Annotated in this window: 56 protein-coding genes and 3 pseudogenes (2 of these 59 only partly in view); 41 read left to right on the plus strand and 18 right to left on the minus strand. The window is 66.9% G+C overall.

The genetic code is table 11. The features are described from left to right. Positions 1-1,267, minus strand: a pseudogene (gene recQ, locus ACVPT3_RS00270) (DNA helicase RecQ); its annotated part reaches 617 nt to the left of the window's first position; the annotation flags it as partial. Between the two features lie 86 nt (positions 1,268-1,353). Further along, a complete protein-coding gene (locus ACVPT3_RS00275; protein WP_492042245.1) occupies positions 1,354-2,331 on the minus strand; it encodes a complex I NDUFA9 subunit family protein in 978 nt (325 codons plus the stop codon). Between the two features lie 114 nt (positions 2,332-2,445). Between ACVPT3_RS00275 and ACVPT3_RS00280 the strand changes: the two genes are divergently transcribed. Continuing rightward, the gene (locus ACVPT3_RS00280) at positions 2,446-2,877 is read left to right on the plus strand and encodes a DUF488 domain-containing protein (RefSeq protein WP_492042246.1); all 432 of its coding nucleotides are present in this window, start codon (positions 2,446-2,448) and stop codon (positions 2,875-2,877) included. Between the two features lie 60 nt (positions 2,878-2,937). On the opposite strand, the gene ACVPT3_RS00285 is transcribed toward ACVPT3_RS00280, so the two are convergent. Together ACVPT3_RS00285 and ACVPT3_RS00290 are read right to left on the minus strand one after the other, a co-directional pair. After that, positions 2,938-4,890 (minus strand): M1 family metallopeptidase, encoded by a 1,953-nt coding sequence (locus ACVPT3_RS00285; RefSeq protein WP_492042247.1) that lies wholly within the window; start codon positions 4,888-4,890, stop codon positions 2,938-2,940. Positions 4,891-4,974: 84 nt separating this feature from the next. Beyond that, complete coding sequence (locus ACVPT3_RS00290; RefSeq protein ID WP_492042248.1) at positions 4,975-6,222, minus strand: multidrug effflux MFS transporter; 1,248 nt, start codon at positions 6,220-6,222, stop codon at positions 4,975-4,977. Positions 6,223-6,349: 127 nt separating this feature from the next. On the opposite strand from ACVPT3_RS00290, the gene ACVPT3_RS00295 reads away from it, so the two are divergent. From ACVPT3_RS00295 to ACVPT3_RS00315, 5 genes are all read left to right on the plus strand, one after another. Then, positions 6,350-7,795 (plus strand): AMP nucleosidase, encoded by a 1,446-nt coding sequence (locus ACVPT3_RS00295; RefSeq protein WP_492042249.1) that lies wholly within the window; start codon positions 6,350-6,352, stop codon positions 7,793-7,795. Between the two features lie 241 nt (positions 7,796-8,036). Further along, positions 8,037-8,660 carry a hypothetical protein gene (locus ACVPT3_RS00300; RefSeq protein WP_492042250.1) on the plus strand — a complete coding sequence of 208 codons (624 nt, stop codon included), beginning with the start codon at positions 8,037-8,039 and terminating at the stop codon, positions 8,658-8,660. Beyond that, positions 8,660-8,962 (plus strand): winged helix-turn-helix domain-containing protein, encoded by a 303-nt coding sequence (locus ACVPT3_RS00305; RefSeq protein WP_492042251.1) that lies wholly within the window; start codon positions 8,660-8,662, stop codon positions 8,960-8,962. Before ACVPT3_RS00300 ends, ACVPT3_RS00305 begins: the two co-directional genes overlap by 1 nt. 9 nt (positions 8,963-8,971) lie before the next feature. Then, positions 8,972-9,751 (plus strand): tyrosine-protein phosphatase, encoded by a 780-nt coding sequence (locus ACVPT3_RS00310; protein WP_492042252.1) that lies wholly within the window; start codon positions 8,972-8,974, stop codon positions 9,749-9,751. Further along, a complete protein-coding gene (locus ACVPT3_RS00315) occupies positions 9,748-11,049 on the plus strand; it encodes an anthranilate synthase component I family protein (protein WP_492042253.1) in 1,302 nt (433 codons plus the stop codon). The genes ACVPT3_RS00310 and ACVPT3_RS00315 overlap by 4 nt, the downstream gene beginning before the upstream one ends. Positions 11,050-11,062: 13 nt before the next feature. Here the strand turns inward: ACVPT3_RS00315 and ACVPT3_RS00320 are convergent, their stop codons facing one another. The 3 genes from ACVPT3_RS00320 to ACVPT3_RS00330 are packed head-to-tail and all read right to left on the minus strand — an operon-like array spanning position 11,063 to position 12,582. Further along, positions 11,063-11,608 carry a TadE/TadG family type IV pilus assembly protein gene (locus tag ACVPT3_RS00320; protein WP_492042254.1) on the minus strand — a complete coding sequence of 182 codons (546 nt, stop codon included), beginning with the start codon at positions 11,606-11,608 and terminating at the stop codon, positions 11,063-11,065. Further along, entirely contained in the window at positions 11,601-12,161 is a 561-nt protein-coding gene (locus ACVPT3_RS00325; RefSeq protein ID WP_492042255.1) for a TadE/TadG family type IV pilus assembly protein, read from the minus strand. Before ACVPT3_RS00325 ends, ACVPT3_RS00320 begins: the two co-directional genes overlap by 8 nt. 10 nt (positions 12,162-12,171) lie before the next feature. Beyond that, complete coding sequence (locus tag ACVPT3_RS00330; RefSeq protein WP_492042256.1) at positions 12,172-12,582, minus strand: pilus assembly protein N-terminal domain-containing protein; 411 nt, start codon at positions 12,580-12,582, stop codon at positions 12,172-12,174. A 238-nt stretch (positions 12,583-12,820) separates the two neighbouring features. On the opposite strand from ACVPT3_RS00330, the gene ACVPT3_RS00335 reads away from it, so the two are divergent. From ACVPT3_RS00335 to ACVPT3_RS00375, 9 genes are all read left to right on the plus strand, one after another. Beyond that, positions 12,821-12,994 (plus strand): Flp family type IVb pilin, encoded by a 174-nt coding sequence (locus ACVPT3_RS00335; protein WP_492042257.1) that lies wholly within the window; start codon positions 12,821-12,823, stop codon positions 12,992-12,994. Positions 12,995-13,111: 117 nt separating this feature from the next. Further along, a complete protein-coding gene (locus ACVPT3_RS00340) occupies positions 13,112-13,618 on the plus strand; it encodes an A24 family peptidase (RefSeq protein ID WP_492042258.1) in 507 nt (168 codons plus the stop codon). Positions 13,619-13,735: 117 nt separating this feature from the next. Continuing rightward, positions 13,736-14,644 carry a Flp pilus assembly protein CpaB gene (cpaB, locus tag ACVPT3_RS00345; protein ID WP_492042259.1) on the plus strand — a complete coding sequence of 303 codons (909 nt, stop codon included), beginning with the start codon at positions 13,736-13,738 and terminating at the stop codon, positions 14,642-14,644. 11 nt (positions 14,645-14,655) lie between these two features. Next, positions 14,656-16,068: a type II and III secretion system protein family protein gene (locus ACVPT3_RS00350; RefSeq protein ID WP_492042260.1), complete on the plus strand. Its 1,413-nt coding sequence runs from the start codon at positions 14,656-14,658 to the stop codon at positions 16,066-16,068. 8 nt (positions 16,069-16,076) lie between these two features. Continuing rightward, positions 16,077-16,733 carry a CpaD family pilus assembly lipoprotein gene (locus ACVPT3_RS00355; RefSeq protein ID WP_492042261.1) on the plus strand — a complete coding sequence of 219 codons (657 nt, stop codon included), beginning with the start codon at positions 16,077-16,079 and terminating at the stop codon, positions 16,731-16,733. 4 nt (positions 16,734-16,737) lie between these two features. After that, positions 16,738-18,312 (plus strand): CpaE/TadZ family protein, encoded by a 1,575-nt coding sequence (locus tag ACVPT3_RS00360; RefSeq protein ID WP_492042262.1) that lies wholly within the window; start codon positions 16,738-16,740, stop codon positions 18,310-18,312. Positions 18,313-18,315: 3 nt separating this feature from the next. Continuing rightward, on the plus strand, positions 18,316-19,956 hold the full coding sequence (locus tag ACVPT3_RS00365) for a TadA family conjugal transfer-associated ATPase (protein WP_492042263.1): 1,641 nt from the start codon (positions 18,316-18,318) through the stop codon (positions 19,954-19,956). A gap of 4 nt (positions 19,957-19,960) precedes the next feature. Then, positions 19,961-20,941, plus strand: a complete 981-nt coding sequence (locus ACVPT3_RS00370; protein ID WP_492042264.1) for a type II secretion system F family protein — start codon at positions 19,961-19,963, stop codon at positions 20,939-20,941. Positions 20,942-20,951: 10 nt separating this feature from the next. Next, positions 20,952-21,932 carry a type II secretion system F family protein gene (locus tag ACVPT3_RS00375; protein ID WP_492042265.1) on the plus strand — a complete coding sequence of 327 codons (981 nt, stop codon included), beginning with the start codon at positions 20,952-20,954 and terminating at the stop codon, positions 21,930-21,932. 4 nt (positions 21,933-21,936) lie between these two features. Here the strand turns inward: ACVPT3_RS00375 and ACVPT3_RS00380 are convergent, their stop codons facing one another. Next, positions 21,937-22,368: an SRPBCC domain-containing protein gene (locus ACVPT3_RS00380; protein WP_492042266.1), complete on the minus strand. Its 432-nt coding sequence runs from the start codon at positions 22,366-22,368 to the stop codon at positions 21,937-21,939. Positions 22,369-22,409: 41 nt separating this feature from the next. Then, complete coding sequence (locus ACVPT3_RS00385; RefSeq protein ID WP_492042267.1) at positions 22,410-22,760, minus strand: hypothetical protein; 351 nt, start codon at positions 22,758-22,760, stop codon at positions 22,410-22,412. Between the two features lie 87 nt (positions 22,761-22,847). Here ACVPT3_RS00385 and ACVPT3_RS00390 point away from each other — a divergent pair, with 87 nt between their 5' ends. The 7 genes from ACVPT3_RS00390 to ACVPT3_RS00420 all read left to right on the plus strand — a co-directional run bounded on the left by ACVPT3_RS00390 (position 22,848) and on the right by ACVPT3_RS00420 (position 28,851). Further along, on the plus strand, positions 22,848-24,152 hold the full coding sequence (locus ACVPT3_RS00390; protein ID WP_492042268.1) for an amidohydrolase: 1,305 nt from the start codon (positions 22,848-22,850) through the stop codon (positions 24,150-24,152). 5 nt (positions 24,153-24,157) lie between these two features. Next, complete coding sequence (locus ACVPT3_RS00395) at positions 24,158-24,466, plus strand: hypothetical protein (RefSeq protein ID WP_492042269.1); 309 nt, start codon at positions 24,158-24,160, stop codon at positions 24,464-24,466. Between the two features lie 176 nt (positions 24,467-24,642). Continuing rightward, positions 24,643-24,963 (plus strand): energy transducer TonB family protein, encoded by a 321-nt coding sequence (locus ACVPT3_RS00400; protein ID WP_492042270.1) that lies wholly within the window; start codon positions 24,643-24,645, stop codon positions 24,961-24,963. Positions 24,964-25,141: 178 nt separating this feature from the next. Next, a complete protein-coding gene (locus tag ACVPT3_RS00405; protein ID WP_492042271.1) occupies positions 25,142-25,651 on the plus strand; it encodes a hypothetical protein in 510 nt (169 codons plus the stop codon). Between the two features lie 16 nt (positions 25,652-25,667). Beyond that, positions 25,668-26,360, plus strand: coding sequence for a PspA/IM30 family protein (locus tag ACVPT3_RS00410; RefSeq protein ID WP_492042272.1), 693 nt, complete (start codon positions 25,668-25,670; stop codon positions 26,358-26,360). Positions 26,361-26,368: 8 nt separating this feature from the next. After that, on the plus strand, positions 26,369-27,004 hold the full coding sequence (locus ACVPT3_RS00415; RefSeq protein WP_492042273.1) for a YqiJ family protein: 636 nt from the start codon (positions 26,369-26,371) through the stop codon (positions 27,002-27,004). A 29-nt stretch (positions 27,005-27,033) separates the two neighbouring features. Further along, positions 27,034-28,851 carry a flotillin family protein gene (locus ACVPT3_RS00420; RefSeq protein ID WP_492042274.1) on the plus strand — a complete coding sequence of 606 codons (1,818 nt, stop codon included), beginning with the start codon at positions 27,034-27,036 and terminating at the stop codon, positions 28,849-28,851. A 75-nt stretch (positions 28,852-28,926) separates the two neighbouring features. Here the strand turns inward: ACVPT3_RS00420 and dapE are convergent, their stop codons facing one another. Beyond that, on the minus strand, positions 28,927-30,114 hold the full coding sequence (dapE, locus tag ACVPT3_RS00425; RefSeq protein WP_492042275.1) for a succinyl-diaminopimelate desuccinylase: 1,188 nt from the start codon (positions 30,112-30,114) through the stop codon (positions 28,927-28,929). Between the two features lie 42 nt (positions 30,115-30,156). Between dapE and ACVPT3_RS00430 the strand changes: the two genes are divergently transcribed. Then, positions 30,157-30,633, plus strand: a complete 477-nt coding sequence (locus tag ACVPT3_RS00430) for a cupin domain-containing protein (protein WP_492042276.1) — start codon at positions 30,157-30,159, stop codon at positions 30,631-30,633. Beyond that, positions 30,630-31,883, plus strand: coding sequence for an MFS transporter (locus tag ACVPT3_RS00435; protein WP_492042277.1), 1,254 nt, complete (start codon positions 30,630-30,632; stop codon positions 31,881-31,883). The genes ACVPT3_RS00430 and ACVPT3_RS00435 overlap by 4 nt, the downstream gene beginning before the upstream one ends. 183 nt (positions 31,884-32,066) lie before the next feature. Here ACVPT3_RS00435 and ACVPT3_RS00440 read toward each other — a convergent pair whose 3' ends face one another. Beyond that, positions 32,067-33,092, minus strand: a complete 1,026-nt coding sequence (locus tag ACVPT3_RS00440) for a 2'-deoxycytidine 5'-triphosphate deaminase (RefSeq protein WP_492042278.1) — start codon at positions 33,090-33,092, stop codon at positions 32,067-32,069. An 81-nt stretch (positions 33,093-33,173) separates the two neighbouring features. Between ACVPT3_RS00440 and apaG the strand changes: the two genes are divergently transcribed. Further along, positions 33,174-33,581 (plus strand): Co2+/Mg2+ efflux protein ApaG, encoded by a 408-nt coding sequence (gene apaG, locus ACVPT3_RS00445; RefSeq protein WP_492042279.1) that lies wholly within the window; start codon positions 33,174-33,176, stop codon positions 33,579-33,581. Positions 33,582-34,059: 478 nt separating this feature from the next. Here apaG and gcrA read toward each other — a convergent pair whose 3' ends face one another. Then, the gene (gene gcrA, locus ACVPT3_RS00450) at positions 34,060-34,596 is read right to left on the minus strand and encodes a cell cycle sigma 70 cofactor GcrA (RefSeq protein ID WP_492042280.1); all 537 of its coding nucleotides are present in this window, start codon (positions 34,594-34,596) and stop codon (positions 34,060-34,062) included. Between the two features lie 267 nt (positions 34,597-34,863). Between gcrA and ACVPT3_RS00455 the strand changes: the two genes are divergently transcribed. The 4 genes from ACVPT3_RS00455 (at position 34,864) to ACVPT3_RS00470 (ending at position 38,870) form a co-directional block, all read left to right on the plus strand. Beyond that, positions 34,864-35,697 carry an ABC transporter permease gene (locus ACVPT3_RS00455; protein ID WP_492042281.1) on the plus strand — a complete coding sequence of 278 codons (834 nt, stop codon included), beginning with the start codon at positions 34,864-34,866 and terminating at the stop codon, positions 35,695-35,697. A 118-nt stretch (positions 35,698-35,815) separates the two neighbouring features. Continuing rightward, complete coding sequence (locus ACVPT3_RS00460; RefSeq protein WP_492043851.1) at positions 35,816-37,033, plus strand: aspartate aminotransferase family protein; 1,218 nt, start codon at positions 35,816-35,818, stop codon at positions 37,031-37,033. Further along, positions 37,033-37,947: an ornithine carbamoyltransferase gene (argF, locus tag ACVPT3_RS00465; RefSeq protein ID WP_492042282.1), complete on the plus strand. Its 915-nt coding sequence runs from the start codon at positions 37,033-37,035 to the stop codon at positions 37,945-37,947. The genes ACVPT3_RS00460 and argF overlap by 1 nt, the downstream gene beginning before the upstream one ends. A 92-nt stretch (positions 37,948-38,039) precedes the next feature. After that, entirely contained in the window at positions 38,040-38,870 is an 831-nt protein-coding gene (locus ACVPT3_RS00470) for an EF-hand domain-containing protein (RefSeq protein ID WP_492042283.1), read from the plus strand. A gap of 25 nt (positions 38,871-38,895) precedes the next feature. Here ACVPT3_RS00470 and ACVPT3_RS00475 read toward each other — a convergent pair whose 3' ends face one another. Beyond that, complete coding sequence (locus tag ACVPT3_RS00475; protein ID WP_492042284.1) at positions 38,896-39,396, minus strand: pyridoxamine 5'-phosphate oxidase family protein; 501 nt, start codon at positions 39,394-39,396, stop codon at positions 38,896-38,898. A 55-nt stretch (positions 39,397-39,451) separates the two neighbouring features. Further along, on the minus strand, positions 39,452-39,670 hold the full coding sequence (locus ACVPT3_RS00480; RefSeq protein WP_287927979.1) for a hypothetical protein: 219 nt from the start codon (positions 39,668-39,670) through the stop codon (positions 39,452-39,454). A gap of 271 nt (positions 39,671-39,941) precedes the next feature. Between ACVPT3_RS00480 and ACVPT3_RS00485 the strand changes: the two genes are divergently transcribed. The 3 genes from ACVPT3_RS00485 to ACVPT3_RS00495 all read left to right on the plus strand — a co-directional run bounded on the left by ACVPT3_RS00485 (position 39,942) and on the right by ACVPT3_RS00495 (position 44,632). Beyond that, positions 39,942-42,764: an SEL1-like repeat protein gene (locus tag ACVPT3_RS00485; protein WP_492042285.1), complete on the plus strand. Its 2,823-nt coding sequence runs from the start codon at positions 39,942-39,944 to the stop codon at positions 42,762-42,764. Positions 42,765-42,875: 111 nt separating this feature from the next. Next, positions 42,876-43,799 (plus strand): sulfite exporter TauE/SafE family protein, encoded by a 924-nt coding sequence (locus ACVPT3_RS00490; protein WP_492042286.1) that lies wholly within the window; start codon positions 42,876-42,878, stop codon positions 43,797-43,799. Next, positions 43,799-44,632, plus strand: coding sequence for a TIGR02186 family protein (locus ACVPT3_RS00495; RefSeq protein ID WP_492042287.1), 834 nt, complete (start codon positions 43,799-43,801; stop codon positions 44,630-44,632). The genes ACVPT3_RS00490 and ACVPT3_RS00495 overlap by 1 nt, the downstream gene beginning before the upstream one ends. Here ACVPT3_RS00495 and gluQRS read toward each other — a convergent pair. Further along, on the minus strand, positions 44,616-45,476 hold the full coding sequence (gene gluQRS, locus ACVPT3_RS00500; RefSeq protein ID WP_492042288.1) for a tRNA glutamyl-Q(34) synthetase GluQRS: 861 nt from the start codon (positions 45,474-45,476) through the stop codon (positions 44,616-44,618). The two genes, ACVPT3_RS00495 and gluQRS, sit on opposite strands and share 17 nt — an antisense overlap. 136 nt (positions 45,477-45,612) lie before the next feature. Here gluQRS and ACVPT3_RS00505 point away from each other — a divergent pair, with 136 nt between their 5' ends. The 7 genes and pseudogenes from ACVPT3_RS00505 to ACVPT3_RS00535 form a co-directional block, all read left to right on the plus strand. Then, positions 45,613-46,269 carry a DNA-3-methyladenine glycosylase family protein gene (locus ACVPT3_RS00505; RefSeq protein WP_492042289.1) on the plus strand — a complete coding sequence of 219 codons (657 nt, stop codon included), beginning with the start codon at positions 45,613-45,615 and terminating at the stop codon, positions 46,267-46,269. Continuing rightward, positions 46,266-46,916, plus strand: a complete 651-nt coding sequence (locus ACVPT3_RS00510) for a trimeric intracellular cation channel family protein (protein WP_492042290.1) — start codon at positions 46,266-46,268, stop codon at positions 46,914-46,916. Before ACVPT3_RS00505 ends, ACVPT3_RS00510 begins: the two co-directional genes overlap by 4 nt. Positions 46,917-47,047: 131 nt before the next feature. Further along, positions 47,048-47,608: an HNH endonuclease gene (locus ACVPT3_RS00515; RefSeq protein WP_492042291.1), complete on the plus strand. Its 561-nt coding sequence runs from the start codon at positions 47,048-47,050 to the stop codon at positions 47,606-47,608. 76 nt (positions 47,609-47,684) lie between these two features. Beyond that, a complete protein-coding gene (locus ACVPT3_RS00520) occupies positions 47,685-49,013 on the plus strand; it encodes a tyrosine-type recombinase/integrase (RefSeq protein ID WP_492042292.1) in 1,329 nt (442 codons plus the stop codon). Positions 49,014-49,088: 75 nt separating this feature from the next. Beyond that, entirely contained in the window at positions 49,089-49,370 is a 282-nt protein-coding gene (locus ACVPT3_RS00525) for a type II toxin-antitoxin system RelE/ParE family toxin (protein WP_492042293.1), read from the plus strand. Positions 49,371-49,429: 59 nt separating this feature from the next. Continuing rightward, positions 49,430-49,750 (plus strand): HigA family addiction module antitoxin, encoded by a 321-nt coding sequence (locus tag ACVPT3_RS00530; RefSeq protein ID WP_492042294.1) that lies wholly within the window; start codon positions 49,430-49,432, stop codon positions 49,748-49,750. A 221-nt stretch (positions 49,751-49,971) separates the two neighbouring features. Further along, a pseudogene (locus tag ACVPT3_RS00535) lies at positions 49,972-50,415 on the plus strand (integrase core domain-containing protein); the annotation flags it as partial. A gap of 1,657 nt (positions 50,416-52,072) precedes the next feature. Here ACVPT3_RS00535 and ACVPT3_RS00540 read toward each other — a convergent pair. Next, positions 52,073-52,317, minus strand: a pseudogene (locus ACVPT3_RS00540) (integrase core domain-containing protein); the annotation flags it as partial. Then, on the minus strand, positions 52,289-52,720 hold the full coding sequence (locus tag ACVPT3_RS00545; protein ID WP_492042295.1) for a hypothetical protein: 432 nt from the start codon (positions 52,718-52,720) through the stop codon (positions 52,289-52,291). The gene ACVPT3_RS00545 and the pseudogene ACVPT3_RS00540, both read right to left, overlap by 29 nt. Positions 52,721-53,205: 485 nt before the next feature. Here ACVPT3_RS00545 and ACVPT3_RS00550 point away from each other — a divergent pair, with 485 nt between their 5' ends. Together ACVPT3_RS00550 and ACVPT3_RS00555 are read left to right on the plus strand one after the other, a co-directional pair. Further along, positions 53,206-53,421, plus strand: a complete 216-nt coding sequence (locus ACVPT3_RS00550; RefSeq protein WP_492042296.1) for a hypothetical protein — start codon at positions 53,206-53,208, stop codon at positions 53,419-53,421. Next, positions 53,422-53,745: a hypothetical protein gene (locus tag ACVPT3_RS00555; protein WP_492042297.1), complete on the plus strand. Its 324-nt coding sequence runs from the start codon at positions 53,422-53,424 to the stop codon at positions 53,743-53,745. It abuts the gene before it with no gap. A 142-nt stretch (positions 53,746-53,887) separates the two neighbouring features. Here ACVPT3_RS00555 and ACVPT3_RS00560 read toward each other — a convergent pair whose 3' ends face one another. After that, positions 53,888-54,055, minus strand: partial view of a CHAT domain-containing protein gene (locus ACVPT3_RS00560; protein WP_492042298.1) — the end only. Its footprint extends 2,619 nt past the window's final position; the window shows 168 of its 2,787 coding nt (coding positions 2,620-2,787); the start codon falls outside the window, past its right edge — the gene reads right to left on this strand; its stop codon occupies positions 53,888-53,890.

Genomic DNA, 54,055 nt, shown 5'->3' on the forward strand with positions numbered 1-54,055 from the left:
CATAGAGAAGCGGCGGGTCGCCGCAGATGTCGCAGACGCCGCACGGGTCGGCGTCGGTCTCGCCGAAATAGCGGCGCACGGCCTGGGCCCGGCAGACGGCGCCGTCCAGCATGGCGAACAGCTGGCGGGCCTTGCGCACCTGGACCTGTTTGACCTCCTCGGCCATCGGGCGGCTGTCCAGCCGGCGCAGGGTCCAGGCGATGTCGGAGGGGCCGTACAGGGTGATGCCCTCGGCCGGTTCGCCGTCGCGGCCGCCCCGGCCGATCTCCTGCCAATAGGCCTCCAGCGACCCCGGCGGATCGGCGTGGATGACGAAGCGAACGTCGGCCTTGTCCACCCCCATGCCGAAGGCGATGGTGGCGACCATGACGGCGCCGTCCTCAGCCAGGAACCGTTCCAGCCGGCGGTCCCGCTCCTTGGCGTCCATGCCGGCGTGATAGGCGATGGCGTTGGTCCCGGCGTCGCGCAGAGCCTGGGCCACGCGGTCGCAGCCGTCGCGGCTGCCGCAATAGACCACGCCCGGCTTGCCCCGCCGCTCGCGCACCAGTTCGATGACCCGGGCGTCGGTCTTGGCGCGCGAGGCGCTTTCCTTGCGCTCGGCCGACAGTTGCAGGTTTGGGCGGGCGAAACTGTCGACGAAGACCTTGGCCTGTTCCAGCCGCAGCGAGCGCAGGATGTCATCGCGTGTGCGGGCGTCGGCGGTGGCGGTGACGGCGATGCGGGGCACGTTGGGGAAACGCTCGGCCAACAGACCCAGGTTGCGGTAGTCGGGACGGAAGTCGTGGCCCCACTGGCTGACGCAGTGGGCTTCGTCGATGGCGATCAGGCTGAGCGGCAACTCGGCCAGCCGGTCCATCATGGCCCCGGCCGCCAGGCCTTCGGGCGAGACGTACAGCAGGTCCAGATCGCCCGAGCGGGCCGCGGCCCAGATGGCCGACCGCTCGTCCAACGACACGCCGGAATCCAGCCGGGCGGCGGCGACCCCCTGCTGTTTCAGGGCTTCGACCTGATCGGTCATCAGGGCGATCAGGGGAGAGACCACCAGGCCCAGGCCGGGGCGCAGGATGGCCGGGATCTGATAGCAGACGCTCTTGCCGCCGCCGGTGGGCAGGACGGCCAGGGCGTCGCGCCCGGCCAGGATCTCGGTCACGACCTGGCTTTGCAGGCCCCGGAAGTCGCCATGGCCCCAGACGCGCGACAGCAGGGACCGGGCGTCGTCCAGCGTCGGGTCTTGGGCGGGGCGGGACTGGGTTTGCGTGGCCGGCATCCGAGAGTTGTGCACTATTTGTTCCGGAATGCGAAGACGCCCCGGCCGTTTTCACGGCCGGGTCTCAGATCAGGCGCGACGAAGCCTCAGTGGGCGGGCGAAACGGCGAACTGGCCGCCGTCGCGATAGCGCCACAGGTAGGAGGGGGCGATGGCCTCCATGCCGGTCGGCGTGGTCAGGCCCAGATCGGCCAGGGTCTCGGCGCCGGGCGAGACGACATTGTCCTTCTCCAGCATGACGACCTGATCGTGAGTCAGGGGCGGGGTCAGGCCGATCAGGCTGACGGTCTGAAGCAGCGATCCCAGCAGCTTGGCGACGGGGAAGGGAATGGGCGCCAGCAGACGGTCGCGGCCGGTTTCGCGGCGCACCAGCTCCAGCACTTCGCGGAATGTATAGATGTCAGGCCCGCCCAGTTCGTAGGTGCGGCCGGCCGCGTCGCCGCTGATCACGGCGCGGGCCACGGCCTCGGCCACGTCGCCGACATAGACCGGCTGGAACCGGGTCTTGCCGCCGCCGATCAGTGGCAGGGCGGGCGATGAGGTCGCCATGGCGGCGAACCGGTTCAGGAAGCCGTCGCTGGCGCCGAAGACCAGGGACGGACGCAGGATGACGGCGTCGGGATAGACGGCGCGAATTTCGTTCTCGGCCTCACCCTTGGTGCGGGCGTAGGCGGAGCGGCTGTTGGCGTCGGCGCCGATGGCCGAGATCTGGACGACGCGCTCCACCCCGGCGGCCTTGGCCGCCTGGGCGATGTTCTTCGCGGCTTCGACATGGGCGCTCTTGAAGCCGCGCTTGCCGCCGCCGTCGTGCAGGACCCCGACCAGATTGACCACGGCGTGCGAGCCGCGCACGGCGGCCGCCACGTCGTCGGCCTCGGTCACGTCGCAGCGCATGAACTGGATCTGGCCCGGATCGCCCAGGGGCTGGACCTCGATGGCCAGAACCGGGTTGCGCACCGCCACGCGGATGCGCCAGCCGCGACGGGCCAGGGCGCGCACCGCCTGCGATCCGATGAAGCCGGAACCTCCGAAGAGGGTCACGACGCCGGGGGCGAGGTCAGCCATGGGGAAAGCTCCAGTCGAAATCCGTGCTGCGGGATAGCCGATGGGGCGCGGCGCCGCAACGCGGCGATTGACGGTCAAGCTGGCGATCTGGGCGTTCGCGCCCATCTGTCGTCCATGCAAGTCTTCACCATCGGCTATGAGGGCGCGAGCCAGGCGCAGGTGATCGATCAGCTGAAGGCGGCCGGGGTCGATCTTCTGGTCGATGTCCGCGCCGTCGCCGCATCGCGCCGCGCCGGATTTTCCAAGACGATTCTGGGCGAGAGCCTGAAGGCCGAGGGGATCGACTATCTCCATCTGCGCGGCCTCGGCACGCCCAAGGCGGGCCGGGATGCGGCCCGCAAAGGTCATGTCGCCGAGATGCGCGCCATCTTCGCGGACCATCTGGCCGAGCCTCAGGCCCAGATGGAGTACGAGCGGCTGAAGGCGCTGGCGGGCGAGAAGCGCGTGGCCCTGCTGTGCTTCGAGGCTGATCACGCCGGTTGCCACCGCGCCGTGCTGGCGGAGCGGCTGTCGGATGAAGCGGGCGCGAGCGTGATCAACCTTTAGCTCCCGAACAATCGCTTCGCCGTCTCCTCCCCACAATGTGGAGAGGAGACGCTGGATGGCTTAAGGCCGGCCCACCAGTTGATCGACCGAACCGCTGGTGACCGGGTGATACAGCGGCCGGGCCTCGGCGTAGATGCGGCGGGCGATGGGACGGCCCCAGTCGCCTTCGTTCCACAGGGTCTGGAACAGGGGCATGACGAATTTGCGCCGGCCCTGGCTGGTCAGGAAGGTCTCCGCCGTGGCGACGGAGGGCTGATAGCGGTGGGCCAGGGCGATCTGCAGCCAGGCGAAGGTGAGTTCGCTGTTGCCCTCGTTCGCCAGGTTCAGGGTGCGCTCCAGATCCGCCAGCTGGGCGGTGGTCAGCCAGTCGGCGCCGGCGGCCAGACCTTCGGGACGCCAGCCCAGGAAACGCTGCCGCTGCTGGGTGTTCCACTCCGCCCAGGGAATGGCGGAGGCCGGTCCCTTGTCCTTGAAGAAGGCCACGGCGGCCGCATCGACCGGGGTGAATGCGTTCGACACCGGGGCCACGGCGTTGGACGGCAGGCCGGGCTGATAGACCCAGGCGTCCAGTTGCAGTTCGGATTCCAGAGCCGCGTCGCCCTTCACCAGATGGGTGCGGATGTCCTCCAGGAACATGGCCGTGGTCATGGGCCGATAGGCGTTGCGGTCGAAATAGCCGCGCAGCCAGGCGTCGAACTTATCGCGCCCGGCGATCCGCTCGATGGTGCGCAGGAAGGCCGAACCCTTATCATAGGCGATGGTGTTCATGCCGTCGTCGGGATCACGGCCGGTCAGGTCCAGATGCAGGCGGGTGTCGGCGGGGGCCAGGGACTTCAGCTCGTCCTGCAGCCCGTCCCAGCTCAGCACCTGTTCCTGCACCGCCCGGTCATGGCCGTAGATCGACTCCATGATCCGGTTCTCGAAATAGGTGGTGAAGCCCTCGTTCAGCCAGAAGTCGTTCCAGGTGGCGTTGGTCACCAGATTGCCCGACCAGGAGTGGGCCAGTTCGTGCGCCACCAGCGAGACCAGCGACTGGTCGCCGGCGATGATGGTCGGGGTGGCGAAGGTCAGTTTGGGGTTTTCCATCCCGCCGAACGGGAAGCTGGGCGGCAGGACCAGCAGGTCGTACCGGCCCCAGCGATAGGGGCCGTACAGTGTCTCGGCCGCGTCCACCATTTCGGCGGTCGGCTCCAGCTCGGCGGCGGCGGCGCGCAGGCGGCTGGGCTCGGTCCAGACCCCGGTCCGTTCGTCGAACGGCGCGAAGGCGATGTCGCCGACGCCGATGGCGATCAGATAGGGCGGGATCGGATTGTCCATCCGGAAGCGCCAGGACTTCATGCCATTTGCGGCGGCTTCGCCCTTGGGCGTCAGCTGGTCGGCGCTCATGACCACGGTCAGGTCGGCGGGGGCGGTGATACGGGCCGAATAGGTCTGGCGGATGCCGGGGCTGTCCTGGGTCGGAACCCAGGTGCGGGTCAGGATGGCCTGGCCCTGGCTGAACAGATAGGGTTTCTGACCGCCCGCCGTCTGGCTGGGCGACAGCCATTGCAGGGCCGCCGCGTCGGGACGGGTGGAATAGCGGATGGTGATCTTGCGCCGCTCATTGGGGGCGAAGGCCGGGAAATAGACCGTCAGGGGCTGGCCCTTGATGGCGTCATTGTCGCCGACGACATAGCGCAGCGGCTGTCCGGCCGCGTCGCGCACGTCCTGGATGTCCAGGTTGCGGATGTCCAGGATCACCTCATTGGCGCCGGGGACGGCCAGGATGTCCAGCGTCGCCGTGCCCGACAGGGTCTTGGCGTTGAAATCGGCGGTCAGGTCCAGGGCCACATCGACGACGCGGGCGATCTCGGGCCGGGCGTAGGTGTGGCTGTCGACAGCCTCGGGGCCCGGGGCGGGCGCGATGGCGGGAGGGGTCATCGATGCGCCTCCGGTCGTGGTGGAACAGGCGCTGACCCCCAGGGCGGCGGCGAGGGCGAGGGCGGAGACGAGACCGAAGGCATTACGCTTCATCGAGGCTTTCCGGGGCTGACCGTAGGGATTGGCCGGAGAACGCGCGGAAACGCCGAAAAGATCAAGCCTGCGGTCGGTAAAGCCTCAGTGCGCCCTCGCCGGCGCATGCTGGGCGCGGAACAGCCTGCCCTGCTCGGCGAACAGGACCATGGCCAGGGCGATCAGGCCGAAGACGGTGAAGCCCAGCACCATGGGGACCGTCGTGCCGTTGAACTGCTGCCCCACCGCAAAGCCCAGCAGAGAGCCGAAGATGGTGGAGATAAAGCCCTGGATCGAGGCGGCGGTGCCGGCGATATGACCCATGGTCTCCATGGCCATGGCCCCGAAATTCCCGGCGATCAGGCCGAAGCAGAACATGGTCAGGGTCTGGAGCACGGCGAATGTCCAGATGGTCTCGTGACCGCTCAGGGCGACGAGCGCGTGGATCGCCGAAATGCTGGTGAAGCCGATCAGAGCCGTATGCGAAATCTTGCGCGACCCCAATTTCACCACCAGCCGGGCATTGACGATGGAGGCCACGGCGATCCCCCCGGCGATCAGGGCGAAGACGGCCGGGAAGACGGCCTCGGCGTCAAACACGTCGGCGAAGATCTGCTGCGACGAGTTAATGAAGCCGAACAGGGCGCCGGTGATGGCCGTCATGGCCAGGGTGTAGCCCATGGCGGTGCGGTCGGTCAGGGCGGTCTTGTAGGCCGAGGTCAACCGCTTCACCTGGATCGGCAGTCGATCCTCAGGCTTCAGGGTTTCGGGCAGACGCAGCGACGCCCAGATGATCAGGCCGACGCCGATCAGGCCCAGGCCCGCGAAGATCCAGCGCCAGGGGCCGACCAGCATGATCAGCTGCCCCAGCGACGGCGCAAGGATCGGCACGCCCAGGAAGACCAGGAAGCTGAAGGACATGACCCGGGCCATGGTGCGGCCCTCATAGCGGTCGCGCACGATGGAGACGGCCAGGACGCGGGTGCAGGCGCTGCCCAGACCCTGGCCGATACGGGCCAGGATCAGCATGTCGAAGGTCGGGGCCAGGGTCGCCAGCAGGCTGAAGGCCACATAGAGGCCGACGCCGACCATCAGCACGGACTTGCGGCCGAACCGGTCCGCCAGCGGGCCGTAGACCAGCTGGGCCCCGCCGAAGCCGAGCAGATAGGCGGTCACCACCCACTGACGGCTGTTCTCATTGGCCACGCCCAGGTCGGCGCCGATGGCCGGCAGGGCCGGCAGCATGGAGTCGATGGCCAGGGCGTTCAGCGCCATCATCAGGGCGATGAGACAGACGAACTCGACGAAGCCGAGCTCCTTCTTGGCGGGCGCTGAAGCGGGGGAAGAAGACATTCGGGCCAGATGCGCCGTCACGCTGCGGACCGCAACCATGCGTCTGTCACAAAATGCTGCAACGCAACGAATCGAGGTTGACCGCCGGGCGCCTCGCCAAAGCCAAGAAGCTTCGCTAGAGGAAGTCATGACAGAACAGATGACAGCACAGGCGGCGCTGGACCGCCTCGAAACCCTCTACACCCAATCCGTGACCAACCTGCGCGACGCCGTGCGGGATTTCGTCAACACCGGCGCGCGGCCCGACCCGCTGAAACGCGCCGAAGGGGTGTTCGCCTATCCCGAACTTCGCATCCGCTGGGACGGGGATCGCCCCCAGGACCTGGAGCCGCGCGCCTACGCCCGGCTGTCGAAACAGGGAACCTACGCCACCACCGTCACCCGGCCGGACCTGTTCCGCCCCTATCTGACCGAACAGCTGGGCCTGCTGGAACAGGAATATGGCGCGACCTTCGAGGTCGGGATCTCGAAGCAGGAGATCCCCTTCCCCTATGTGACCGACGGACTGGAGGTGGCGCTGGACCGGTCGATGACGGCCGCCCTGGCGCGCTGGTTCCCGACCACGGACCTGGCCCATATCGGCGACGAGATCGCGGACGGCCTGTTCGACATGGGCGGCGACTTCCCCCTGTCGCATTTCGACGGCCTGCGGACCGACTTCTCCCTGGCGCGGCTGAGACACTACACCGGCACGCCGGTGGACGATGTTCAGTCCTATGTCCTGTTCACCAACTATAATCGCTACGTCGACGAGTTCGTGCGCTGGGCCATCGAACAGCTGCAGACGCCGGGCACGCCGTATGAGACCCTGTCCTGCGCCGGCGGCGTGATCATTACGCGGGACACGCCCAACCCCGAGGCGGCGATCAGCGACACGGCCTGGAAGAAGCACCAGATGCCGGCCTATCACCTGACCGCGCCGGGCCATAAGGGCGTGACCCTGGTCAATATCGGCGTCGGCCCGTCCAATGCCAAGACCATCACCGATCACCTGGCCGTCACGCGTCCGCATGTCTGGCTGATGATCGGCCACTGCGGCGGCCTGCGCGCCAGCCAGACCATCGGCGACTATGTCCTGGCCCACGCCTATCTGCGCGACGATCACGTGCTGGACGCGGTCCTGCCGCCGGACATCCCCATCCCCTCCATCGCCGAGGTCCAACGCGCCCTGTACGACGCCACCAAGTCGGTCAGCGGCATGCCCGGCGACGAGGTCAAGCTGCGCCTGCGCACCGGCACGGTCGTCACCACTGACGACCGGAACTGGGAGCTGCGCTATTCCAAGTCGGCGCTGCGCTTCAACCAGAGCCGGGCCGTGGCCATCGACATGGAAAGCGCCACCATTGCGGCCCAGGGCTACCGGTTCCGGGTGCCCTACGGCACCCTGTTGTGCGTCTCCGACAAGCCGCTGCACGGCGAGATCAAACTGCCGGGCCAGGCCAACCGTTTCTACGAAGGCTCGATCTCAGAACACCTCCAGATCGGCATCCAGGCGGTGGACCTGATGCGCAACGAGGGCTCGCGCCTGCACTCCCGCAAACTCCGCGCCTTCGACGAGCCGCCGTTCCGGTGATCTGAACCGTCTCCTCCCCGCCTTTGCGGGGAGGGGGACCGCCGCGCCCCTTGCGCGGGGGTGGAGGGGCTCTTGAAATCCCACAGGCGCCGGCCGTGCGTTGAAGAATCCCTCCGTCACGGCGCGGACGCGCCGCGCCACCTCCCCATGAATGGGGAGGAGACAGGAGGTTGAAAAAGAACTTTACAACACAAAGTTCATTGTGCATCCTGTGATCATCGGATTTCAGGAGGAGGGCGCCATGACGCGCGAGACGCAGACTATTCAGGACGACATCGCCTATATGCGGGCCCTGGCCCAGGAGGGGCGGCGCGCGCCCTTGCTGGCGGGGCGGTTTCTCGTGGCGGCTGCCGTCATTTTCGGCGCGGCCAATATAGGGCAGTGGGCGCTGCTGACCGGCGTGATCGACGCCGGGCGCTGGGCCCCGGTCTGGCTCTGGATCGGAGCGGGTCTGGTCTTCGGCGCCGTTCTGGCCGTGCTGATTGGTCGGATGAAGGGCAAGCCGGGCTATCAGTCGGCAGGCAATCGCGCGGTCGGGGCGGCCTGGACGGCGGTGGGCTACGGCATCTTCGCCACATGGCTGGGTCTGATGGCCCGGGGGCTGAACAGTGGGGATTGGTCGGCCATGATGGCCATGCCAATCGTGGTCTTTGTGGCCTATGGCTCGGCCTGGATCATTGCCGGGACCATGACGAACACGCGCTGGATGACCCTGACCGGGCTCGGGTCCTATGTCGGGGCGGTGGCCATGGGCTGGTTTGCGGGCGACATGGCCATGTATCTGGTTTTCGCAGGGATGATCTTCGCCGTCGCCTTTGTCCCCGGTTTGATTTTGATGCGGCAGGAACCGTCGGAGATCGTCTGATGGCGGATGATTTCGATATCAGCCGGATCGACGACGTGATCCATGGACGGATCCGGCTGGGGATCATGGCCTATCTGTCCGGGGCCGAGGCGGCGGATTTCAATACGCTGAAGGCCCGGCTGCAGACGACCGACGGCAATCTGTCGGTCCATCTGCGAAAGCTGGAGGAGGCGGGCTTCGTCGCCGTGACCAAGAGTTTCGTCGGCCGCAAGCCCCTGACCGAGGCCCGGCTGAGCGAAGAGGGCCGCGCCGCCTTCGTCGCCTATCTGGACGCCATGGCGGGGCTGCTTCCCGCGCGCTAGAAGACGGGCATGAGCGACCGTCTCCACGCCTTCGAGGCCATCGACAATTTCCGCGACTATGGCGACTACGCCACGGCGGCCGGACGACGCGTGCGTCCCGGCCGCCTGTTGCGTTCGGCCCATCACGCCCGCGCCAGCGACGCCGATCTGGAGCGACTGAAGGGGTTCGACCTGGGGGCGGTGGTCGATCTGCGCCGACCGGGCGAACGGCGGGACCAGCCGTCGCGACGGCCTGACAGCTTCGACGCCCTGGTGATCGAGGGCGGAATCGACGACGGGGCGGAGGCGCCCCACATCACCTTCCTGAAGACTGCGGACCTGACGCCGGATTCGGGCCGGCGATTCATGACGCAAACCTATCGCAGCCTGCCGTTCGACGTCGCTCACATCGACGTCTTCAGCCGCTATTTCCACGCACTGGGCGATCAGGACCGTCCTGTCCTGATCCATTGCGCTGCGGGCAAGGATCGGACCGGCTTCCTCGCCGCCCTGACCCATCATCTGCTGGGCGTCCATCGCGACGACCTGGTCGAGGATTATCTGCTGACCAACACCGCCGTCGATCTGGCCGGTCGCGCCCCGTCCATCGCGCGGCAGCTGCACAAGATGACCGGCCGCGTGGCCTCTGACGATGCGGTGGTGGCCTTCCTCGGCGTCGAACCCGCCTATCTGGAAGCGGCCTTCGCCGAGGTCGAGGCGCGGCATGGGTCGCTGAACGCCTATCTGGACCAGGCCCTGGACGTCGACGCCGCGCTTCGGGCGCGGATCGAGGCGCGGCTGTCGGCGTGAGCGACGTCCTGACCCATGTCGTCGTCCACGATCATCCGTGGACGGATCCTCTGGCTGTGGCGGCCGGAATCGGCGGGGCGGACGGCGCTCTGGCCCTGCTGTCCGACGGCGGGCCCGGCGGGCGTTGGTCCCATGCGGCGGCCGCGCCGGACCGGGTTCATGTGGGCGCGGTCGAGGCCGATCTGTTTGAGCCTCTGCGCGACCCGTCCTGGGGCGCGGGGACGGTGGGCCTGGCCGCCTATGACGCCGGTGCGCGTCCGGCCACGGGCGACCGGCCTCAGGTCTGGCCCGACCTGATCCTGGCTCGCTACCCCGCGATGCTCAGCTTCGACCATCTTCAACGCCGCGTTCGCGCCATAGGGCGGGGGGCGACTGCGCTCCAGGCCGAGGCCGTCGCCGACCGCGCCGCCGGCTGGCTGAAGGGGGCGGTCGCGCCTGCAAGCCCCACAACCCCGGCCGAAGCCTTCGCGCCCGAGGCGGATGACCAAGCTTATCGTGACGCCGTGGCCGAAGTCGTGGCCCGCATCGGCGCCGGCGAACTATTCCAGGCCAATATCGCTCGCGCCTGGGGCGGCGTGCTGAGGCCCCAGGCCGATCCGTTTGACGTCTTCCTTCGCTTGCAACAGGGGCGAGCCTCACCCTATGGCGGCTTCTGGCGGATCGGCGACCGGGCCCTGGTGTCCAACTCGCCCGAACTGTTTCTGGCCTTCGGCGGCAAGAGCCGGCGCATCGAGGCGCGGCCGATCAAGGGCACGCGCGCTCGTTCGCCCGATCCGGTCCAGGACGCGGCCTTAGCCGCCGAGCTTCAGGCCAGCGCCAAGGATCGGGCGGAGAACCTGATGATCGTCGATCTGATGCGCAACGACCTGGCCCGCGCCTCGCGTGTTGGGTCGGTTGGGGTCGAGCGGCTGTTCGCCATCGAGAGCCATCCCACTGTCCATCATCTGGTCTCGACCGTGGTCGGCCGGGCCGAGCCGGGGGTGACGCCGGCCGACCTGCTGGCCGCGACCTTCCCGCCCGGCTCCATCACCGGCGCGCCCAAGCACCAGGCCATGAAGGTGATCGCCGATCTTGAGCCGCCGCGCGGCGCCTGGTGCGGGTCGCTGTTCATCCTGGAGGAGGGCGGCGGCCTGACCGCCTCTGTGCTGATCCGCACCGCTTCGTTTGAACGCCGCGACGGCCGCTGGATCTTCCGCACCCTGGCCGGGGCCGGGATCGTGGCCGACAGCGATCCTCAGGCGGAGCTGGCCGAAACCGAGGTCAAGATATCCGCTCTGCGGCGCGCCCTCGTCGACTGACCTATAGTGATGATCAGCAGGTCTCACAGGCGATGACGGTGGTCCGCCGCGGTTCCAGCAGGGCGCGACGCTTGAACCTGAACTCGGGCAGGAATTTCTGGAAGGGCGACTCGTAAGTATAGTTCGCCTCGGCGATGATCACCGATTCTCCATTGGCCAGCCAATCGGCGGGCACGTTGAATTCGGCGACCGGCAGGTCGCCCGACAGGTCGCCGGTGGTCTTGGAACTGCGGCTCCAGTTCAACTTGTAGGTAGTCGAGGACTCGCGGGTCACGCTGCTGATCCTCTGGTCCAGGGCGCCCGCAGAGAAGGGGGCCATGATGCTGGGGCCGGCCAGGAAGATATTGTCGACGTCGGCGGCGGTCAGGCTCAGTGACTGGGACGCCAGGTCCGCCGTCGAGGCCGCCACATGACTGGTCCGTTTCAGCGCCATATAGGCCTGACTGAAATCAACCAGGCCTGCGTAGAACAGGATCATCACCGGCGCGATCAGGGCGAATTCCACGGCGGAAACGCCTCGGACATCGCCGGCCAGTCTGCGGACAAGCGATCTAGGCACGCCAGGGCTCGTTGCGGAAGGCGGCCGTGGAGGAGATGATGATTTCCCCCGGTCCGCCTTTGGAGACCGCCTGGGTCAGGGACGGGACGATCATCGGCTGGCGGTACCAGACCCGCACCAGAACTAGGTCCTCGGCGTCGCCGCCATTGTAATTGTCATTGTCCGGAACGCCATCGCCATTGGCGTCCTCTCCCTCGTCGGTCGCTGCGAAACTGGCGACGACGCGGACGTCGATCGTGGTCCGCGCGGCGCATCCGTTCTTGAAGACGCTCATGTTGTCGCAGAAGGCGGTCTTGAACCGGGTCGCGTCGAAGCCCTCTTCATAGGCCTGGCCCGTTCGTACGAGGCGGGTGGCGTCGACCACCGCGTTTTCGGCCACAGCGTCGATCATGAAGACCAGACCGAGCTCGATCAGCGAATAGAGAAGAACGAAGAAGGGCAGGGCGACCAGGGCGAACTCCACCGCTGCGGCGCCTTCGCGGGCCTTGCGGCCCCGGACCGGAAGACGCCTGGGCCGAAGACGCTCGAGTCTAAGACGCAAGGGGCGGGTCATCGGCCGGGCTTCAGGGCGCGACGGAAGACGAGGACGCGGCGGCTTCGGCCTTGCGCAGACTCGGCGCGCAGGAGGCGCCGCACGCCATTTCCGTGGCCTGGGCGCCGCGCCAGACGCGCACCGTGCCGGTCGAGCCCCCGGTGACGATGATCTCGCGCTGGAACAGGGTGCGGCCCACGCTGTCCACGGCGACCACCTCGGTGACGCCGTAGCCCTTGCCCACGATGAACAGGGTGTTGGCGTCGACCACGGTGACGTCGGCGATCGCCGAGTTGCCGACGATGACCGACGAAGCCGGGCCGTTCAGTTGAACGCGGGCCGAACGATCGATCTCAACATTCAGGGCGCCGGCCTGGGCCGAGGCGGGGAGGGGCGCGGCCACGACGGCGGCCAGAATGAGCATCAGTGAAGGGCGGTGCATCGGCGACTCTGAAGCGATGGGCGCGTGAACGCGGACGCGCGCATCATGGCCTCATGTTCCTCAACAAAGACTGAAGCACCCATCACACCATTTTATTTGGTGAATCCGAGTGTAACCACAATTTGTGACTCAGCCTTAATACGCGTTGTGCATTCTCATCCTGCGTTTGGGGGTCAAGCGGGCTACCGGCTCCCCCCGCCTAGTTGCTCGCTGGACATTTAATCAAAGGACCTATGCAATGACCAAGTTTATCTCGCGTTTCGTTAAGGACGAGTCGGGCGCTACCGCCATCGAATACGGCCTGATCGCCGCTCTGATCGCCGTCGTCATCATCACCGTGCTCGGAACTGTCGGCGACAACCTGACGACCAAGTTCCAGGAAGTGGCCGACGGTATCGCAAACGCCGACTAATAAGGCTTCAAAGTCTTGAAATCTGCAAGGGCCGGAGCATCTGCTCCGGTCCTTTACCTTGTCCGGACATCGGCGGCGCGAAACCCGGCCTTAACGTCCGGCGCCTAAGGTCAAGGGATGGACTCTCTTCTTCTTCCGGCCCTGGGCCTGATGCCTGCGCTCGTCGTCATCGGCGGTCTGCACGACCTGGTGACGATGAAGATTCCGAACTGGATCCCGCTGGCCCTGATCGCGCTCTTCTTCCCGGTCGCCATGGCGGCGGGTCTTGGCCTGACGGGCATGGGCGTGCATGTCGGAGTGGGGGTTCTCGCTCTGCTCGTCGGGATGGGCATGTTCGCCTTGAACTGGGTCGGCGGCGGCGACGCCAAGCTGATCGCGGCCAGCTGCCTGTGGTTGGGGTGGAGCGGCTCGGCCATGTTCCTGCTGTGGACCGGCGTCGCGGGCGGGCTGTTCTGTCTGTTGCTGATCACCGCGCGTCGGTATCTCCAATTCATCGCTCCCTCCGCGCCGGGCTGGGCCGCGCGGCTGCTGGAGCCCAGGGGGGATATTCCCTACGGCGTCGCCATCGCCATCGGAGCCCTGCTGGCCTTTCCAGACGCCGATCTGATGAACGGACTGATCTAGGCGCGTCGCTACGTCTTCATCGAGCTTAGGAACGCATTAACCCGGCGCCGTCATGATCGTTAACGGCAGCGCATCATGGACCGGATCCGGGTCGAGGCGTCTGTCGGAGTTCCATGGATGAAGCCCGCTCGAATCGTCGTCATCTGTATCGCCGCCATCTCCGCCCTGGGCCTGGCCCTTGTAGTGCGCGCGATGGGCAATAGCGCGCCCGCGCTGGCCGCCGCCGCCGCGGTCGAGACCCGGCCCATGGCCCGGATTCTGGTTGCGGCCAAGGACCTGGAACCCGGCAAACGTCTGACCGACGGCGACCTGGCCTGGAAGGACTGGCCGGTGGACGAGGTCAATCCGGCCTTCATCACCGACGGCGCGACCCCGCTCCCGGCCAAACCCGCAGCCGAGGCGCCCGCTGAAAAAGCAGGAAAGGCCGGCAAGGCCGTCGAGGGCGCCGCCAAGGTGGTTCGCGAGGTCGCGAGTTCCGGCGCCAAGGGCGACTATGTCGGCTCAGTGGTGCGTGAACCCATTCTGGCCGGAGAGCCGATCGTCGGCCGCAAGATCGTGCGGGCCGGCGACAGCGGCTATCTGGCCGCCTATCTTGAGCCCGGCATGCGGGCCATGGCCATCGGGGTGACGGTGGAGTCGGCCGCCGGCGGCTTCATTCTGCCCGGCGACCGGGTCGACGTGGTCCTGACCGCCCAGACCGATCAGGGCGGGGTCGAGGGCGGCGCAGGCAAATATGTCGCCGGCGCCGTGCTGCAGAACGTCAAGGTCCTGGCCATTGATCAGTCGACCCGCGCCGGCGATGACGAGCAGGCGGTGGTCGGCGCAACCGCGACCCTGGAGGTCGCGCCGCGTGACGCCGAGATCCTGGCCCAGGCCAAGGCCCAGGGCGAACTGTCCCTGTCGCTGCGCTCCTACGCCGACACCGGCGGTCCGTCCGGCTCGGTGCGCCGCGCCGCCGCCGTCGCCGCCCCCGCTCAGACCGTTCGCATCTATCGCGGCGGCGCGCCCGAAGTGGTGACGCCGTGAGGACGCCGACGATGCGCCGTTTCACCGCCGCCCTGGCCTGCGCCCTGATCGCCGGGGGCGCCGCGCCCGCTGCGGTCCTGGCCCAGAGCCGAACCGCCGTCTCGACCGGAGCGGCCCCGCGCCTGATCAACCTGCCGCGCGGAACCTCGTTCGCCGTCGATCTGCCGGCTGACGCCCGCGACGTGATCGTGTCCAATCCTCAGGTGGCCGAGGCGATGCTGCACTCGCCGCGCCGGATCACGGTCATTGGCGTCGCGCCGGGGGAGACCGACGCCGTCTTCCTGGACGGCGCCGGACGCACGATCCTGAGCCTGCGGGTTCGGGTGGACGCGGGAACCAGCGCCTTGCAGGATACGCTGTCGCGCCTGATCCCGGGCGGTTCGATCCAGGCCGAGGCGGTCAACGACACCATCATTCTGACGGGAACGGCCGCAAGCCCGTCCCAGGCCGACCAGGCGCGCCGCGTGGCCGGCGCTTTTGTCAGCGCGCCCGATAAGGTCATCAATCTGATCGGCGTCACCGGGTCCGACCAGGTCACGGTCAAGGCCCGGATCGTTGAGGTGCAGCGTTCGGCGGTCAAACAACTCGGCATGGATGTCGGCGCCGTTCTGAACAGCGTCGGCGACGGCCTGTCGCTGAGCCAGACCGCGACCTTCGCGGTCAACGGCAGTCTGCTGGGCGGCGGCGGCCTCGGCTACTCCGACAGCAGCGGAGACGGAAACAGCCTGTCGACGACGGTCAAGGCGTTCGAACGCGCAGGCCTGATGCGCACCCTGGCCGAACCCAATCTGACCTCGGTCAACGGCGAAAACGCCGAGTTTTTGGCCGGCGGGGAGTTCCCGGTGCCGGTCGGCCTGTCCGAAGATAACGGGACCTCCAAAGTCGGCATCGAGTTCAAGCCTTACGGCGTGCGTCTGGCCGTGCGGCCGATCGTGCAGTCTGCAGGCCGGATATCGCTGCAACTGTCGACCGAAGTGTCTGAACTCAGCACCGACGGGGCCTTCACCCTGGGAACGGACTCGACCACACTGGTCATCCCGGGCCTGACCGTGCGCCGCGCCTCAACCACGGTCGAGCTGCCTTCCGGCGGTTCGTTGATGATCGCTGGCCTGCTGAGCGAGTCGACGCGTCAGAATGTCGACAAGCTTCCGGCGCTCGGCGACGTTCCGGTGCTGGGCGCCCTGTTCCGGTCGCGCGACTATCTGTCGGGCGAGACCGAGCTGGTCATCATCATTGAGGCCTATCTGGTGTCGCCGACGGCGCCCGGCCAGCTCCAGACGCCCGCCGACGGCCTGCACATCGCCAACGACGCCCAGACGATACTGTTCGGACAACTGAGCCAGCGTTATGGCACGCCGGGGGCGGCGTCGGGCGCCGCTTCCGGGCCGAGCTGGGCCGGGCCAGTGGGCTATGTGATCGAATGAGCCGCGCCATGACCAGATCCGCCGTTCTCGCCATGTCGGCCCTTCTGTCGGCCTGCGCCGCCACAGGACCGTCGGGGGAGCCGCCCTTGACCGCCACGTCCCGCTATGTGCTTCAGGTCGAACCCGGCGTCGACCGGATCGCCCTGGCGGTTCACGAAGACGGACTGTCCGACCGGCAGCAGGCAGCCCTGGCCGCCCTGGCCGGCCGGTTCGACCAGGCCCGCGCCGATGTGATCCGCATCGAGGCGCCGACGGGTGATGATCCGGTCGCCGCCCAGGCGGCCTGGAAGACCCGTGACGTCCTGATCTCCCTCGGCGTGCCGGCGGCGCGGCTGCGGGTTGTCTCCTATGCGGCGCCCTCGCCCCGCGCGCCCGTCCTGGCGGGCTTCGAGACCCTGCGAGCCTCCATCCCCAACTGCGCTGCGGCGCAGTCCGGGATGGTGTCGAACTTCTCCAACCAGCCTTCTGCGGCGTTCGGATGCGCCGTGACGGCCAATCTGGCCGCGCAGATCGCCAACCCCCGCGACATCGTCGCGCCGGCGGCCCTGGCGGCGGCGGACACGGCGCGCCGCGGGAAGGTCTTTGACAACTACCGCACGGGCATCGTGACCTCCTCGCCTCAGGAGCCGCTGATCGAGGGACAGATTTCGCGAGCGGTGGACTAGGGCCATGAGCATCCCCGCCTCCCGACCGCCCGAACCGCTCGACGATTTCGACGTCGACATGGACTTCTCCGAGGCCGCCGCCTTCCCGAGCGAACCGCAGCGGGAGCCGCTGCAGTTCACCGCCCCCGGCCCGGGCCACGCGCCCGCGCCGGCCCTGGCGGTCAATGGCGGAACCCTGCCGCCCTCCGCCGCCGCCTTCAACCCGGTCGGCGACATGGTGGCCCAGGCCCAGTCCAACTTCGCCGCGGTTCCAGAAACCGCTACGGCCCCTGTCGGCGTCGTCTCTTCCAGCCTGACCCCCGTCGGCCTCGCGCCGGCGAGCGCCATCGGTGAAGTTTCGGTCCCGCGCATCGCCATCCACGTCTTCGCGGAGCGCCAGGACACCCTGGCTGCGGCCGAGCGCGCCGCCCAGGATCGCCGTCTGTCGCGCGCCACCACCCAGATCCGCATCGGCGGCATTATGGCCGCCGTGGCCGCCTATCAGCACGAGCCGACCCCGCCGCTGATCATCGTCGAATGCCTGAAAGACCCCCAGACCCTGCTGTGGGAGGTCGATCAGCTGGCCGAGGTCTGCGATGCGGGCACCAAGGTCATCGTCGTCGGCCCGACCAATGACATCCTGCTGTTCCGCGAGCTGATGCGGCGAGGGGTCAGCGAGTATCTCGTGGGGCCGCTTCAGCCCCTGCAGTTGATCGCGGCCATCGGCGGCCTGTTCAACGACCCGGCCCAGCCCTTCGTCGGCCGCTCCATCGCCTTCGTCGGCGCGCGGGGCGGGGCGGGGGCCTCGGCCGTGGCGCACAACACGGCCTATGCGATCTCGGAGCGGATCGGCGCCAACACCGTCATCGTCGATTACGACCTGCCGTTCGGCACCGCCGGCCTCGACTTCAACCAGGATCCGCTAAGCGGCGTCGCCGACGCCCTTGGTCAGCCGGACCGGCTGGATTCAACCCTGCTGGACCGGATGATGGTCCGCTGCACCGACAAGCTCAGCCTGTTCGCCGCGCCCGCCACCCTGGACACCGACTGGGACATCTCGACCGAGGCCTTCGAAGAGGTGACGAACCGGATCCGTTCGACGGCGCCCTTCGTGGTTCTGGACCTGCCGCACCTGTGGTCGCCGTGGATGCGCCGCACGCTGATCAGCGCCGACGAGGTGGTGATCGTGGCGACGCCCGACTTGGCCTCGCTGCGCAACGCCAAGAACATGATGGACCTGATCCGCTCGGGTCGTCCGAACGACGCCCCGCCGCGCCTGGTGCTGAACCAGGTGGGCGTGCCGGGCCGTCCCGAAATCCCGGCCAAGGATTTCGGCGCCGCCCTGGGCGTCCACCCCAGCCTGATCATTCCGTTCGACGCCAAGACCTTCGGGGCGGCCGCCAACAACGGACAGATGATCCTGGACGCAGGCGCCAAGACGAAGGCGGCCGAGGCCTTCCAGACCCTGGCCCAGATCGTGTCCCAGCGCGAACTGCCGGCCTTGGCCAGCCCCCGGGCGGGTTCCGCGGCCAAGCCGGGCAAGGCGGCGACTTCCCCGGCGTCCAAATCCCTGTTCGCCTCCATGTTCAAGAAGCGCTGACGGGTGTTTGGCAAGCGCACAGGTCAGCCTGGCGTCGTCGCGGCGACGTCGCACGCCGCGCCCCAGGCGGGCGGCGCCCCCGAGTTTTCGGCCGCGCCCCGTCAACCGTCGCCGGGCGTGCAGACGGAAGCCTTCTCCTTTGACGGCGGAGCCGACTTCGAACCTGTCGCCGAAGCCTTCGCCCGCGCCGACGCGCCCGCCCAGGGCGCTCCGAAGGCCGACCGTCTCGACGCCCTGGCCTCACGACCCGCCCCCGCGCCCGAAGCGCCGGCCGCGCCGCAGGGGAGCAAGCCCGCATCCGGTCCCAAGCCCACCGCCGGCTTCGAACAGCTGAAAAAGGCCCAGGCGGTCGCCGAGATCGTCCGGGAACAGAGCGACTACTACCACGCGACGAAGACCACCATCTTCAACGCGCTGATGAACACCATCGACCTGGCCCAGCTGGCCCAGCTGGACACCAAGGCCGCCTCGGAAGAGATACGCGACATCGTCGCCGAACTGGTGGCGATCAAGAATGTCTCCATGTCGGTCGCCGAGCAGGAGCATCTGGTTCAGGACATCGTCAACGACGTCCTCGGCTACGGCCCGCTTGAGCCGCTGCTGGCGCGCGACGACATCGCCGACATCATGGTCAACGGCGCGGGCCGGGTCTTCATCGAGGTCAGCGGCAAGGTCCAGCTGACCAATGTCCGATTCCGCGACAACAACCAGCTGATGAACATCTGCCAGCGGATCGTGTCCCAGGTCGGTCGCCGCGTCGATGAAAGCAGCCCGATCTGCGACGCCCGCCTGCCGGACGGGTCGCGCGTCAACGTCATCGCCCCGCCCCTGGCGCTGGACGGTCCGACCCTGACGATCCGGAAGTTCAAGAAAGACAAGCTGACGATGAAGAATCTGGTGGACTACAAGTCCATCAGTCCCGAGGGCGCGCGCGTCCTGGGCGTCATCGGCGCCTCGCGCTGCAATATCGTCATCTCGGGCGGCACGGGCTCAGGCAAGACGACCCTGCTCAACACCCTGACCGCCTTCATCGACCCGACCGAGCGCGTCATCACCTGCGAGGACGCCGCCGAGCTTCAACTGCAACAGCCGCACGTCGTGCGCCTGGAGACCCGGCCGCCGAACCTGGAGGGCCAGGGCACCATCACCATGCGCGACCTGGTCAAGAACTGCCTGCGGATGCGGCCTGAACGGATCATCGTCGGCGAGGTGCGCGGACCCGAGGCCTTCGACCTGCTGCAGGCGATGAACACCGGCCACGACGGCTCCATGGGCACGCTGCACGCCAACTCCCCGCGCGAGGCCATCAGCCGGATGGAATCGATGATCACCATGGGCGGCTACGGCCTGCCGTCCAAGACCATTCGTGAGATGATCGTCGGCTCGGTCGACGTCATCATCCAGGCCGCCCGCCTGCGCGACGGTTCGCGCCGCATCACCCACATCACCGAGGTGGTCGGGCTGGAAGGCGACGTGATCGTGACCCAGGACCTGTTCGTCTACGACATCACCGGCGAGGATGAGCACGGCAAGGTCATCGGCCGCCATCGTTCCACCGGCATCGCCCGTCCCCGCTTCTGGGACCGCGCCCGTTATTACGGGCTGGAGCGCGAACTGGCCGACGCCCTCGACGCGGCGGAGTAGGGCGATGCTGCCGATCCTCGCGGCGGTCCTCGCCTTCATCACCATCGGCGGCCTGGGCTGGGTCTTCGTGGGCGGCGACGACTCGTCGAGCCGGGCGGTCAAGCGCGCCCAGACGCTGGGCGAGAACAAGCGCAACGCCGCCACCGCCCGCAAGGCCGCCGTCGCGGCCAATACGCCCGAGGCGCGCCGCAAACAGATCGTGGCGCAGCTTCAGGACGCCGAGCGGCGCGAACGCAAGGCGCGCGCCAATATGTCGTCCAAGTTGAAGCAGGCCGGACTGACGATCAGCGCGCGGACGTTCCATATCGTCAGTGGGCTGATCGGGCTGTTCGCCGGGATCGCGACCCTGGTGTCCGGCCTGCATGTCCTGCTGGCGATCGGTGCCGGCGTGATCGTCGGTCTCGGGCTTCCCCGCTGGGTTGTCGGCTTCCTGGCCAAGCGGCGGATGAAGAAATTCTCGCTGGAGTTTCCCAATGCGGTGGACGTCATTGTCCGCGGCATCAAGTCGGGCCTGCCGGTCCACGAATGTTTCAAGATCATCGCCCGCGAGAGCCCGGCGCCCCTCGGCCCAGCCTTCAAGAAGCTGGTCGAAGCCCTGGGCGTGGGCATGACGCTGGAGCAGGCGCTGGACAAGATGTTCGAGCAGATGCCGACGCCGGAGCTGCGGTTCTTCACCATCGTCATCGCCATCCAGCAAAAGACCGGCGGCAACCTGGCCGAGGCCCTGGGCAATCTGTCGACCGTGCTGCGCGCGCGCCGGATGATGGCCGAGAAGGTCAAGGCCCTGTCGTCCGAAGCCCTGGCCTCGGCGGGCATCATCGCCGCCCTGCCGCCGGCGGTGATGACCATGGTGATGTTCACGAGCCCCAGCTACATGATGGCCCTCTTTACCGACATGCGCGGCAACTTCCTGCTGCTGGTCGCGGCCGCCCTGATGGCCACCGGCGTCTTCGTGATGAAGCGCATGATCTCGTTCAAGATCTGAGGCGGGGACCATGGACGGCTTCATCCGCTTCATCACCGATCCGCAGAACCTGCTCAGCCTCGGCGTGGGCGTGCTGGTCTTCGCCACCGTCCTGACCCTGCTGTCGTCGATGACCGGCGGGGTGCAACTGGACAAGCGGATGAAGGCCGTGTCCGAACGGCGGGATGAACTGAAGCGCCGCTCGCGGGCCGCCATCCAGTCGGGGCAGAGCGCCCTGCGTCACACCGACGACGGGGGGTTCAAGAAGCGGGTCGTGGACCGGCTGAACCTGACCAAGCTGCTGGAGGACCCCAAGGTCGCCGACCAGATGGCCCAGGCCGGCTATCGCGGGCCGCGCCCGCTGACGACCTTCTATTTCTTCCGTTTCGCCTCGCCCTTCCTCTTCCTGGTGGTCGCGGCCTTCTACATGTTCGTGATCAAGATCGTGGACTGGCCCACGATGCAGAAGATCACCGCCTGCATGGCCGCCGCCGTGGCCGGCTTCTATGCGCCGAACCTGTTCCTTCAGAACCGGATCGCCAAGCGGCGGACCTCGATCATGCAGGCCTTTCCCGACGCCCTGGACCTGCTGCTGATCTGCGTGGAGGCGGGCATGTCGATCGAGGCCGCGATCGCCAAGGTCAGCCAGGAGATCGGCACCTCCTCTATCGACCTGGCCGAGGAGCTGTCGTTGTTGTCGGCCGAGCTCAGCTATCTGCCGGATCGCCGCATGGCCTATGAGAACCTGGGCAAGCGGACCAATCACCCCGGCGTCAAATCGGTCGCCGTGGCCATGACCCAGGCGGAGACCTACGGCACGCCCCTGTCCTCGGCGCTGCGGGTCATGGCTAAGGAGAACCGCGACCTGCGTTTGTCGGCGGCGGAGAAGAAGGCCTCGGCCCTGCCGGCCCAGCTGACCGTGCCGATGATCCTGTTCTTCCTGCCGGTGCTGTTCATCGTCATCCTGGGACCGGCGGTCCTGAACATCATGGACACGATGAGCAAGGGCTGACGCGTCAGGCCTCGGCCTGGGTCTTGAGCCCGTCGACGATGGCCTGATGCGCCTCGCGCAGGGCGACGCGGTGCTTGTCGTGGAACAGTTCGCCCCTCAGGCCCGCAAACTTGTGGGCGGACGAGACGATGCACATGCCCTTGTCCAGTTCTTCGATGTCGATGTAGCGCAGGCTGCGGAACAGGAAGCCCCGGTTCTCGGTCCAGACCAACCGTACATAGGGTCGCCATTCGGCGACGCGGGCCGTCGCCCGGCGTTGCGCCTGGCCCGGAAAGGACTCGGTCATCTCCAGCCGCCCGCCGAAGGCGATGGCGCCTTCGACATCGGTCTCAAAGGGATTCCAGGCATTCCATCGCGACAGGTCCGAGACCAGATCCCAGATCCGGTCGGAGGTCGCCTGCACGCCGGCGCGTTTCTCGATCTTGGCGTCGTCCATGACGCCGATCTGGCACGACTGGGCGGCGGAAGAAAGACGTCTCAGTCGGGGGCGACCACCTTCAGCCGCCGACCGTCGTCCAGACCCAGTCGCGTCTTGACCTCGAACAGGTCGGCGCCGGCCGGGATGATCAGCAGTTTCTTGGGATGGGCGGCGTTGACCGCCACCACTCCGCCCTTGGGGCAGATGTCGAAACAGTCGGTCCCCGCCACCGTCAGCGCGCCCTTGCGCCCCTTCTTGCCCTTCTTCAGGTGCAGATATTTGCGCAGGGCCTTCTTCAGGGTCAGATCGCCGTCCGGCCCGAACCCGCCGTCCAGCTTCTTCGAACATTTGCGGCACACCAGCACGACGTCGCGCCACTCGGTCGTCGTATTCGTGATCGGCTTGGCCATGATTCGATTTTCGCCGAGCGATGATCGTTGCACAAGCGCGGCGGGCGCCCTCATCCTGCAGGCCTCACGATTTCACAGGATCTTCACATGCGTCGCCTGTTCGCTGTCTCCACCCTGACGCTGTTGCTCGCAGCCGGTTCCGCCCAAGCCCAGACGATCGAGGCCGCCGCGGTGGACGCCGCCGTCCAGCGCGTGACGCCCCAGGTGGTCGAATGGCGGCGCGACTTCCACCAGCATCCCGAACTGGGCTTCGCCGAGACCCGCTCGGCCGCCGTCATCGCCGATCATCTGCGGTCATTGGGACTGGAGGTCCGCACCGGGGTCGGCAAGACCGGGGTCATAGGCGTCCTGCACGGCGCCCGTCCCGGCCGGGTCGTGGCCCTGCGCGCCGACATGGACGCCCTGCCGGTGCGGGAGGCGACCGGCCTCGACTTCGCCTCCACCGCCACCGGAACCTATATGGGCAATACGGTGCCGGTGGCCCACGCCTGCGGCCACGATATGCACATGGCCATGTTGATGGGCGCGGCCCAGGTCCTGGCCGGGATGAAGGATCAGATCGCCGGCACGGTGGTCTTCGTCTTCCAGCCGGCGGAGGAGGGCGCCCCTCCGGGCGAACCCAAGGGCGGCGCCGCCCTGATGATCGCCGAGGGCGCGCTGAACGACCCGAAGCCCGAGGCCATCTTCGGCCTGCACGTCGTGCCCGGCCGTCCGGGCAGCGTCTTCTACCGGCCCGAAGGCTTCATGGCCGCCTCCGACCGGGTCGATATCGTGCTGAAGGGCAAACAGACCCACGGCGCCTGGCCCTGGCGCGGCGTGGACGTGATCGCGGTGGCGGGCCAGGTGATCGAGACGGTCAACACCCTGACCGCCCGCACGGTCGATCCAACCACCACCCCGACCGTCTTCACCATCGCCACCCTGAACGCCGGCGTCCGCTATAATATCATCCCCGACAGCGCGACCCTGTCGGGCACCCTGCGCACCTTCGACGTCGCCCAGCGCGACGCCCTGGTCGCCCGCGCTGAAACCGCCATCGACCACGTCGCCGCCGCCTATGGCGCCACCGCCGAGTTCGGCGTCCGCCAGAACGCCGCCCTGGTCTTCAACGACCCCGACCTGTCCGCCTGGCTGGCCCCGGTCCTGACCGAGGCGGCGGGCGAAGGCGCCGTCAACCCCGCCACGCCCCCGACCACGGTGGCCGAGGACTTCAGCTATTTCCAGCAGGCCGTCCCCGGCGTCTTCTACCATCTTGGGGCCAGTCCCGACGGGGTGGACCCGTCCCAGTCCGCCCCGAACCATTCGCCGGAGTTCTCGCCGAATGAAAAGGTCTTGCCGCTGGGCGTGAAGACGCATGTGCTGACCGCGCTGCGGTTTTTGGAGCGGAGTTAGGGGGAATGCACGTCACGATCGCCGCTCTGGCCGATGCTGTTCATGAGACTGCGCGCTACCTTGAACGGCATGGCGACGTCTGGGTGGTTCAGCGGCTTGATTGGCTGAAAGACCGACTGGATCGTGGCGACCTTGAGGGCATAGCCATGGCCATATCCGAGGCGACGGGAGGAATGGGCTCCCTTAACGACAGAATTCTGGGGCCTGAGGAAGGCGACGTCTCCGCCAACGTCCGCCTCAGAGAACTCGTGAACGCCATTGAGCAGGCCGCTCGTAGCGCCGCCTCCGACCACGGCGTTCGGTTGGATCGCTAAGCGTCCAAGTCGGCGCCAGCCATTCTTCCACCTTTCACGTGTCCGCCGACCGGAGGCCTGGTCCCACTCTGACCGCGTCGCTGAGAGGTGACGCAGCCGAAGGATTGAGGCTATGGCTTCGCGTCACGCGAGCGTCGGGAAATCCTGGCTCCGCCGTGCGCAAAGCGGAGGGGATAATGCTGCTGCCGATTTTCATGCTGCTCCTGTCGGGCGCTCCCGTTCCGGACCGCACCACGTCCGGCTACGCCACGGTGGAATGCGCGGTTGGGGACCGGAACATCGTGTCCAACTGCCGTGTCGTCGCCGAGAGCCCGCCGGGTCAGGGCTTCGGCCGCGCCGCGCTGCAGATCGCGAGGCGATTGCGCCCCCGGCCTGAAGACGTGGGTGAGGATGGCACCTTCCGCTCGACCGTCCGGTTCGGCCTCTGCAACACCCCCGACCGCGCCACCCGTCTTCCGCAGGCGGGCATCGATTGCGGCCCGCAGACGGCGCCGTGAGCAAACACCTTGCGTGTGCACATTTTGCCAATGCTGAGCGCGCGGCGGTTCCTGCTGAGAAGTTGGGGGACAACCAAGCGGCTGCTCAAGCCACGGCTTGGACGCTCACCGAGTTCGCCGCCGAGCGTAGGGAGACTTCGATGTTTACAATCGGAGCACAATGTAATACAAAAATTTCATGGCCTCACTGACTTCTCCTCTCAGCGTCCGGCTTTCTGATGACGACACCAGCTTTCTTTCGAAGCTGGAGATCGACGGCGCAGTGACGGCCAGCGATAAGATTCGCGGTCTTATCCGGCAGGCGCGGCAAAGGGCCGAGCCGCTCGATTCCTTTCCAGCGGCTCTGGCGGTCAGTCACGATCACATGGCCGCGACTGTCCGTGCTGTCCGCATCATCGAGCAGGATCTGGACCGTCACTCAGACGTCGCGGTGGGGCTGATGAACATCGCCGAGGAATTCCTCGCCCTGGCCCTGACCGCCCCGCGCCCCGGCTCGACGACCGTTTCGGACGAGCTTGTCCGGCATGAGGCGCGGCTGGTGGACTGCGCGACCCGTATGACCGATCAGCTGTTGCGCTGGGCCCTGACGCCCACTGCTCCGGCCTATGACACTGCCGTCATCTCTCGCCGACTCGCCGAGTCGGCCGAACTGATGCGGCTTGTTTCTGCGGCCCTGGCCGCGCGCTAACGGAAGGATCAAGAGCATGGCGGATACACTTGGCGCTCGCGTCGGCCGCATCGTCTCGGGCAGTGCGCACGCGCTGATCGACACGATCGAAGGCGCCATGCCGGACGCTATCGTCCAGCAGACCCTGCGTGAAATCGACAAGGCGGTGGACGATGTTCGCGCCGAACTGGGCCGCTCCATCGCCGGCAAGCATCTGGCCAACAAACGGCTGACTGAACAGAGCAGCCGCCACGAGGAGTTGGCGGGCCAGATCGAACTGGCGCTCCGTGAAGGCCGCGAGGACCTGGCCCGCGCGGCGGTCGAGCATCAACTCGACGTCGAAGCCCAGGTCCCCGTCCTGGAGGCCACGGTGGCCGACGCCGGCAAGCGCGAGATTGAGTTGGAAGGCTATGTCGCCGCCCTGCTCGCCAAGCGCAGGGAGATGGAGGAAGCCTTCCAGTCCATGCTTCTCGCCCGGGCGCGCGGCGCCGAGGACTCAGGTGCGGCCACGGGCGGGGTGGGCTCCGACGGCAAGCCCAGCGTGACCCGCCGCGTCGAGAACGCGACCGGCGCCTTCGACCGGCTGATGGCCCGCGAAGGGGCGCCGCCCCTGGGCGGCGTGGACCGCGAGCAGGGCGCCAAGCTGGCGGAACTGGACGGTTTGGCGCGCCGGAACCGCGTCGAGGAACGTCTGGCCGCCATCAAGGCGCGCACAGGCGACAAGGGCTGACGCCGCCGATGTGGGGGTTTCTTTTCTCGCAGGACAACGTGCCCTTTGTCGCGGCGCTCGTCCTTATGATGCTGATCGGCGCGGTCGAGGCCCTCGGTCTCGGCGGCGGCCTGGCGGCCGGCGATGGGCTCGACGGGGTGGACGCGGACGTCAATGTCGAGACCCCCTCGCTTCTGTCCTGGCTGAATGTCGGGCGGCTGCCGCTGCTGATGTTGATCGTCGTCTTCCTGTTCGCCTTTGGCATGACGGGGCTGATCGGCCAGAGGATCGTCGCCGCAATCTTCGGCCAACCCGCCCCTTGGTTTCTCGCGGCCCCGCTGGCCTTCGCGGTCGGCCTGCCGGTGACGCGAGTCTTCGGTCGCGGCGTCGCCAAGATCATGCCGCGCGACGAGACCTCGGCGGTTTCGCGCGACAGTCTCGTCGGGCGGGTGGCGGTCATCGTCACCGGCGAGGCGCGCCACGCCAGTGCGGCCCAGGCCCGCGTTCGCGACGAGCACGGCCAGGTGCACTACGTCATGGTCGAGCCGGACAACGCCACAGACGTCTTCGCCCAGGGCGGCAGCGTGCTGCTCGTCCGGCACGCGGGGGCCAAATATTTCGCCATTCACAACACCAGCGCGTCGCTGCTCGACGCGTCTGTCTGACGACTTTTCAAGCTTAGGGGGCCCTTCAAATGAACTCGCTCATAGAGATCGCCATTCTGTCCGGTGCAGGGCTTGTCGCCCTGTTGATCCTGGGCCTGATCTTCGCTCGCCTGTACAAGCGAGCGTCCAAGGAGACTGCCTTCGTTCGCACCGGTTTCGGCGGCGAGAAGGTCGTCATGAACGGCGGCGCCCTGGTTTTGCCGGTCCTGCACGAGACCATCCAGGTCAATATGAACACCCTGCGTCTGGCGGTTCAGCGCAGCAATGAACAGGCTCTGATCACCAAAGACCGCATGCGTGTTGACGTGCTGGCCGAGTTCTACGTCCGGGTTCAACCCAGCGCCGACGCCATCGCCTCGGCCGCTCAGACCCTGGGCTTGCGGACGATGCACCCCGAGCAACTGAAGGACCTGGTCGAGGGCAAGTTCGTCGACGCCCTGCGCTCGGTCGCGGCCGAGCTGACGATGACCGAGTTGCACGAGCAGCGCACCCACTTCGTCCAGAAGGTGCAGCAGGTCTCGTCCGAGGACCTGCTGAAGAACGGCCTGGAGCTTGAGACCGTGTCGCTGACAGGCCTCGATCAGACCGCGATGGAGCATTTCAATCCGTCCAACGCCTTCGACGCCGAGGGCCTGACGCGGCTGACCGAAGAGATCGAGCTGCGCAAGAAGCTGCGCAACGACATCGAACAGGACACCCAGGTCCAGATCCGCACCAAGAACCTCGAGGCCCAGCGCCGTACGCTGGAGATCCAGCGCGACGAAGAATACGCTCAGCTGGAACAGGAGCGCGAACTGGCCAACCGTCGGGCTGAACAGGGGGCGGACGTGGCCCGCCAGGAGGCCGAGAAGGCGCGCGAGGCCGAGGCCGCCAAGATCACCTCCCAGCAGCAGATTGAGCAGGCGAGGATTGAGGCCGAGCGTCTCGTCGCCCAGCAGCGCATCGCCATGGAACAGGAAGTCGCCGAGCGCGAAATCTCCAAGGCCCGCGCCGTCGAGACCCAGGACATCGAGAAGGCCAAGGCGATCGAACTGTCCGAGCAGGATCGCGACATCGCCGTCGCCGAGAAGTCCCGCGCCCAGTCCGAAGCCAAGGCCGAGGCCGACAAGGCGCTGGCGCTCGCCGTCCAGGCCGAGGAGCAGGTCAAGACGATGCGAGACCGTGAGGCCGCCGATCGTCAGAAGATCATCGAACTGATCGAGGCGACCAAGGAGGCCGAGCGCGAGGCCATCACCGTCCGCGTCGCCGCCGAGGCCGAGAAGATCGCCGCCGCCGACCAGGCCGAGGCCTTGCGTGAACAGGCGCGCGGTCAGGCCGACAAGACCACGATCGAGGCCGAGGCCCAGGCCAAGGCCGTGCGCGCGGCCGCCGAGGCGGCGCGGGTCCACTACGAGGTCGAGGCCGCCGGCCAGCAAGCCCTGAATACGGCGGCGAACCTGCTGTCTGCCGAACAGGTCGCCATGCAGATACGCATCAAGCTGATCGAGAACCTGGACCGTATCATCGCCGAGTCCGTCAAGCCGATGGAGAGCATCGACTCCATCAAGATCGTCCAGGTCGAAGGCCTGAACGGCGGCGGCGCTTCGGCCGGCGCGGGCGCCGGCGGCTCGCACGACGGCAACCTGTCGGAACAGGTCGTCAGCAGCGCCCTGCGCTATCGCGCCCAGGCCCCGCTGGTCGATCAGCTGATGGCCGAGGTGGGCCTGTCCGGAGCCGATCTTAAGGGATTGACCGGCGCACTACGGACGCCGGAGCCCGCGCCGAGCCTGCAAAGTGCGCCCTCGGCTGAGGAAGCCGCCGCCCCCGGGCCGGCGAAGAAGCGACCGGACGCCGCCCAGGCGGACTAGGTCTCGGCGGGACGAGCAGGCTTGGCCTGTTCGTCCCTTGGCTTTCACAGCGTGATTGGGTCTATTTCCCCGGCCTCACAGCCGCTCGAACACCGTCTCGATCACCCGCCGATAGACCGCCGTCAGGGTCTCCAGCTCCGCCGTCTGAACCCGTTCGTCGATCTGGTGCATGGTCTGGCCGACCAGGCCCAGTTCCAGCACAGGGCACAGGGCGCGGATGAAGCGGGCGTCGGAGGTGCCGCCGGTGGTGGAGGCCTCGGGGCGGCGGCCGGCGACGGCCTCGACCGCGTCCTGCACCGCCGCGACGAAGACGCCCGGCTCGGTCAGGAAGGCCTCGCCGGAACACAGGTGTTCCAGGCGGATCTGCAGCCCGGTCTCGGCTTGCATGGCCCCGGCCTCGCGGTTCAGCCAGTCGATCAGGCCGTCGCCGGTATGGCTGGGGTTGAAGCGGATGTTCAGCCGCGCCTTCGCCTCGGCCGGAATGATGTTGGTCGCCGGATTGCCGATGTCGATGCTGGTGATCTCCAGGTTCGAGGGCGGGAAACCCTCATACCCCTGGTCCAGCACATGGTCGTTCAGCCGGGCCATCAGCTTGGCGATGACCGGGGCCGGATTGGCCGCCCGTTCGGGATAGGCGACGTGGCCCTGTTTGCCTGTGACCGTGATCCAGGTGTTCAGCGAGCCGCGCCGCCCGACCTTGATCATGTCGCCCAGGTGCTGCGACGACGAGGGTTCGCCCACCACGCAGGCGTCGATGACCTCGCCCTCGGCCGCCAGGGTCTCGACCACCCGTTTGGTGCCGTGAAGCGCCGGGCCTTCCTCGTCCCCGGTGATCAGGAAGGAGAGGGAGCCTTCGACCTCTCCCTCGGCGAGGATCTGGGACACGGCGGCGACCCAGGCGGCGATCCCGCCCTTCATGTCCACCGCGCCCCGGCCGTATAACAGGCCGTCCCTGACCTCGGCGGTGAAGGGTTGCGACGACCACTGTTCCGACGGCCCCGTCGGCACCACGTCCGTATGGCCGGCGAAGCACAGGTTGGGCGAGGCGGTTCCGCGCCGTGCATACAGGTTCTCGATCCGCGCATGGACCCCTTCACCCCCCGGCCCCTCGAAGGCCAGCCGGCGGCAGGTGAAGCCCAAGGCCGTCAGATGGCGCTCCAGCACGTCCATGGCCCCCTCGTCGGCGGGGGTGACAGAGGGAATACGGATCAGGTCGCGGGTCAGTTCGACAGGATCGATCACAGGAGTTGATGCGCGGCTCATGCGGCTATGCTTTACGGACATCGCGCAACGGGGAGAAGGCCCATGCCCAAGATCGACATCGACAGCGCGCCCAGAGGCGACGGCACGACCTATCCGGATGAGTTCGCCGGCCCCTGTCTGTCGCGCCGCCGCTGGAAGCTGGGCGATGCGGCGGGCCTGAGCCAGTTCGGCGTCAACCTGCTGCGCCTGCCCGACGGCGCCTGGTCCAGCCAGCGCCACTGGCATGAAGCCGAAGACGAGTTCGTCATGGTGGTCGAGGGCGAGGTCGTCCTGGTCGAGGAGGACGGCGAGACGGTGCTGCGCGCCGGCGACTGCGCCGGGTTCAAGGCCGGCGTCCCCAACGGCCACCGGATCGAGAACCGATCCGGCCATGACGCGGTTCTGCTCGAGGTCGGCACGCGCAGCCCGACCGTCACCCCTTGCGACTATCCCGACATCGACATGGTCCTGCCTGCGGGTGCGGACCGCTATTTCCACCGCGACGGTTCGCCCTATCCGAAGTTCCCCAGACGCACGTGACCTCAGACTCCATTGACGCCGGCCCCGACAGTCCGTGGGGCATCCGCGATTTCCGCCTCTTGTGGTTCGGCCGCGTGGTCGCCGTGCTGGCGATCCAGATCCAGTCCTCGGCCCTGTTGTGGCAGGTCTATGAGATCGCCCGGCGCGATCATCCGATCGAGGAGGCCAGCCTGTATCTGGGCCTGGTCGGCCTGTGCCAGTTCCTGCCGCTGCTGGCCTTCACCCTGCCGGCCGGGGCCATGGCCGACCGGCGCGACCGCAAGCGCACGGTATGGATCTCCATCCTGGTCGAGGCCGCCTGCGCCGGGTCCTTTCTCGCCATGGCCCTGCACGGAAACCCGCCTCTGTGGGGCCTGCTGGCGGTCGCGGCCCTGTTCGGGGCGGCGCGGGCCTTCCTGGCGCCGGCCAGCCAGGCCTTCCTGCCCATGGTGGTGGGACGCAAGGCCCTGCCGCCCGCCATCGCCGCCCAGTCCATCGCCTTCCAGACCGGGGCCATCGCCGGCCCGGCCCTGGGCGGGGTGATCGTCGGGGTCAATGTGCCCCTGGCCTATGCCGTGTCCCTTGGCATGTTCCTCTTGGCTGTGGCGGCCTTCATCCTGATCCGCACCAGCGGCAAGCCGGCGCCCCAGGCCAATCCCCTGTCGCCGATCGACTCGGTCAAGGAGGGGCTGGCCTATGTGTGGAAGACCAAGATCGTCCTGGGCGCCATTTCGCTGGACCTGGTCGTGGTCCTGCTGGCGGGCGTGGCCCTGCTGACGCCGATCTTCGCGCGCGACATCCTCCATGTCGGGCCCCAGGGCTTCGGCCTGCTGCGGGCGTCGTTCGGGGTGGGCGCCATGGGCATGGCCATCTATCTGAGCCGCTTCCCTATCCGTCAGAACGGCGGGCGCTGGATGTTCTCGGCCGTGGCGGTGTTCGGCATCTGCACCCTGACCTTCGGCCTGTCCAAGATCGTCTGGCTGTCCGGCCTGGCCCTGCTGATCGGCGGGGCGGCCGACATGATCAGCGTCAATGTGCGCCAGACCCTGATCCAGCTGGCCACGCCCGACCATATGCGCGGCCGGGTGTCTTCGGTCTCCATGCTGTTCATCGGCGCCTCGAACGAGCTGGGCGAGGCCTATTCCGGGGTCATGGTCCGGCTGCTGGGCGCGGTCGGGGCGGCGGTGTTCGGCGGGGTCGGAGCGCTGGCGGCGACGGGGGCGTGGTCGGCGATGTTCCCGGGGCTGAGGAAGGCGGATCGATTGACGTGAGGTCTCCGTCTCTCCCTCCCCCTGCGGGGGAGGGGCGTCGCGCAGCGACGGGGTGGGGGCGGCTAGGCGACGACGCACGGACTTGATCGGGCGAGGTCTGCGACGCGTCGCCCGGCCCGCCCCACCCGGCTTCGCCTGCGGCTCAGCCCCCCTCCCCCGCAGGGGGAGGGAGAGGCTTGTGGCTCACCACGCCCTGAAGTGCTTCGACAGCTTCAGGCCCTGGTTCTGATAGTGGCTGCCGCTTTCGCCATACAGGCGGCTGGGGCGTTCGGTCAGGGGTTCATAGACCAGGCGGGCGACGATCTGGCCGTGTTCCAGCAGGAAGGGCGTGTCGTGGGTGCGGACCTCCAGCACGCCCTTGGAGCCGGCGCCATGCGCCTCGTCCGTGCCGAAGCCGGGGTCGAAGAAGCCGGCGTAGTGGACGCGGAACTCGCCTACCGACGGGTCGATGGGGGTCATTTCGGCGGCCTGGTCGACCGGGATCTCGACGTCGTCAGACGAGGCCAGGATGTAGAACTCGCCCGGATCCAGCAGCAGTTCGCCACGGCGCAGCGTCAGCGGCTCCCAGAAGTCGCGCGGGTCATGGCCGTCGATATGGTCCAGATCGACCACCCCCGCATGGCGGCGCCCGCGGAAGCCGACGATGTCGCCGCCCTGCAGATCGACGCCGACCGAGCGGGTCTCCAGCTTGGGCGGATCGCCGGCCTTCAGCCTGAGTTGGTTCAGCCGGGTGCCGGGACGGACCAGGATGGAGAAGGTCTGGGGCGCGACCTCCATATAAAGGGGGCCGTCATAGCCCTCGGCCACATCGTCGAAACTGGCGCCCTGGTCGGTCAGCAGGCGGACGAAGACATCGACGCGGCCGGTCGAGGACTTGGGATTGGCGCGCGCGATCAGGCCCTGGGGCAGGTTCAGCCGCTCCTGAAGGCGCACGATATAGACGCAGCCCTTTTCCAGAACGACGCCGGCGTCGGTGATCTCGATCCGGTGCATGGCCACATCGGCGATCCGTTCCTCGACCTTGCGACGACCGGGCAGGAAGGAGGCGCGGACGCGCCAGGCTTGGTCGGACAGGCGCAGGTCCAGACTGGCCGGCTGGACCTGGTCATGATCGAACGGGGTGTCCGACGTGATGGCGCCCGTGGCGATCAGCGTCTCGATCGACTGGGCGGGCAGGATGCCGGGACGGGGCGCTTGGAAGGAGCTCATGGCGTCTGTCTCACACGGTTTTCGCGGCTTGTCTCCAAGTCGCGCTTGCAGCCCGCGCTCGGCGGGGCGAGCATATAGCCCATGCACGATGGTCCTGCCTATACCGCCGAAACCAACGGCATCCTGATCCGGGTCCGGCCCAGCTATCTGGCGGGTCAGTCGGATCCCGACGAAGGCCGCTGGGTCTGGGCCTATCAGATCGAGATCGTGAACCTGAGCGGATCGACGGTGCAACTGATGGCGCGCCGCTGGACCATCACCGACGGCCACGGCCATGTCGAAGAGGTGCGCGGCCCCGGCGTGGTCGGCGAACAGCCGGTGATCGAACCGGGCGGCAGCTACGCCTACGCCTCGGGCTGTCCGCTGAGCACCGACAGCGGGTCCATGGTCGGCGCCTATTATATGACGGATGCGGACGGGCGCAGTTTCGAGGCGGCGATCCCGGCCTTCTCGCTTGATACGCCCGATGCGCGGCGAGTGTTGAACTAAGCCGGTTGGCGTACCGATCAGGAAGGTGGTGTCGACAATGACAACTGAACGAGACGCTTACGGACGGATATTGGACCCCCAAGCGCGATACCACGATTTCCTGCTCGGTCTTCATGACGTGTTGGCGGAGGCAGGGGACGAAGGTTACGCCCCGAACGCCGTAAAGGCGCTTGCTGACGCTAGGCTCGCCTTCATCGCAGAGTTCGAAGCTCGGTATCCAGGCCAGCACGATTTCAGCCGAGCTCTTTGGCGTCCATAAATGAACTGAGCATTCGATTTGGTGAAACGGTTCTCGGATATTGCGAGAAAGCGGATGGGGCTGCGTCAACCCGGATGAACCGCAGCCCCGCCCCCTGGAGTCTCGCCGGCCGCTTGCGCGAACCGGCGAGGGGGAGGTCGGCTCTCTAGAGAGCATCTGTGACGCGGGAATGACCGCGCGAAGCGCCGCGCTCAAGTCGCGCGAAGCGCGATAGCGCCCCTAGATATATCTACGCAGGCTGCGGGCCAGGTCGGAACCACTTTCCTTGGAGCCGCGGCGGACTTGCGGCTGGTAGGCGACGCGGGCGTGTTCGACGCAATAGACGCCTTCCGAGGCGCGGCGGCCGCAGAAGCTGAACTCGCGCGACGACGGGTCGCCGATCGGCCATTTGCACATGTGCGCGCCCAGGGTCATCACCGTGGCCGTGCCCGGCAGGTCCGGGATCGGGGCGGGCGCCGGGGCGGCCGGCTGAACCGGCTTGGGTTGGACGGCTTCCAGGCGGCGTGGGGCCGAGGGCTGAGGCGCCTGGGCGGTGGTCACGGCCGGACGCGGGCGGGTGGTGCGGAAGGTCGTGGCGGTGCGCGCCGGCTGCGACGGGGCGGCCCGGCCCGACAGGCCCAGACGGTGCACCTTGCCGATCACGGCGTTGCGGGTGACCCCGCCGCCCAGTTGTTTGGCGATCTGGCTCGCGGACTGGCCCTCAAGCCAGAGTTTCTTCAGCGCGCCTACGCGGTCGTCGGTCCAGCCTGCGGTCATGCCACCCTCCAGCGAGTTTGGATTCAATATCTAGGTCCAGGCTCCCCCTCCGGGGTCTTGACCTACCACTAATCGTAAACCAGCCGTTAAGAGACGCAAGATGTGCGAATCAACCGTCCACAGAAACCAGATATTGAATCTTCGTTAAGGTTAAACTGGGGGCGCGAGGGGTGACGCGTGAATCGTGAGCCAGCGAAGGTCACGATTCACCAATCACGAGTCACCGCGGCCTTGCGAAGCCCCGTCCCAAAGCGCATCTGGCGGCCCATGACCGAGACCACGCCCAACCTGATCTCCACCCGCCCCGCCGGCCTGCCGCAGCCGCGGCGCTATCCTGGGGTTAACTGGATCGGGGTGCAGACCCTGTATCTTCGCGAGGTGCGGCGCTTCTGGAAGGTGGGCGCCCAGACGGTGGCGGCGCCGGTGGTGACGACCCTGCTCTATATGCTGGTGTTCGTGGTCGCGCTTCAGGACGCCCGGCCGCCGCTGCACGGCACCCCCTTCGCCCTGTTCGTGGCGCCGGGCCTGATCATGATGGCGGTGCTGAACAACGCCTTCGCCAACGCCTCCTCCAGCCTGATCCAGGCCAAGATCATGGGCACGGCCACCGACTTCCTGACCCCGCCGCTAAGCCCGCTGGAGCTGACCCTGGGCTTTACGCTGGGCGCCGCGACCCGCGGGGCGGTGGTCGGCCTGGTCACGGCTCTGTGCGTCCTGCCGTTCGCGCCGCTGGGCGTCGCCAATATCTTCGCCATCGTCTGGTTCGCCCTGGCGGCCAGCTTCATCATGGGCATGACCGGGGTGCTGGCGGGCCTGTGGAGCGAGAAGTTCGACCATCTGGCGGCGGTCCAGAACTTCATCGTCATGCCGATGACCTTCCTGTCGGGCACCTTCTATCTGGTCGACAACCTGCCCGAGCCGTTTCGGTCCATCAGCCACTATAACCCCTTCTTCTATCTGATCGACGGCTTCCGCTACGGTTTCATCGGCCATGCCGAGAGCAATCTGACCGTGGGCGTCGTCGGCTCGGCCGTGCTGATGGTCGTGATGGGCACGGTCTGCTGGCTGGTGTTCCGCTCGGGCTGGCGTCTTAAGAGCTAGAAGCTTGATTCCGGCGGGTCGGCTTTGGGCCCTGCGCCGGTGTTGACTAACACTGTCACTCATCCGACAACGCCTGTCCCTATGAAACCGGCTCCGTCGCGCCTCGCGTCGGGGCCGTATCGCTTTTGGAGGTCTTAGTCCCGTGTCCACGAACCATCTGATGGGTGTCTACAATCGCGCGCCGCTGGAAGTGGAACGCGGCCGAGGCGCTCGCCTGTGGTCGACCGACGGGACCGAGTATCTGGACTGCGTCGCCGGCATCTCGACCAACGGCCTGGGCCACGCCCATCCCGAACTGGTCCAGGCGGTCAAGGATCAGGCCGAGAAGCTGTGGCACGTGTCCAACATCTTCCGCATTCCGGGCCAGGAAGCCCTGGCCGACGCCCTGTGCGACTCGAGCTTCGCCGACGTGGTCTTCTTCACCAACTCGGGCACCGAGGCGGTCGAGTGCGCGCTGAAGACGGCGCGCAAATATCATTCGGCCAACGGCGCGCCCGAGCGGATCGACATCTACGGCTTTGACGGCTCGTTCCACGGCCGGACCTATGGCGCCATCAACGCCGCCGCCAACCCCAGCTATACCGAGGGCTTCGGCCCGCCGATGCAGGGCTTCCACCAGCTGAAGTGGGGCGACAAGGCCGCGCTGGAGGCCGCCTTCCGCAACCCGACCACGGCCGCGATCATCCTGGAGCCTGTCCAGGGCGAGGGCGGCTGCCGCGAGACCCCGGTCGAGGAACTGCGCTGGATGCGCGAGATGGCCGACGAAAACGGCGTCCTGCTGATCTTCGACGAGGTCCAGTGCGGCATGGGCCGCAGCGGCAAGCTGTGGGCCCACGAATGGGCCGACATGTCGCCCGACATCATGGCGGTGGCCAAGGCCCTGGGCGGCGGCTTCCCCATCGGCGCCTGTTTGGCCACGGCCAAGGCGGCCTCTGGCATGACGGTGGGCGTCCACGGCTCGACCTTCGGGGGGAACCCCCTGGCCATGGCCGTGGGCCAGAAGGCCCTGTCGCTGATCAACACGCCCGAGTTGCTGAACAACGTCAACGAGATCGCCGGCTATCTGAAGCAGCAGCTGGCGGGGCTTCAGTCCCGCTTCCCCGAGGTCATCGTCGACGTGCGCGGCAAGGGCCTGCTGATCGGGGTCAAGCTGGTCCCGAACAATCGCGAGTTCATGGCCCTGGCGCGCGATACGCAACAGCTGCTGATCGCCGGGGGCGGCGACAACTGCGTGCGCCTGCTGCCGCCGCTGAACCTGACCCTGGACGAGGCCCGCGAACTGGTCGCCCGGTTCGAAGCCGCCTGCGAGGTCGCCCGCGAGAAGTGGGCGGCCTGATGGTCCGCCATTTCCTCGACATCCACCTGCTGGACGCCGCTGATCTGCGGTCCATCCTCGACGACGCCCACGCCCGAAAGGCCGCCCGCAAGGGCTGGCCCCAGGGTCGTCCCGACGCCGACGCGCCGGGCCAGGATCGCGTCCTGGCCATGATCTTCGAGAAGAACTCGACCCGTACCCGGTTCAGCTTCGACGCGGCCATCCGCCAGCTGGGCGGCGCCTCCATCATCGCCACCGCTTCCGACATGCAGTTGGGCCGGGGCGAACCGGTCGAGGACACGGCCCGCGTCCTGTCGCGCATGGTCGACGCCGTGATGATCCGCGCCAACCGCCATGAGGATGTCGAGCGCTTCGCCCGCGTCTCGACCGTGCCGGTGATCAACGGCCTGACCGACCGGTCCCACCCGTGCCAGATCCTGGCCGACCTGCAGACGATCGAGGAACATTGCGGCACGATCGCGGGCAAGACCATCGCCTGGATCGGCGACGGCAACAACGTCTGCCACAGCTTCATGCACGCGGCGCCCAAGTTCGGCTTCCACCTGAACGTCGCTTGCCCGGCAGAGTACCACCCCGACCTGCGTGACCTGGCCAAGGGCGGAAACGCCGTGACCCTGACCAGCGACCCGCGTGAAGCGGTCAAGGGCGCCGACGTCGTCGTCACCGACACCTGGGTCTCGATGGGCGACCAGGATTATGAGGCCCGCCTGGCGGCGTTTGAGGCCTATTCGGTGGACGAGGCCCTGATGGACCTCGCCGACCCGGACGCCGTCTTCCTGCACTGCCTGCCCGCCCACCGGGGCGAGGAAGTCACCGACGCCGTCATCGATGGTCCCCGCTCCCTGGTCTGGGACGAGGCCGAAAACCGCATCCATGCCCAGAAGGCGGTTCTGGCCTGGTGTTTCGCGGGCTGACGCCGTTCTGACGATCGCCAGGCCGCGCGTCGCGCGGTCTGGCCTTTGCTTCCTTAAGGTCACGCTTGTCGCGCCCTGGGGAGGCTGAGGCCATGACCACCATATCCGCTGCGGGTTCCACCCTCACGCAACAGCTCTATCAGAAGCTGTTCGACCGTCTGAACGTCGATGGCGACGACGCCCTGACCCTCGACGAAATCAGCGCCGTCGATGCTGGAAACACCAAGGTTTCAAAGGCTTTCGAAACCTTCGACGCCGACGCGGACGGTCGCGTCACCCGCGCCGAGATGACCCCCGCCGACACCTTCGGCGCCGACACCCTGAACGCCCTGATCCAGGCCCAGTCCGGGTCGGAATCCATTTCCGATCAGGAATATCTTGCCGACTGGTTTGCCGAAACGGACACAGACGGCGACGGTTTGGTGTCGAAGTCGGAACGCGAGGCATCGGCGGATCTGCGCCGTGCGGCGGCCTATGACGCCGGCTATATGAGCGACCGCGTCGTCATGGCCCGGTTGGGTTCGGATCGCGATCAGCCGCTGTCCATCGACGATTTTGTCGCGGGCCGAATGCGCACGCTTCAGCGGACCCAGGTCTCCAGCCTGTCCCCCGAGCGCCAGGCCGAGATCCGACAGTTGATGGAAAGCCTCCGCTCTGACCCCGTCCAGGCGCCCCCCGCAGACGATGAACCCCTGGTCTCCCCGGAACAGGCTGCGGCCGACTGGGCCGAGCGCGCCTCCGAACCCGCTGGAACCGCTCGCTTCCTCAGTCGCGAAATCGAAGGCCGGAGAGCGGCCGAGGCTGCCCGTATCGCCGCCGCCCCGATGAGCGACGCTCTTGCCGTGCGGCTGTTCCAACAGGCGCTGAACAGCTGGACGCCGTTGAGGGACGGACAACAGGCTGTCGCCGAAACGCGCGCATAAATGCGCGCGCCGGCGGAGCGCCCGCCTATTGCAGGTTCACGTCCGAAACGCCGCCGACGTCCGGTTGCGTCTTGGTCAGATTGGCCTTCATCACCTGATAGCCGAAGCCCAGCGCGCCCTTGTCCGAGACCCAGACCCGGCCGTCCTCGGCGTTGAAGCGGATCAGGGTCAGGTGCGGGTCGTCCTTGCCGTCCGGGTACCAGGCGGCGACGACCGGGTTCCAGTATTTTTCAATCCGGGCTCGGTCTTGGTCGATCGATAGGTCGCCGTGAATACAGGCCTGAACCTTCTGGTCCTTGGCCTGATAGCAGAACATGCCCTGCTGACCGCCGATCGCCACGTCGCGGGCGAAGTCGGTGTCATTGCGGCTGAAGAACCAGATGGTCCCGGTCTCCGGCTCGCCAAAACCGGTCATCGGCTGGTGGTGATAGCCGGCCTGGTCCAGGCCCAGCATGCCGGTGTTGGACTCTTTCAGGCTGTTCCAGAATTCCGTTTCCGCCTCGGCGGGGGTCAGTTTGTCGGCCATGATGCGTCTCCTGTCTGGGGTTCACAGGATCAACCGTCGGACCTCGCTCGGGTTCCTAAACACCTGAAACCCAAGGCGGCCGTTCGGCGCCGAACAGGGTGGCCAGATGGATCAGCAGCAGCATGGCCAGGGCCGCAGCGCCCAGCATGATGAAGCGCCAGGGAACCATGCGCGGCCCCTTGAACGGATCGGGCGGCCGCGCGCCGCGCCAGCCGGCGAAGACCATGACGGCCAAGGCCGCGCCCAGCAGTATCAGAGTGGTTGTCAGGCTCATGAGCCGCAGTTGGCGCAGCGGGGGCAGGGACGCAAGCCGAACAGGTTACCAGGGTCTTAATCTTAATCCACCATTAACCACGTCGCGCCCAAAATCCTCCCATCCGACGAGATGTCCACAGGCTGACGAGTCGGCGCAACATCTTGCGGTTAACCATGCGTTTACACCCTCGATATTGGCGTTATAGCCTGCATCCCATGGGTCGGGAGCCGAATCAGTGAGCGCAGCGGCGCCTTGGAGCGTTAAGGGTATTGATCCGAAGGCCCGCGAGGTGGCCAAGGATCTTGCACGCCGCTCGGGCATGACTCTGGGCGAATGGCTGAACTCCATGATCATGGAGGACGAGGACGAGGGTTACGCCACCCTGCCGCGTCGTCCGTCCGTCTCCGACAGTTTCGAGCGTCGCGGTCGCAGCCGGCGTCTCGACGACGCCTATGACGCCGGCGACGAGGGCTGGCAGCGGATCAGCGCCTCGATCGACGCCATCGCCGCCCGGCTGGAAGCCGCCGAGCGTCGTTCGACCGTCGCCATCCAGGGCGTGGACCAGGCCGTGTCCGGCCTGGTGCGCCGCCTCGACGGCCAGGACGCCCAGACCAAGGGCCAGGCCCGCCGTATCGACGACATCGCCGAGGAGCTGCGCGAGGGCCACCGCCGCCTGCGCGCCTTCGAGCGCGACACCGGTCCCCAGGTCCAGGAGAGTTTCGGCAAGGTCGAGCAAACCCTCGGCGCCCTGGCCGGCCGTCTGTACGACATGGAGGAGCGTCAGCGCTCCGGCGTGTCCGAGCTGCGGCAAAGGATGGAGGCGGTCGAGAAGGCCGCCGGCCCCGGGGTCGGCACGGACCTGCTGGCCCAGGTCGGCGCGCGTCTGGATCAGGCGCAGAGCCGCACCACTGAGGCGCTGAAGACGCTCGAGCGTTCGTTCGCCGAACTGGATCAGCGGCTGCGCGCCGCCGAGGGGCGCGTCGAGCCCGAGGGCGTGCGCGACTCCGCCCGCTTCGAGAAACTGGCCGAGACCCTGTCGCGCCAGATCGAGAACAACCGCGCCGAGATGATGCAACGTCTCGACGCCGCCGAGACCGGAGCGCGCATCGACCGGATCGAACAGGCGGTTCGCAGCGTTGGCGACCAGTTGAACGCGTCCGAGATCAAGGGGGCGCAGGGGCTGGAGGCCATGGGCCGCGAGGTCCTGAAGATCGCCCAGAACCTGAACGCCCGGGTGCAGACCGTCGAGCACGAGGCCGCCGGCCGCGCCGAAGCGGTCACCCGCAGCGTCTCGGAGGCGGTCGGGCGCAAGGTCGAGGCCGACCTGTCGCGTCACGTCGCCCGCGTGGACCAGGAGTTCGCCCGCCACGTCGATCGGGTCGACCAGCGCCTGACCGCCAGCGATGATCGCCACGCCCTGGCGCTCGAGAAGCTGGGCGGCGAGATCACCCGTATCTCCGACCAGCTCAGCGACCGGATCGCCCAGTCCGAGCGCCGCTCGCAGCAGGCGCTGGACGACATCGCCCGCCGCCTGTCCGAAAGCTCCGAGAAGATCGAGCAGCGCTATGACCGCGCCTCGGGCGAGCTGGCCGAACGGATGCGGATGAGCGAGGAGCGCACCGCGCGCCTGCTGGCCGAGGCGCGGGGCAGTATCGAGACGCGCAAGCCCTCTGAAGCTCGTGATGACCGTTCGCTGGACATTCCAGACATCGAACGGCCTGAACCGGCGCATCGCGCCGTCCCCGAGCGCATCGGGTCGGCCGGCGTCTCCGCGCCCATCGAGGCCGACTGGCGCGCCGGGGCCTTCCCTGAGGACTCGTTCCCCAACGACTCCTTCGACGAGACTGACGACTGGTCGACAGACCCGGCGTCGACCGATGCGGCCTCAGCCACGCCCTTCCCGTCCTCGCCGTCGAAGTCGGTCTTGGCCGATCCGGTGGAGCCCGAGCGCGAGCCCCTGGCGGTCGAACCGGCCGAGCGCGAGCCCGTGATCCAGCCTTTCGGCGGTTTCGGCGGCGCCGACGTCGCGGACGCGCTGGAGGCTACTGCCGCCCCAACCGGCTTCTCGACCCGGTCGTCGCCCCGAACCGCCCCTGAGACTTCGGGCTCGGCCGAGGGCGACGACGCCTTCGAGGACGAGACGGAATTCGTCGATCCCCGCCGCCTGCGCGCCAGCATGGGCGCCGCCGCTGCAGCCGGTCGCGCGGCCTCGACGCGCAACACCATCGACGCCGCCCGGGCGGTCATGACCACCCAGGCCGCGCCGGAGGCGGCGCCCCGCCAGGGCTTCGGCCTGATGCCGAAGCGGGGGGGCAAGTCCAAGCTGCAGGAGCGGCTGGACAAGCAGGCGGCCAAGGACGGCTCTACGGTCAAGAAGGCCATTCTGGCCTCGGTCACGGCCGTAGCCCTGACCGGCGGGGCCTACGCCTCCCTGACGTTGGCGGACGGTTCGGGTCTGCCCGAGATCGACCTGCCGGGTCTGTCCGGCCTGACCGCGACGCGGGCCCAGGCCGACCCTGCGCCGCTCGCCATGGCGGTCACCCCCGCCGACGCCGTGCCGACGACGGACGCCGGAGCCGAGGCGTTCGAGCGCGCCATGGCGCGGATCGACGGCGGCGACATGGAAGGGGTCGACGACCTGAAACGCGCCGCCAATCTGGGCTATGGCCCGGCCCAGACCCGCCTCGGGCAGCTCTATCTGACCGGCGCGGACGGGGTCGCGGCGAATCCGGTCGAAAGCCGTCAATGGGGACGCCGCGCGGCCGAATCGGGCGATCCCGGCGGGATGCACCTGTACGGGATGCAACTGTACGAAGGCGACGGCGGAGCGGTGAATCAGGCCGAAGGCCTGATCTGGCTGCTCAGGGCAGCCGAACGCGGACTGACCGACAGCCAGTACAATGTCGCCCGGATCTACGAGACCGGCGCCCAGGGCGTGGCGAAGAATCCGACCGAAGCCCTGAAATGGTACATGATCGCGGCGCGCGGCGGCGACAGCGAGGCCCAGTCGGCCGTCACCCGTCTTCGCCCCGCCGCCAGCGCCACCGCCCAGCGAGCGGCGCGCACCGCCGCCGACGCCTTTACCGCGCAACAGGCGCAGGCGCGCGGCTAGACCGCGAGCCAAACCTTTGCGTGCATGGGTGGCGGCGCGCCGTCCTCGCCGCTAAAGAACACCCGTCGCCTTCCGGCGCCTCCCTTTCCGCTCCAGCCGAAGGCGTGTCCTTTGGACATCTATCTGCCGATCGCCGAGGTTTCGGTGAACTGGCCGACCCTGGTGATCCTGGGGGCGGTGGTCGGGTTCGTGTCCGGCCTGTTCGGCATCGGCGGCGGCTTCCTGATGGCCCCGATCCTGGTCTTCCTGGGCATTCCCCCTACCGTCGCCGTGGCCAGCCAGGCCAGCCACGTCGTCGCCTCGTCGACCTCGGGCGTGATCCGCTACGCCGGTCAGGGGGCGGTGGACTTCCGGATGGGCGCCGTGATGGCGGCCGGGGGAGCCGTGGGCGCCCTGGCGGGGGTCGAACTGTTCCGCTACCTGCGGCTTCTAGGCCAGGCCGACCTTGTCGTGGCCCTGTCCTATCTGATCTTCCTAGGCGTGATCGGCGCCCTGATGCTGAACGAGAGCCTGACCGAAATCCTGCGCCGCCGCCGCGGCGTGACCGCGCCGCGCAAGGAGCGACGGCGGCCGATGTGGCTCTACGGCCTGCCGCTGAAGATGAAATTCCCCAAGTCGGGCCTTTATATCAGCGCCCTTCCGCCCTTCGGCCTGGGCGTGTTCGCCGGGATCCTGTCGGCCATCATGGGGGTGGGCGGCGGCTTCATCCTGGTGCCGGCCATGCTCTATGTCCTGCGAATGCGGGCCGGGGCGGTGGTCGGCACCAGCCTGTTCCAGATCATCATCACCACCGCCATCACCACAGTGCTCCAGGCCGGTCGCAATCAGACGGTCGACATCGTCCTGTCCACCATCCTGCTTCTGGGCGGGGTGGTCGGGGCCCAGATCGGCGCACGCTTCGCTGGCCGGTTCAGGGCCGAGGAGTTGCGGGCGGTCCTGGGCCTGATCGTGCTTCTGGTCGGAATACAGATGGGGCTGGACCTGTTCGTGCGGCCCAGCGACATCTTCCTGCTCGCGCCGGGGGTTTCGGACTGATGCAGGCGCTCCCTCCGCCCCCGCCCGCGCCCCCGCCCGCGCCCCCGCCCGCGATCGTGATCCCGGCGCCGGATCGCTCGGAAGCGACGACGGGCGACCTGCGTGTCGCGGCCGCCCTGACCAACGCCCAGGTCCATGTCGATTCCAGCTTCACCGGCGCCTCCATCGTCCTGTATGGCGCGGTCTTCAATCCGACGCCCGACCCGGCCGACGTGGTGGTGGTGGTGCGCGGCCCCGACGCCCCGGTCCGCCTGGTCAAGAAAACGCGCAACATGGGCGTCTGGCTGAACAGCCGCCCCGTCCTGTTCGAGGGGGCGCCCGGCTTCTATATGACGGCCTCGACCCGCCCCCTGTCGGACATCGCCGACTTCGGCCAGTTGCGACGGCTCGGCGTCGGCGTCGATCACCTGCGGATCGACGCGCCCGAGGAAAGCCGCACGGTCACCCGGTACGGCGTCCGCGACGTGGTGGTCAGCCGCCTGGGCGACGACTATCTGGACTGGCGCCGGGCCGTGATCCGGCTGAAGGAGGCTGCGGCCCTGTATGACACCGATCCCGACGGGGTCGAGTTCGTGGATCGGGGCCTGTTCCGCGCCGAGGTCAAGCTGCCGACTGTGGCCCCGACCGGAAAATACTATGCCGAGGTCTGGCTGTTCCAGGACGGCGAGCCGCGGTCGGTGTCCAACCTGACCCTGACGGTCGAGAAGGTCGGGATCGAGCGCGACATCTATGAGTTCGCCCACCGTCGGCCCTGGCTCTACGGCCTGCTGTGCGTCGTGCTGGCGGCCCTGACCGGCTATGGCGCCTCGCGGATCTTCAGTCGGCGGAGCTGAAGCCGAGTTCGGCGCGCAAGGCTTGAGCGGTCAGCCCCCCGGCGCGCAGTTCGGCCAGGGTCACGGACCTGTCCCGTTTGGCGTAGCGCCGCCCGTCGGGCCCCGTCAGCAGCCGATGGTGGCGATAGACGGGGGCGGGCCAGCCCATCAGGGTCTGGATCAGCCGCTGGACATGGGTCGCCTCGAACAGGTCTTCGCCCCGGATCACGTGATCGATTCCCTGCAGGGTGTCGTCATGGGCGACGGCGAGATGATAGGCGACCCCCGCGTCCTTGCGCGCCAGGACCACGTCCCCGGCCGCCTCGGCCCGGACCGGAAGAACGCCGGTCTCGCCTGCCGGACCGGCGCCTTCCTCGACGAAGCTGAGCCCGGTCCAGACGTCTTCGCCCAGCTGGGCGCGCGCCCGATCAAGGGACAGGCGCCAGGCGAAGGGGCGGTTTTCGGCCAGCAATCGCGCCTCTTCTTCCCGTGAATGGGGACCGGGTCGAACCGTCTCCATTGCGCCGTGGGGCGCATCGCCGATGCCGGCGAGCACCTCCTTGCGCGTTCGGAAACAACGGTAGATCAGGCCGCGCGCGTCCAGATCGCCGATGACCGCCGCATAGTCCGACAGGTGCTCGGACTGCCGCCGCACCGGGGTCTCCCAGTCCAGGCCCAGCCAGGCCAGGTCTTCCAGAATGGCGGCCTCGTGTTCGGGGCGGCAGCGGACGGGGTCTATGTCCTCGATCCGCAGCACGAACCGTCCGCCCGCGCGCCTCGCCGCCGTCCAGGCGGTCAGGGCCGAGAAGGCGTGGCCGCGATGCAGACGGCCGGTGGGCGAGGGGGCGAAACGGGTGGCGAACATCCGCCCGATCCTAGAGGCTGATCGGACGGGGGGGAATTCGTCTCGCGACGTCTCGGCATCGTGATTGTCGGCGGTTTTCGGACCCGAACGAAACCCCGCTCTTTCCGAGGCTGCGCCGGAGCCGTAAGCAGGAGGAATGCCTGTCGCGCCGACATCCGAGCAGATCGCCGCCGCGCGCCTGGCCTTGGCCGAGGCCGACCCCGCCCTGTCGCGGGCCCACGCCCAGACGCCGGCGTTCGAATGGCGTCTCCGGCCCGGCGGTTATGAGGGCCTGTTCCGGATGATCGTGGAGCAGCAGGTGTCGGTCGCAGCCGCCGCCTCCATCTGGGCGCGGACGATCGAGGGCCTGGGCGGGACGGTGACCGCTGAGGCGGTGCTGGATCACGACATCGACGCCCTGCGCGCCTTCGGCCTTTCGGGCCAGAAGGCCAGATACGGACGCGAGATCGCCCTGGCCCAGGTCGAGGGGCGTATCGACCTGGACCATATGCAGACCCTCTCGGACGAGGAGGCGATCGTCGCCCTGACCGCCATCAAGGGCGTCGGCAAATGGACCGCCGAGACCTATCTGATGTTCTGCGAAGGGCGTCTGAACGTCTTTCCCGGCGGAGATGTCGCCCTGCAGGAGGCGATGCGCTGGGCCGATCGCGCCGAACTGAGGCCGAACGAGAAACAGGCCTATGCGCGCGCCGAAATCTGGCGGCCGCATCGCGGGGTGGCGGCGCATCTGCTGTGGGGATGGTACGGGGGCGTGCGACGCGGCGAGATCGCCCTCGAGGACTTCAGTCTATGACCCCCATTGATCCCGCCCTGGCCGAGCCGCTGCGCCATCCGGAGACCGTGCTGGTGGCGCTCGACTTCGCCGGCGTCGCGGTCTTCGCCGCCACGGGCGCCCTGGCGGCGGCGCGCGAGAAGCATGACGTCATCACCTTCGCCTTCTTCGCCGCCATCACCGGCGTCGGGGGGGGGACGCTTCGCGACCTGCTGCTGGGTCTGCCGGTCTTCTGGGTCCAGGACTGGCGCTATATGGCCGTCTGCCTGCTGACGGCGGTGGCCGTCTGGCTGACGGGCGCCCGAGAATGGCGTTTTCGCGCCCTGCTGTGGCTCGATGCCATCGGGCTCGGGGCCTATGGGGTGATGGGCGCAGCCAAGGCCGAGGCGGCCGGGGCGCATCCCCTCATCTGCATCGTCATGGGGACCCTGACCGCCTGTTTCGGCGGCGTGGTGCGCGACACCCTGGCGGGGCAGCCGTCGATCCTGCTGCGGCGCGAGATCAACGTCTCGGCGGCCATATTGGCGGCGACCCTCTATATCGTGCTGCGGATCCCCGAGGCGCCGATCTGGCCGGCCGCCGCCGTCGCGGCCGTCGCCGGTTTCATGCTGCGCGCCGGCGCCCTGCGCTGGGGTTGGACCCTGCCGGGTTTTCCCGAGCGAAATTGAACCGGTTCCGTCGTCGGTTCGTCATGGCGGCGTCTTCGAATCGGGGGTAGGTTTAGGGGTCTGGACTAGGGAAGGAGACGCGTCTTCAATCCTGTCGCCTCAATAACCCCCGCCGCGAGCGAGAGGGCCTGATGCAGGTCCTTCACCGACCGCCGTCGGGTTTTCCCGCGCTTGTCCTGAATGCGGACTTCCGGCCGCTGTCCTATTATCCCCTGTCGCTCTGGCCGTGGGAGGAGGCGGTCAAGGCGGTCTATCAGGACCGGGTGGACGTGGTGTCGCTGTATGACAAGGTGGTCCGCTCTCCGTCGATGGAGATGCAACTGCCCAGCGTCATCGCGCTGAAGACCTATGTCGATCAGGATCGCAGCCCCGCCTTCACCCGCTTCAACGTCTTCCTGCGCGACGGCTTCGCCTGCCAGTACTGCGGGGAATCGACCGAACTGACCTTCGATCATGTCATCCCGCGTTCGCACGGCGGCCGGACGACCTGGGAGAATATCGTCGCCGCCTGCGGGCCCTGCAATCTGACCAAGGGCGGCCGCACCCCGCGCCAGGCCATGATGCCGATCCGCCGCGAACCCTATCGCCCGAACGCCTGGCAGCTTCAGGAGGCGGGCCGGCGGTTCCCGCCGCATTATCTGCACCAGAGTTGGCTCGACTACCTGTACTGGGACATCGAGCTGGAACCCTAGGGTTTCCCGATGTTTCCCGTTGATGCCCAAGTGCCTGTTTTGATGGCGTAAACTGGGCAAAGGGCGATTGCCCGGGATGACCGCTTTATCCTCCGATTTGCTCCCAAGTGGTGACCATGTGGTCACCAAAATGGGCGTTCAAAACCCGCTGTGGCGGGACGGAGGCGAAATGTCTGGTGACCATACGGTGACCACGAAATTGATCAAACGGGCCGTAGATGCCCTGGTGGTGGGCCCAGAGCGGTATTTTGCGTGGGATATCGAGTTGAAAGGGTTCGGCGTTCGGGTCACCCCGGAGGGTCGAAAAACCTACATCGTGAGATACCGCACGATCGGCGGCGCAAAGCGCATGCTTACGCTGGCGACCCATGGCGTTCTGACGACGGAGGAGGCGCGCGAGGAGGCGCGCAAGGCTCTTGCGCGGGCGGCCATGGGCGGTGATCCGCAGGGCGCGAAGGCCGAGCGGCGCGCGGAGATGACGGTCCGGGAGCTGTGCGAGCTCTATATGGCCGAGGGCACGGCGACCAAGAAGGCGACGACGCTCCACATCGACCGAATACGGATCAAGCGGCACATCAATCCCCGGATCGGGAACATGAAGGTCACCGATGTCGCGCGAAGCGATATCCAGCGCCTGATGATCGACGTGGGCAACGGCAATATCCGCAAGGACGCGACGCCTCATACGCGGGGCGGCAAGGGCGCCGCCGCGCGAACGGTCGGACTGTTGGGCGGCATCTTCAACTTCGCGGTCGAGTATGGCTTCATCGCGCAGAGCCCCGTTCGAGGCGTGAAACGCTATCGGGACAATCGAAGGGATCGCTTCCTGTCGCCGGCCGAACTCGGGCGTTTGGGGGATGTCCTCTCCGAGCTGGAAAAGGACGGCGGCGACCCTCGGCATATCGCGATCTTGCGGCTGCTGGCGCTGACCGGTGCGCGCAAGAACGAGATCGCGCGTCTGAGATGGTCGGAGCTGGATCTGGAGCGCGGCCTGCTCCGCCTTCGGGATTCGAAGACCGGGCCCAAGATCATTCGGCTCGGGATTGCCGCCCTGGAACTGGTCGCGGCGCTCAAGCCTAACGGGAGCGTCTATCTGTTTCCCGACCGTCGTCGGCCGGATCAGCCGGTCGCCAATCTGGACTGGGCCTGGGTCTGTATTCGCAAAAAGGCGGGGCTCGACGATGTCCGCATCCACGATCTGCGCCACAGCTTCGCGAGCGCGGGTCTGGCGTCCGGGGAGGGTTTGCCCTTGATCGGCAAGCTGCTTGGGCATGCCCATGTCGTGACCACCAGCCGATACGCCCACCTGGCCGACGACCCGATCCGTGCGGCCGCCGACCGCATCAGTCGGAATGTCGCTGAGGCGCTGCTGCGACGACCCGCCGAGGGCGCGGATCATGTGTAGTGCCAAACGCTACAAAATGATTGCAGGGCGTAGCGTTTGGCGCTACATGGTCGCCAGCGTCAATGGACGTGGAGGATGATTCAGTCGTTCAAAGATCGCCATACTGAGGCGGTGTTTCTGGGGGCGAGCCCGAAAGGCTTTCCGGCCGACCTCTTGAGGCGCGCGCGGCGAAAGCTCCAGGTGCTGGATGCGGCGACAGACGTGACCGACCTCAGAGATCCGCCGGGAAACCGGCTCCACCAGCTGACCGACAATCGTGAAGGGCAGTGGTCGATCAGCGTGAACGACCAATTCCGGATTTGCTTCGTTTGGGGCGCATCCGGTCCGCAAAACGTGGAGTTCGTCGACTACCACTGAGACCAACCGGGAGGTCAGGGCCTCTCATTCACCCCGCCGGCGAGAGCCTGGAGACCGTCATGACCGTTCGTGACTATACGACCTTCGCCACGCCTCTGGCCCATCCGGGGGAGATTCTGCGGGAAGACTATCTGCCGGCCTACAAGCTCTCGGCGGGAGGCCTGGCGCGCGCCATGGGGCTCAAGGATCGCAGCCGGATCGAACAGCTCGTTCGGGAGCAGCGGGCCGTGACGGCCGACACGGCGCTGCGGCTGGCGAAGGTCTTCGGGACCTCACCGGAGTTCTGGATGAATCTGCAGGCGCAGCATGATCTGTCGCGCGATGCGATCGCTAATCGCGAGGCTCTTGAACGTATCGAGCCGCTTCGTGCAGTTGGGTAGCTCTGTCGGTCTTCGATCTTGGGATTCGCGGTCTCGAAGATCGAATGGAGCACAACCGTGCCATCGGAAAGATGCGCTCGCTTGCACTGTAGACAAGCGACCGTATGTTCGACACTTCTGGCCTCGTAGCCATTTCCGCCTTGCTTACCCGACCATCGGCCAGGCATCCCTTGGGCTAAGATCAGAAGACCTGTCCGCTCGATTTGAACCGGAGACAGCGCTCGATCGGCGGCCGACGCATGGCGCGCGAGCTGGATGCGCTGATCGCCCGGCGTGGCAAGCCGGCGCTGATCGTCAGCGACAATGGCACGGAGATGACATCACGGGCGATGCTGGAATGTGCCAACCGGACCGGAGTCGGCTGGCACTACATCGATCCCAGCAAGCTCCAGTAGAACGGCTTCGTCGAAAGCTTCAACGGCAAGTTCCGGGACGAGTGCCTGAACGAGGAGGTGTTCACGACCCTGGCGGAAGCCCGGACCGTGATCGACCGGTGGCGGCACGACTACAACTACGTCCGACCGCACTCCGCCCATGGTGGCCTCGCGCCGGAGACCGTGCGGCTGAACCACGCGGCCGGTCTGCGCGACGTGAATAGCTGCGCCGCCCGGCCGCTCCCACCGGAGCCCAAGATCAGCTATGAAGCCTGTGGACTCCCATTATGATCGCTGGGCCAGCGGGGGCAGGTCAATTGGGTTTTGATCCTAGAAATTGACAACGTTGTATTCGACCATTTCTGATCTTGATAGACACCTAACTCCAGCAGCAGGCTGCTGATACATGATTTCACTTAATAGCCGACGAGAAACGCCCATTTGAATAAGAAAATTGTTTTGCTCAGTCGCAAGCAAGGCGGATGACTCCTCATAGTTCGCCAGTCTATCTCTGAGACCCGCTAGGCCGCGCTCGCGGATTGCCGTCGCCGTTCGACCGGACTCGATATCGGATTGAGTCCTAGTGAACATATGAACCGCGTATTGTCCTCCCGATTCAATACTTCTTATAGGGCCGCCCAGGAAAGCAAAATTGCACGCGCTAACACACCAATACCCGGACGGCACACGGGTAGGCAGCCCCCATCGACGTATTATAGTTCCCATTCGAGTGCCTTCTACGGCCACGCCGCCGGGAGAGTTAAACCATATTTCGTCAATAGGCATATTAAGTCTTATGAACGCGTCCAATCGTGAAGACGCAGTCGCATCGATACCGCCCTCAACAAACAAGATCTTTTGACCGCCCACGTAGTTGATTCTATACTCTGTTCTGTCAGTTTCAGGAAACTGATTCTCAGGCAAATTAGGACAGTTTGGCCATGACTGGGCAATTACCGCCCCCCGACTTAGGAGACAAAAGAATATCGCTAAAAGAATACTTCTGATCATGCCTGCTGACGGACCCAGCGACGGTCACTGCTCAAGCAGTAAATCTGCGCTTCGCTTACTTCTTCTCCATCGGAAATTGCGACAGTGGTGACGGCCCTACACCTCAACCCATCGGCGTTTACGCGTTCGCCCGTCACAGCACTACTGCCCGAGACCCCAGGTCGATCGGTGCTGGTCCACGTCTCCGTTGACCCCACCCCACCATCCAAAGCGCGTGTAGTAGCCTCAGTAGCAGCCGCTTGTTCCTGGGGGGTGAGCATGCAAGCAATTGACCCGCTAACAAAATTGCGCGCTTGTCGACGGGTAGAGGAAGACAATCCTCTCGAACGTAGTTGGCTATCCGCCCAGTCACCGGCCGCAGAGCCTAACAGGCCGGCTAAACCGCCAGAAGATCGACGCGACCCGCCGCCAGCCTCGTCGCATTGGACTCGGCTTTGAGCCACCGCATTCGAAGAAAATGAGCCCGGGACAACAGCAGCCCCAACCGCCAAATATAAAATGCTGGCTGCGCCGAGGCCGCAGCGAGCCGCAATTTTTCCTATATCAGCCATCACAATTCGCCCCCGCAAGCCAATATGCTACTTTATTGCTAACAGCCTAGCCATCACTTGATCAACCGCGGTTTTGTTATTTGCTGACAAATCTCGTGGCCCTTGCTCCATAGACATCAGGACAACAGCCGGCCAGAAGTGGGCCGAGTTAGGCTCATGCCCCAAGCATGTGAGACGTTGGTCTGATTTCAGGCTCCTGAGGAGTCTGGATATGAAGAAACTGTATGAGCTGCCCCGGTGTCGCGGACATCCGGTTAAGCTGCAGCAGCCAGGCTTTCCACGTCCATCGGTCTGGGATTGACGACGGTCGAGTGGCGGTGCTGTCAGGTTAAATCGGCTGCCCCCCATTGGGTGATCCGGTTTCAATGTTGGTGCATGGGCGTATTTTACGCCATGTTTGGGTTGGGCGAGCGCGCTCCTTCAAGCGCTGGCGTGCTCGTCACGACACGGTGGTCCGCTGCGAAGGAGGACAGCCTCCGGCACCGGCGGTCAGTATTTCAGCGCACTGTGGGGGCGGATGGCGTTGAAGTGACGTCTCCTGGCCTTGATGATCGTCTGGGCTCCGACCAGGCTGAAGAAGATTTCACCGTTAAAGCAGTTCGTCACGAAGCTTGGAGTTGAAGCTCCGGCACTACGCCCTCGCGGTCGAACCCTTCATGGACGCCGTCGAACTTGAAGACGACGGCGGAGTCGAGAGCGCGCTGAATTTCCTTCGGGGCGTCGGGCGGACTGGGGACAGCCGATTTGGTGATCAATGGTCTCGCGGCGCGATCGTATGCATGCCTGACGATGTCGCCACGCTCGTGCGCGCAGAATGCGTTCGCCTTTCTGTCGCCCTTGAGCGTATCGGCGCTGCCGGAGCCGAAACGGCGGACTGGATTGCGGCTGCGAAATGCGACTCCTTGCCTGAAGTCAGGGATGCCCTGGCCGCCGAGCTCCGCAAATCGAAGGGCGCGCCGGACCAGAAACCAGAGGCCGGATAACCGGCTTCCCCGCTGTCTTCTTGGCCCACCGACCAAAAGGGCGAGTTTCATCGCGACCGGCTCCCAAGTAGCTCGACGGCTCTGTTCGCGCCGAAAAATGACGCTTCAATCTGCCCATCCTACGAGCGTGGAATAGTTCTCAGAATCATCCACGGCGGCGCGCCATATTTTCAAACACTTGCTGTCGTTGCTCCGGTTAGGCTGGGGCTCTGGGACCCGCATGGGACCCAAGATGCAGAAAATCCAATCTATCATAAGCAATAATCAGGGCATATCCGTGCCGCGTTGAGGCGGTCCTCGAGTGCCAATCGGCTAGCTGCCGATGGTGCAAGGGCGGCGGCTAGAGAGGCCTCATTGCTTCGATCGCCGTCAGTGACACCCTCCGATATCGCGCGAAGAGGTGGACTGCATGGGTGTAAGCCACCTCCCACTCTCCCTGGGGGTATCCACAAACAGTCTATATGTTCTTGTTGTGTTCCGATCCGCTCGGAGTAAAAGTGCGGTCTCTGGGTTGGTTGGCGCTGCCGGAGATTGAGATGTCAGAGCCGCTGTCTGCTGCCGAGCTCGATGAACTTGCCAGAGATTTGCCAAACCCCAGCCTGCCGCTGACGTTGGCAGCCGGATCGAACGTCACCTATCCACCGCCGGCCGAGAACGCCCGTCTGGTTGCCCAGGCGCTGGCGCTGGGTGTCGGCCGTTTCCGGGTATCAGAGCACGATCACCGCCTGGCCCTGGAGCGCGAGCGGCGATGAATGGGTTACTTCAAGCCCGAGAACCGGACCCTGGGGCCCCACCTCAGCGTCTCCCGTCACATGACCGTGAGCCAGCTACGGCGCGACCGCTGGGTCATCAGCGCCCGCTGCCCGCGCTGTCATCGGGACTGCTGGGTCGATCTGGACACCGTCGCCCGCCTGTCGGTGTCTCTAGTAACGCTGTGGAACCGCTGGGCGCGCTGTCGGCGCTACGGTTGCCCCGGGTTCGAGGAAGACACGGTGATGCTGTTCACCTCACCCTACAGCTCTACCCACTATCACCTGACTCGACAGCCGCCGCGCGCCGTGGTCCCGTCCGGCTGAAGTGAACTGCGCTGCCAACGCTGGGCGCTGATGATGACGACTGAACTATCGAATGTCGTCGGTTGGGGGCTTCTGGGCTTCTGGTCTGCTGACGGCGCGACGCGGGGCCCTGCAATGCTGTGAAGCGCAGGCGCTCCTTGGATCACCCGCCGTCGCCGCTAACCATGAACGGCGCCCAAAACACCGGATGAGAATAGCCGGTCTCGGCGCTCGTCCGGATCAAGTCACGCATGGCGTCTCTCAAGCCGACGGCCCGGGACGCGCCAGAGCCCTGTGCGATGACCGCGGCTTCTACGATGTTTCTGGCGGA

The organism is Brevundimonas sp. FV1ps31S (assembly GCF_058681265.1).

What these genes read in the sequence shown, in the direction of transcription:
- ACVPT3_RS00275 (WP_492042245.1), bottom strand. Translation starts at nt 2,331, where the DNA reads ATGGCTGACCTCGCCCCCGGCGTCGTGACCCTCTTCGGAGGTTCCGGC.
- ACVPT3_RS00280 (WP_492042246.1), top strand. Translation starts at nt 2,446, where the DNA reads ATGCAAGTCTTCACCATCGGCTATGAGGGCGCGAGCCAGGCGCAGGTG.
- ACVPT3_RS00285 (WP_492042247.1), bottom strand. Translation starts at nt 4,890, where the DNA reads ATGAAGCGTAATGCCTTCGGTCTCGTCTCCGCCCTCGCCCTCGCCGCC.
- ACVPT3_RS00290 (WP_492042248.1), bottom strand. Translation starts at nt 6,222, where the DNA reads ATGTCTTCTTCCCCCGCTTCAGCGCCCGCCAAGAAGGAGCTCGGCTTC.
- ACVPT3_RS00295 (WP_492042249.1), top strand. Translation starts at nt 6,350, where the DNA reads ATGACAGAACAGATGACAGCACAGGCGGCGCTGGACCGCCTCGAAACC.
- ACVPT3_RS00300 (WP_492042250.1), top strand. Translation starts at nt 8,037, where the DNA reads ATGACGCGCGAGACGCAGACTATTCAGGACGACATCGCCTATATGCGG.
- ACVPT3_RS00305 (WP_492042251.1), top strand. Translation starts at nt 8,660, where the DNA reads ATGGCGGATGATTTCGATATCAGCCGGATCGACGACGTGATCCATGGA.
- ACVPT3_RS00310 (WP_492042252.1), top strand. Translation starts at nt 8,972, where the DNA reads ATGAGCGACCGTCTCCACGCCTTCGAGGCCATCGACAATTTCCGCGAC.
- ACVPT3_RS00325 (WP_492042255.1), bottom strand. Translation starts at nt 12,161, where the DNA reads ATGACCCGCCCCTTGCGTCTTAGACTCGAGCGTCTTCGGCCCAGGCGT.
- ACVPT3_RS00330 (WP_492042256.1), bottom strand. Translation starts at nt 12,582, where the DNA reads ATGCACCGCCCTTCACTGATGCTCATTCTGGCCGCCGTCGTGGCCGCG.
- ACVPT3_RS00335 (WP_492042257.1), top strand. Translation starts at nt 12,821, where the DNA reads ATGACCAAGTTTATCTCGCGTTTCGTTAAGGACGAGTCGGGCGCTACC.
- ACVPT3_RS00340 (WP_492042258.1), top strand. Translation starts at nt 13,112, where the DNA reads ATGGACTCTCTTCTTCTTCCGGCCCTGGGCCTGATGCCTGCGCTCGTC.
- cpaB (WP_492042259.1), top strand. Translation starts at nt 13,736, where the DNA reads ATGAAGCCCGCTCGAATCGTCGTCATCTGTATCGCCGCCATCTCCGCC.
- ACVPT3_RS00350 (WP_492042260.1), top strand. Translation starts at nt 14,656, where the DNA reads ATGCGCCGTTTCACCGCCGCCCTGGCCTGCGCCCTGATCGCCGGGGGC.
- ACVPT3_RS00355 (WP_492042261.1), top strand. Translation starts at nt 16,077, where the DNA reads ATGACCAGATCCGCCGTTCTCGCCATGTCGGCCCTTCTGTCGGCCTGC.
- ACVPT3_RS00360 (WP_492042262.1), top strand. Translation starts at nt 16,738, where the DNA reads ATGAGCATCCCCGCCTCCCGACCGCCCGAACCGCTCGACGATTTCGAC.
- ACVPT3_RS00370 (WP_492042264.1), top strand. Translation starts at nt 19,961, where the DNA reads ATGCTGCCGATCCTCGCGGCGGTCCTCGCCTTCATCACCATCGGCGGC.
- ACVPT3_RS00375 (WP_492042265.1), top strand. Translation starts at nt 20,952, where the DNA reads ATGGACGGCTTCATCCGCTTCATCACCGATCCGCAGAACCTGCTCAGC.
- ACVPT3_RS00380 (WP_492042266.1), bottom strand. Translation starts at nt 22,368, where the DNA reads ATGGACGACGCCAAGATCGAGAAACGCGCCGGCGTGCAGGCGACCTCC.
- ACVPT3_RS00385 (WP_492042267.1), bottom strand. Translation starts at nt 22,760, where the DNA reads ATGGCCAAGCCGATCACGAATACGACGACCGAGTGGCGCGACGTCGTG.
- ACVPT3_RS00390 (WP_492042268.1), top strand. Translation starts at nt 22,848, where the DNA reads ATGCGTCGCCTGTTCGCTGTCTCCACCCTGACGCTGTTGCTCGCAGCC.
- ACVPT3_RS00395 (WP_492042269.1), top strand. Translation starts at nt 24,158, where the DNA reads ATGCACGTCACGATCGCCGCTCTGGCCGATGCTGTTCATGAGACTGCG.
- ACVPT3_RS00400 (WP_492042270.1), top strand. Translation starts at nt 24,643, where the DNA reads ATGCTGCTGCCGATTTTCATGCTGCTCCTGTCGGGCGCTCCCGTTCCG.
- ACVPT3_RS00405 (WP_492042271.1), top strand. Translation starts at nt 25,142, where the DNA reads ATGGCCTCACTGACTTCTCCTCTCAGCGTCCGGCTTTCTGATGACGAC.
- ACVPT3_RS00410 (WP_492042272.1), top strand. Translation starts at nt 25,668, where the DNA reads ATGGCGGATACACTTGGCGCTCGCGTCGGCCGCATCGTCTCGGGCAGT.
- ACVPT3_RS00415 (WP_492042273.1), top strand. Translation starts at nt 26,369, where the DNA reads ATGTGGGGGTTTCTTTTCTCGCAGGACAACGTGCCCTTTGTCGCGGCG.
- ACVPT3_RS00420 (WP_492042274.1), top strand. Translation starts at nt 27,034, where the DNA reads ATGAACTCGCTCATAGAGATCGCCATTCTGTCCGGTGCAGGGCTTGTC.
- dapE (WP_492042275.1), bottom strand. Translation starts at nt 30,114, where the DNA reads ATGAGCCGCGCATCAACTCCTGTGATCGATCCTGTCGAACTGACCCGC.
- ACVPT3_RS00430 (WP_492042276.1), top strand. Translation starts at nt 30,157, where the DNA reads ATGCCCAAGATCGACATCGACAGCGCGCCCAGAGGCGACGGCACGACC.
- ACVPT3_RS00440 (WP_492042278.1), bottom strand. Translation starts at nt 33,092, where the DNA reads ATGAGCTCCTTCCAAGCGCCCCGTCCCGGCATCCTGCCCGCCCAGTCG.
- apaG (WP_492042279.1), top strand. Translation starts at nt 33,174, where the DNA reads ATGCACGATGGTCCTGCCTATACCGCCGAAACCAACGGCATCCTGATC.
- gcrA (WP_492042280.1), bottom strand. Translation starts at nt 34,596, where the DNA reads ATGACCGCAGGCTGGACCGACGACCGCGTAGGCGCGCTGAAGAAACTC.
- ACVPT3_RS00455 (WP_492042281.1), top strand. Translation starts at nt 34,864, where the DNA reads ATGACCGAGACCACGCCCAACCTGATCTCCACCCGCCCCGCCGGCCTG.
- argF (WP_492042282.1), top strand. Translation starts at nt 37,033, where the DNA reads ATGGTCCGCCATTTCCTCGACATCCACCTGCTGGACGCCGCTGATCTG.
- ACVPT3_RS00470 (WP_492042283.1), top strand. Translation starts at nt 38,040, where the DNA reads ATGACCACCATATCCGCTGCGGGTTCCACCCTCACGCAACAGCTCTAT.
- ACVPT3_RS00475 (WP_492042284.1), bottom strand. Translation starts at nt 39,396, where the DNA reads ATGGCCGACAAACTGACCCCCGCCGAGGCGGAAACGGAATTCTGGAAC.
- ACVPT3_RS00480 (WP_287927979.1), bottom strand. Translation starts at nt 39,670, where the DNA reads ATGAGCCTGACAACCACTCTGATACTGCTGGGCGCGGCCTTGGCCGTC.
- ACVPT3_RS00495 (WP_492042287.1), top strand. Translation starts at nt 43,799, where the DNA reads ATGCAGGCGCTCCCTCCGCCCCCGCCCGCGCCCCCGCCCGCGCCCCCG.
- gluQRS (WP_492042288.1), bottom strand. Translation starts at nt 45,476, where the DNA reads ATGTTCGCCACCCGTTTCGCCCCCTCGCCCACCGGCCGTCTGCATCGC.
- ACVPT3_RS00505 (WP_492042289.1), top strand. Translation starts at nt 45,613, where the DNA reads ATGCCTGTCGCGCCGACATCCGAGCAGATCGCCGCCGCGCGCCTGGCC.
- ACVPT3_RS00510 (WP_492042290.1), top strand. Translation starts at nt 46,266, where the DNA reads ATGACCCCCATTGATCCCGCCCTGGCCGAGCCGCTGCGCCATCCGGAG.
- ACVPT3_RS00515 (WP_492042291.1), top strand. Translation starts at nt 47,048, where the DNA reads ATGCAGGTCCTTCACCGACCGCCGTCGGGTTTTCCCGCGCTTGTCCTG.
- ACVPT3_RS00520 (WP_492042292.1), top strand. Translation starts at nt 47,685, where the DNA reads ATGACCGCTTTATCCTCCGATTTGCTCCCAAGTGGTGACCATGTGGTC.
- ACVPT3_RS00525 (WP_492042293.1), top strand. Translation starts at nt 49,089, where the DNA reads ATGATTCAGTCGTTCAAAGATCGCCATACTGAGGCGGTGTTTCTGGGG.
- ACVPT3_RS00530 (WP_492042294.1), top strand. Translation starts at nt 49,430, where the DNA reads ATGACCGTTCGTGACTATACGACCTTCGCCACGCCTCTGGCCCATCCG.
- ACVPT3_RS00545 (WP_492042295.1), bottom strand. Translation starts at nt 52,720, where the DNA reads ATGAAACTCGCCCTTTTGGTCGGTGGGCCAAGAAGACAGCGGGGAAGC.
- ACVPT3_RS00550 (WP_492042296.1), top strand. Translation starts at nt 53,206, where the DNA reads ATGTCAGAGCCGCTGTCTGCTGCCGAGCTCGATGAACTTGCCAGAGAT.
- ACVPT3_RS00555 (WP_492042297.1), top strand. Translation starts at nt 53,422, where the DNA reads ATGGGTTACTTCAAGCCCGAGAACCGGACCCTGGGGCCCCACCTCAGC.